The organism is Methanoculleus sp. UBA430 (assembly GCF_002506585.1).
Taxonomy (GTDB): Archaea; Halobacteriota; Methanomicrobia; order Methanomicrobiales; family Methanoculleaceae; genus Methanoculleus.
This window is the reverse complement of sequence record NZ_DAXW01000009.1, coordinates 1-43,757: the sequence shown is the minus strand read 5'-3', so window position 1 is coordinate 43,757 and position 43,757 is coordinate 1. Positions and strand designations below refer to the sequence as shown.

Annotated in this window: 39 protein-coding genes; 22 read left to right on the top strand and 17 right to left on the bottom strand. The window is 61.0% G+C overall.

Annotated features, from left to right (window positions below):
- The first annotated feature begins 210 nt into the window (after positions 1–210).
- The gene (locus BRA49_RS06410; RefSeq protein ID WP_292384503.1) at positions 211–570 is read left to right on the top strand and encodes a hypothetical protein; all 360 of its coding nucleotides are present in this window, start codon (positions 211–213) and stop codon (positions 568–570) included.
- Between the two features lie 98 nt (positions 571–668).
- Positions 669–2,225: an adenine deaminase gene (gene ade / locus BRA49_RS06405; RefSeq protein WP_292384502.1), complete on the top strand. Its 1,557-nt coding sequence runs from the start codon at positions 669–671 to the stop codon at positions 2,223–2,225.
- 259 nt (positions 2,226–2,484) lie between these two features.
- On the opposite strand, the gene BRA49_RS06400 is transcribed toward ade, so the two are convergent.
- From BRA49_RS06400 to BRA49_RS06390, 3 genes are all read right to left on the bottom strand, one after another.
- Positions 2,485–3,555, bottom strand: coding sequence for a TerC family protein (locus BRA49_RS06400; protein WP_292384500.1), 1,071 nt, complete (start codon positions 3,553–3,555; stop codon positions 2,485–2,487).
- 234 nt (positions 3,556–3,789) lie between these two features.
- Positions 3,790–4,539: a heparan-alpha-glucosaminide N-acetyltransferase gene (locus tag BRA49_RS06395; protein WP_292384498.1), complete on the bottom strand. Its 750-nt coding sequence runs from the start codon at positions 4,537–4,539 to the stop codon at positions 3,790–3,792.
- An 8-nt stretch (positions 4,540–4,547) separates the two neighbouring features.
- On the bottom strand, positions 4,548–4,706 hold the full coding sequence (locus BRA49_RS06390) for a hypothetical protein (RefSeq protein ID WP_292384496.1): 159 nt from the start codon (positions 4,704–4,706) through the stop codon (positions 4,548–4,550).
- 153 nt (positions 4,707–4,859) lie between these two features.
- Between BRA49_RS06390 and BRA49_RS06385 the strand changes: the two genes are divergently transcribed.
- Positions 4,860–5,714, top strand: a complete 855-nt coding sequence (locus tag BRA49_RS06385; RefSeq protein ID WP_292384494.1) for a methanogenesis marker 8 protein — start codon at positions 4,860–4,862, stop codon at positions 5,712–5,714.
- 4 nt (positions 5,715–5,718) lie between these two features.
- Here the strand turns inward: BRA49_RS06385 and BRA49_RS06380 are convergent, their stop codons facing one another.
- The 3 genes from BRA49_RS06380 to BRA49_RS06370 are packed head-to-tail and all read right to left on the bottom strand — an operon-like array spanning position 5,719 to position 7,882.
- Positions 5,719–6,414, bottom strand: a complete 696-nt coding sequence (locus BRA49_RS06380) for an HAD family hydrolase (RefSeq protein WP_292384493.1) — start codon at positions 6,412–6,414, stop codon at positions 5,719–5,721.
- On the bottom strand, positions 6,378–7,385 hold the full coding sequence (locus tag BRA49_RS06375; protein ID WP_292384492.1) for a hypothetical protein: 1,008 nt from the start codon (positions 7,383–7,385) through the stop codon (positions 6,378–6,380). Before BRA49_RS06375 ends, BRA49_RS06380 begins: the two co-directional genes overlap by 37 nt.
- Positions 7,382–7,882: a hypothetical protein gene (locus tag BRA49_RS06370; protein ID WP_292384490.1), complete on the bottom strand. Its 501-nt coding sequence runs from the start codon at positions 7,880–7,882 to the stop codon at positions 7,382–7,384. The genes BRA49_RS06375 and BRA49_RS06370 overlap by 4 nt, the downstream gene beginning before the upstream one ends.
- Before the next feature lie 319 nt (positions 7,883–8,201).
- On the opposite strand from BRA49_RS06370, the gene BRA49_RS06365 reads away from it, so the two are divergent.
- Positions 8,202–8,804: a helix-turn-helix domain-containing protein gene (locus BRA49_RS06365; RefSeq protein WP_292384489.1), complete on the top strand. Its 603-nt coding sequence runs from the start codon at positions 8,202–8,204 to the stop codon at positions 8,802–8,804.
- 433 nt (positions 8,805–9,237) lie between these two features.
- On the top strand, positions 9,238–13,197 hold the full coding sequence (locus tag BRA49_RS06360; protein ID WP_292384487.1) for a HEAT repeat domain-containing protein: 3,960 nt from the start codon (positions 9,238–9,240) through the stop codon (positions 13,195–13,197).
- Positions 13,198–13,218: 21 nt separating this feature from the next.
- On the opposite strand, the gene BRA49_RS06355 is transcribed toward BRA49_RS06360, so the two are convergent.
- The 4 genes from BRA49_RS06355 to BRA49_RS06340 form a co-directional block, all read right to left on the bottom strand.
- Positions 13,219–15,687 carry a PAS domain S-box protein gene (locus BRA49_RS06355; protein ID WP_292384485.1) on the bottom strand — a complete coding sequence of 823 codons (2,469 nt, stop codon included), beginning with the start codon at positions 15,685–15,687 and terminating at the stop codon, positions 13,219–13,221.
- 149 nt (positions 15,688–15,836) lie between these two features.
- Entirely contained in the window at positions 15,837–16,010 is a 174-nt protein-coding gene (locus tag BRA49_RS06350; protein WP_292384483.1) for a hypothetical protein, read from the bottom strand.
- 94 nt (positions 16,011–16,104) lie between these two features.
- Entirely contained in the window at positions 16,105–16,254 is a 150-nt protein-coding gene (locus BRA49_RS06345) for a hypothetical protein (protein ID WP_292384481.1), read from the bottom strand.
- Positions 16,212–16,916 (bottom strand): SDR family NAD(P)-dependent oxidoreductase, encoded by a 705-nt coding sequence (locus BRA49_RS06340; protein ID WP_292384479.1) that lies wholly within the window; start codon positions 16,914–16,916, stop codon positions 16,212–16,214. The genes BRA49_RS06345 and BRA49_RS06340 overlap by 43 nt, the downstream gene beginning before the upstream one ends.
- A gap of 187 nt (positions 16,917–17,103) precedes the next feature.
- Here BRA49_RS06340 and BRA49_RS06335 point away from each other — a divergent pair, with 187 nt between their 5' ends.
- Positions 17,104–18,945 (top strand): AMP-binding protein, encoded by a 1,842-nt coding sequence (locus BRA49_RS06335; RefSeq protein WP_292384477.1) that lies wholly within the window; start codon positions 17,104–17,106, stop codon positions 18,943–18,945.
- A gap of 289 nt (positions 18,946–19,234) precedes the next feature.
- Here the strand turns inward: BRA49_RS06335 and hisH are convergent, their stop codons facing one another.
- Together hisH and BRA49_RS06325 are read right to left on the bottom strand one after the other, a co-directional pair.
- A complete protein-coding gene (gene hisH, locus BRA49_RS06330; protein ID WP_292384475.1) occupies positions 19,235–19,843 on the bottom strand; it encodes an imidazole glycerol phosphate synthase subunit HisH in 609 nt (202 codons plus the stop codon).
- Positions 19,818–21,227 carry a phosphoadenosine phosphosulfate reductase family protein gene (locus BRA49_RS06325; RefSeq protein ID WP_292384473.1) on the bottom strand — a complete coding sequence of 470 codons (1,410 nt, stop codon included), beginning with the start codon at positions 21,225–21,227 and terminating at the stop codon, positions 19,818–19,820. The genes hisH and BRA49_RS06325 overlap by 26 nt, the downstream gene beginning before the upstream one ends.
- A gap of 569 nt (positions 21,228–21,796) precedes the next feature.
- Between BRA49_RS06325 and BRA49_RS06320 the strand changes: the two genes are divergently transcribed.
- A complete protein-coding gene (locus BRA49_RS06320; protein ID WP_292384472.1) occupies positions 21,797–22,117 on the top strand; it encodes a hypothetical protein in 321 nt (106 codons plus the stop codon).
- 392 nt (positions 22,118–22,509) lie between these two features.
- Here the strand turns inward: BRA49_RS06320 and BRA49_RS06315 are convergent, their stop codons facing one another.
- On the bottom strand, positions 22,510–24,030 hold the full coding sequence (locus BRA49_RS06315; RefSeq protein ID WP_292384471.1) for a TrkH family potassium uptake protein: 1,521 nt from the start codon (positions 24,028–24,030) through the stop codon (positions 22,510–22,512).
- A gap of 514 nt (positions 24,031–24,544) precedes the next feature.
- Between BRA49_RS06315 and BRA49_RS06310 the strand changes: the two genes are divergently transcribed.
- Together BRA49_RS06310 and BRA49_RS06305 are read left to right on the top strand one after the other, a co-directional pair.
- On the top strand, positions 24,545–26,794 hold the full coding sequence (locus BRA49_RS06310) for a PAS domain S-box protein (protein WP_292384469.1): 2,250 nt from the start codon (positions 24,545–24,547) through the stop codon (positions 26,792–26,794).
- Between the two features lie 349 nt (positions 26,795–27,143).
- Entirely contained in the window at positions 27,144–27,605 is a 462-nt protein-coding gene (locus BRA49_RS06305; RefSeq protein ID WP_292384467.1) for an OsmC family protein, read from the top strand.
- Here BRA49_RS06305 and BRA49_RS06300 read toward each other — a convergent pair.
- Complete coding sequence (locus tag BRA49_RS06300; RefSeq protein ID WP_292384465.1) at positions 27,518–28,315, bottom strand: hypothetical protein; 798 nt, start codon at positions 28,313–28,315, stop codon at positions 27,518–27,520. The genes BRA49_RS06305 and BRA49_RS06300 overlap by 88 nt on opposite strands.
- A gap of 127 nt (positions 28,316–28,442) precedes the next feature.
- On the opposite strand from BRA49_RS06300, the gene BRA49_RS06295 reads away from it, so the two are divergent.
- From BRA49_RS06295 to BRA49_RS06260, 8 genes are all read left to right on the top strand, one after another.
- Positions 28,443–29,429, top strand: coding sequence for an ATP-binding protein (locus BRA49_RS06295; protein ID WP_292384463.1), 987 nt, complete (start codon positions 28,443–28,445; stop codon positions 29,427–29,429).
- A gap of 387 nt (positions 29,430–29,816) precedes the next feature.
- A complete protein-coding gene (locus tag BRA49_RS06290) occupies positions 29,817–30,029 on the top strand; it encodes a hypothetical protein (RefSeq protein ID WP_292384460.1) in 213 nt (70 codons plus the stop codon).
- A gap of 31 nt (positions 30,030–30,060) precedes the next feature.
- Positions 30,061–30,378 carry a hypothetical protein gene (locus BRA49_RS06285; protein ID WP_062262846.1) on the top strand — a complete coding sequence of 106 codons (318 nt, stop codon included), beginning with the start codon at positions 30,061–30,063 and terminating at the stop codon, positions 30,376–30,378.
- A 384-nt stretch (positions 30,379–30,762) separates the two neighbouring features.
- Positions 30,763–32,817, top strand: coding sequence for a site-specific DNA-methyltransferase (locus tag BRA49_RS06280; protein WP_292384457.1), 2,055 nt, complete (start codon positions 30,763–30,765; stop codon positions 32,815–32,817).
- Between the two features lie 96 nt (positions 32,818–32,913).
- On the top strand, positions 32,914–33,516 hold the full coding sequence (locus BRA49_RS06275) for a hypothetical protein (protein ID WP_292384456.1): 603 nt from the start codon (positions 32,914–32,916) through the stop codon (positions 33,514–33,516).
- Between the two features lie 3 nt (positions 33,517–33,519).
- Complete coding sequence (locus BRA49_RS06270) at positions 33,520–36,336, top strand: BPTD_3080 family restriction endonuclease (protein ID WP_292384454.1); 2,817 nt, start codon at positions 33,520–33,522, stop codon at positions 36,334–36,336.
- A 32-nt stretch (positions 36,337–36,368) separates the two neighbouring features.
- Entirely contained in the window at positions 36,369–36,623 is a 255-nt protein-coding gene (locus BRA49_RS06265) for a hypothetical protein (protein WP_292384452.1), read from the top strand.
- 33 nt (positions 36,624–36,656) lie between these two features.
- Positions 36,657–36,872 carry a hypothetical protein gene (locus BRA49_RS06260; RefSeq protein ID WP_292384450.1) on the top strand — a complete coding sequence of 72 codons (216 nt, stop codon included), beginning with the start codon at positions 36,657–36,659 and terminating at the stop codon, positions 36,870–36,872.
- Positions 36,873–37,008: 136 nt separating this feature from the next.
- Here BRA49_RS06260 and BRA49_RS06255 read toward each other — a convergent pair whose 3' ends face one another.
- From BRA49_RS06255 to BRA49_RS06245, 3 genes are all read right to left on the bottom strand, one after another.
- A complete protein-coding gene (locus tag BRA49_RS06255) occupies positions 37,009–37,761 on the bottom strand; it encodes a hypothetical protein (protein WP_292384449.1) in 753 nt (250 codons plus the stop codon).
- Positions 37,748–38,716, bottom strand: coding sequence for a DNA-methyltransferase (locus tag BRA49_RS06250; protein ID WP_292384447.1), 969 nt, complete (start codon positions 38,714–38,716; stop codon positions 37,748–37,750). The genes BRA49_RS06255 and BRA49_RS06250 overlap by 14 nt, the downstream gene beginning before the upstream one ends.
- A gap of 149 nt (positions 38,717–38,865) precedes the next feature.
- Positions 38,866–39,060 (bottom strand): hypothetical protein, encoded by a 195-nt coding sequence (locus BRA49_RS06245; protein WP_292384445.1) that lies wholly within the window; start codon positions 39,058–39,060, stop codon positions 38,866–38,868.
- 180 nt (positions 39,061–39,240) lie between these two features.
- Between BRA49_RS06245 and BRA49_RS06240 the strand changes: the two genes are divergently transcribed.
- From BRA49_RS06240 to BRA49_RS06220, 5 genes are all read left to right on the top strand, one after another.
- Positions 39,241–39,543, top strand: coding sequence for a nucleotidyltransferase family protein (locus BRA49_RS06240; protein WP_292384444.1), 303 nt, complete (start codon positions 39,241–39,243; stop codon positions 39,541–39,543).
- A complete protein-coding gene (locus BRA49_RS06235) occupies positions 39,527–39,871 on the top strand; it encodes a DUF86 domain-containing protein (RefSeq protein ID WP_292384443.1) in 345 nt (114 codons plus the stop codon). The genes BRA49_RS06240 and BRA49_RS06235 overlap by 17 nt, the downstream gene beginning before the upstream one ends.
- A complete protein-coding gene (locus tag BRA49_RS06230; RefSeq protein WP_292384442.1) occupies positions 39,855–40,121 on the top strand; it encodes a hypothetical protein in 267 nt (88 codons plus the stop codon). The genes BRA49_RS06235 and BRA49_RS06230 overlap by 17 nt, the downstream gene beginning before the upstream one ends.
- A gap of 32 nt (positions 40,122–40,153) precedes the next feature.
- On the top strand, positions 40,154–41,752 hold the full coding sequence (locus tag BRA49_RS06225; RefSeq protein ID WP_292384440.1) for an LA2681 family HEPN domain-containing protein: 1,599 nt from the start codon (positions 40,154–40,156) through the stop codon (positions 41,750–41,752).
- 181 nt (positions 41,753–41,933) lie between these two features.
- Entirely contained in the window at positions 41,934–43,364 is a 1,431-nt protein-coding gene (locus tag BRA49_RS06220) for a competence protein CoiA (protein ID WP_292384438.1), read from the top strand.
- The last annotated feature ends 393 nt before the right edge of the window (positions 43,365–43,757 follow it).

The following is a 43,757-nucleotide window of genomic DNA, read 5'->3' as shown; positions in this document are numbered from 1 at the left end:
CCCCGCCCTGAAGGGCGGGGTAGTTGACTTGCAACCGTGTGGTCTTCAGACCCCGATTGCAAGCCCACTCCGCTAGGGAGGTAGTTGACAATATATTAATAATAGCAGCCAAAATTGTGAATAAGAGAGGTGAACGGGAGAATACCGGAAGGTTCAATGGCCCGCACTACGCCGTCCCGGCGTAGCGCGCTTCTTCGGTCCTCCCAGCGAATGTCCAGCAAATACGTGGGTTTTCTGATACTGGCTCTTACCGTCCTCATCGGGGCTTCGGGGTGCGTCTCCACATCGTTTGGCGAGGTGACCTACGGCGACGGCGCCCTGCAGGTACACGTGGAGAACACTGCCGGGCCCGTTGAGGATGCCGTGCTCCAGGTGACGGTCGTGGAGGTGGGGGCACTTGAACAGCACGAAGTCTTCTCCGGGGCGCGATACATAAACCTCGACCAGGGGGAGAACGATTACGCAATCTCGGTCGACCTCGAGCCCGGGTCGTACAGGGTCTTCCTGACCATATTCGTCGGGCAGGAGCGGAGGACGTCCGTCATCCGCGACCTTGAGGTGGCAGCCTGACGCTCTCCGGGCTTGCGGCGGCGCGGGGGCTCGAACCGGCTGATGCCGTCTTCTCCGGCGGCGAGGTCTTCAACCCGTTCGCGTGCGCCTGGGAGCGCGTGGACTTTGCGGTCAAGGACGGTCGCGTCGTTGGCTTTGGAGACTACCGGGGGAGGAAGGATTACGACCTTACGGGGACCTACGTAGTGCCCGGGCTGATCGACGCCCACGTCCACATCGAGAGTTCGCTCCTCGCGCCGTCGGAGTATGCCCGGCTCGTCCTTGCCCACGGCACAACGACGGTGATCGCCGATCCCCACGAGATAGCGAACGTCTGCGGAGCGTCGGGGATCGAATACATGCTTGCCGAGGGAGCGCGGACATCGCTCGATATCCTGGTCATGCTCCCCTCCTGCGTCCCGGCAACCCCCCTCGATGTGGGCGGCGCCGTGCTTGCCGCAACCGACCTCGCCGGGTTCCGGGGGCGGGAGGGCGTCATCGGGCTTGCCGAGGTGATGAACGTCCCCGGTGTCCTCGCCGGCGACGAGGACCTCCGGGCGAAGATGAACCTCTTCGAGGTCGTGGACGGTCATGCGCCGTTCCTCTCCGGGAAGGACCTGAACGCTTACATCTATGCGGGGACGGGAAGCGACCACGAGTGTACGACCCTCGCGGAGGCACGGGAGAAACTCCTCCGGGGAATGTACATCCTGGTCCGGGAAGGCTCGACGGAGAAGAACCTGAAAGATCTCCTACCGCTCGTCGACGCCTGCACGGCGCCGCGGTGCTGCTTTGCCACCGACGACCGGCATGCCGATATGCTCGCCGGTGAGGGGCATATCGATGATTGCATCCGGAAAGCGGTCGCCTCCGGCCTCAAGGTCGAAATGGCGCTCCGTATGGCCACCCTCTCGGCTGCCGGGCGGTTCGGTCTCCACGACCGGGGCGCCCTCGCTCCCGGGAGGCTCGCCGACTTCTGCGTCGTCGACGACCCGGAGCGCTTCCACGTCCTGCAGACGTTCAAGCGCGGCGTCGAGGTGATCGACGCCGGCTACCGGCTGCCGGTCTGCCCTGCGGCCACCCTGAACGCCCGCGTGCCGGAACCCCGGGATATACGGATCGCCGGGAAAGGAGAGGCGCGGGTGATCGGGATCGTGCCCGGGCAGATCACGACTCGCGACCTTCGCTGCCCGGTGGACGCCGCCGGTATCCCGGACACCGGCCGGGACATCCTCAAAGCGGTCGTCACCGACCGTTACCGGGCCGGGGGATCCGGCATCGGACTCGTCCATGGATTCGGCCTGCAGGAGGGGGCGATCGCAGGCTCGGTCTCCCACGACTCCCACAACATCGTCGCCGTCGGGGTCGACGACCCCGATATCGTCCGGGCCATCGGCGAGGTGGTTCGGCTCGGCGGGGGGCTCGCGGTGGTATCCAGCCGTGAGGTGACCGCGCTCCCCCTCGAGTGTGCCGGGCTGATGTCGGCGCTCCCCTACGGGGAGGTCGTGCAGCGCCTTGGTACCCTTGAGGAGCATGCCCGGCGGCTGGGGTCTATCGAGAACCCCTTCATGTATCTCTCGTTCCTCGCCCTGACCGTCATCCCCGAGATCCGGGTCACGGAGCGCGGGGTCTTTGACGTTCTGGCATTTGCCGACGTGCCGCTGCTTGAGGAGTAGGACGCCGACGGCGCTCTTTCTCCCGTTCGTCTTTTAGAGGTCGATTGCTCTTCGCGTCCGGCCTCCTGCGCCGGGCGGCGTTTATCTTGCGAGACGAAGGGAGCGGAGCGGAAAGGCTCCGGTCTTCAAGCCCGGCGGTTCGTTTAGAATACGAAGGGAGCGTGGTACCGGTGAGATGCGGGCAGAAAAAAAGGGGAGGGACGGTGATGCAGCAGAGAGAACAGCTCTGTCCTTCCCGATTGTGAACCGACACGGCGGGTCACTTATTGTCGTTCCCGGTCTCCCTGAGTTCCTCCAATGCGGGACAGGCCGTCTCTGCCCGGGTGGCCGGCGAATCATCTGCATCGAGGCTCCGGAGGGCAGGGCAGGCCGCGGCCTGCACCTCCTCCATCACCGGACAGGTCCCGGTGCGGCGGGTCCTGATCAACGACGCGACGATGGCCACTGCCAGGATCAGGATGATGACGGCGAGCGAGTTCGTCACCGGGACATGGTAGAGGTCGGCGAAGAGCATCTTGACACCGACAAAGCTGAGGATACCGGCCAGACCGTACTTCAGGTAACAGAAAGCGTTCATGACGTGCGCCAGCGCGAAGTACATCGACCTCAGGCCGAGAATGGCGAAGGCATTGGAACTGAAGACGATGAACGAGTTGGTGGTGATGCCGAGGATGGCGGGGATGGAGTCCACGGCGAACATGATGTCGGTGGTCTCCACCACCAGCAGGGTCACGAACATGGGAGTGGCCCAGGTCACCAGGTTGCCGGTTGCATCCCGCTTCTTGACGAAAAATTTGTCGCCTTCGTAACCCTTTGTGACCGGCATGATCTTGCGGAACGCGCGGACCAGGATGTTCTTGTCCGGTTCGACCGCTGCCTCCTCCTTCTTGGTCACCATCCTGATGGCGGTGAAGATCAGGAAGGCACCGAAGAGGTAGAGCATCCAGGAGAACGTCTCCACCAGCGCCACACCTGCCGTGATGAATGCAAACCGGAAGACCAGGGCCCCTAAGATGCCGTAGAAGAGCACCTTGTGCTGGTCCTCTGCCGGCACGCAGAATGAGGCGAAGACGATGACGAAGACGAAGAGGTTGTCGACGGAGAGCATCAGCTCCATGATGTAGCCGGTGGTGAACTCCAGTCCGGCCTGAGGCCCCATCCAGATGTATATCCCGATATTGAAGATCACCGCGGCGGCGATGAAGACGGCGACCTGCAGGAGCGCCTCCCTCGGTTTTATGATATGGGCCTTGCGGTTGAAGACGCCGAGGTCCAATGCCAGGAGCGCCACTATGCTAATAATGAATATGATCCATGCTGCGTCTGTCATAGGCTCACCCAATCCGGGTATTCCGGGCTCACGTTGTTCATGAGCGTTCCGGGCATCGTCTCGATCGTGCCGGGATGCCCGGTAGGCGGGGCGGGAGAAGAACGTGCAATAGCCTGTGTTGAACTTCCGAGCGCCCTATCTTCCCTCCATATTATTTCCCGCTCTACCGTCAAATGCTTTCTGTCGCTGACTCACTCCTCGCAGAGTTGCGCTTCCCGGCGGTCCTCGCACCCCTCATGGGAGCCCCGTCACCGCGTCGGGCGCGAGGACCGCGATCAGGAGCAGGATGAGGGGCTGGTGCAGGAAGTAGATGGCGAGCGAGTGACGGCCGAGGATCGAGAGAGGACGGGCTGCCGCCGGCTCCGCCGTCCGGAGCGTGAACCCTCGCACGCCGTCCGGGTAGAAGAGCGACCCGCAGGCCATCCCGGCGAGGACGAGGCCGAACCAGGGGAGGAGCGGCACGTAGTCGAGGCTCGCAAACGACGCCGGGTGGATGCCGAGCCAGAGGAGGCCCCAGGGGCCCGTGACGGCGTTCGTGGCGTAGCCGGCGAGGAGGCAGGCGATACTCGCGATGATGAGGTTTGTCGTGCCGAACCGTGCAAAGAGCGGCGCGAGCAGGACGGCGATGCCGATGAAGTGCAGAATACCGAAGACGATGTAGACGGACGGCAGGAAGAGCCAGGTGACGGTGGTGATGACGAGGCCGAGGGCGAATATCGAGAGGCCGCGCCGGGCGTATTTGAGCGCGAGGTCGCGCCCGGTGAGCCGCCGCTCCGCCCGGGCGTAACTGATCGTGAAGGAGACCCCGACGAGGAAGATGAACGTCGATGCGGTCAGGTAGGCGAGCATCCGGAGGAACCCGCCGGAGACGTCGAGCGGTAGGACCCCGAAGAAGTTGAGGTCGAAGGCGGAGTGAAAGACGATCATCGTCACGACGGCGACGCCCCGGGCGAGATCGATCTCCCAGTAACGCTCTCCCGGCATGGTTGCCGTCAGAAAGTCCTTCTCCGGACAGGGGCGCCGCAGGCGGGACAGATCTTCATCCCGGCGATCTCCTCGCTCTGCTCTTCGGTGGGTTCGTTGTAGATCCGGGTAAATCCGCACTGCCGGCTGCACTCGATCACGACGAACGGACTACAGATCCGACCCATCTTCCTCCCTCATCCCATCTATCTGCTGTGTCTGTATCACCAGATCTCCCACACTCACAAGGAAGGACTACCGGATAAGCGTTACCCGGGGCCGGAAGGGACAGAATTATTCCTCATACCCATCATACCCGGTAGTATGCAGGACGTGCAACCATGAGCGGCCGTGACGAGCATATCATAGAAGCCGCCGGCAGGTGCCGGGTCGTGATCCGGAACGGCCGGGTGGTCGAGGTCGGGACGCCGCAGATCCGGGACTGCCCGCTGGCACGGCGATTTGCCTGCCCGGTCGAGGAGATGACGCCCGAGGCGATACAGAGAAACATCGAGGCGCGTATCCGGTCCTTCGGGATGTGCACGCCGGAGCGCGAGGTCCTTGCCGGACCGGACTTCGTCCCCTTCGGGGCGTCGGAACTCCTGAGCAGCGCTGTCCGGCGAGGGGACCTCGACGCCGTAGTGATCGCCTCCGACGGGGCCGGGACGCTGGTTGCAGCAAACCCCGCCCTCATCCAGGGGATCGGCGGCCGGATGTCGGGCCTCGTGAAGACATGCCCGATCCCGGCGGTGATCGCACGGATCGAGGAGAACGGAGGTGTGGTCCTCGACCCAGGGACTGCCGTCATCGACCAGATCGCCGGCGTCGCCCTGGCGCGAACGCTCGGCCACCGGCGGATCGCCGTCACCACCGCCATTGCCGCCGAGGCGGCGGCTATCCGCGAACGGTTCCCGGAGACCGTGATCGTCGCCGTCCACACGACCGGTGTCTCGCAGGAGGACGCGGTCCTGATGGCCGGCGCGGCAGACCTGGTCACCGCATGCGCTTCACAGCATATCCGTGAGGCGGCGAAGACCGCGCTCCTGCAGGCGGGGACGTCGATCCCGGTCTTCGCGATGACCCGGGCGGGAAAAGCGATCGTCCTCGGCAAGGTTGCAGAGACCGACCAGCCGTTCATCATCCACGGCGCGCGCCTTCCGGTGCCGGGGTCGCAGTCTCCCGAACCGCTCTGCTGACGCTCTACCGGCCGAAAATCCCCACGTGGCCCGGGAGTTCGGAGAACGCAGCGAGAACGATATCCGCCTCGATCGCCGCCGGCCGGTCTGCACGCCAGTCGCCGTAGGCGGCAAACGCGGTTGTCATGCCCAGCTGTCTCCCCGGGGCGATGTCGCGGACCAGGCTATCCCCGACCATCATCGCCTCCGCCGGAGCCGTATCGAGCTGCCGGAGGGCGCAGAGGAGGGAGTCGGGCTCCGGCTTCCGCCTTCCCGAGACCTCCGGGGTCACCACGATCTCAAAGTAATCGATGAGTCCGGTCTTATCGAGCCGCCGGCGTGCCTGGAACGCCTCCGCGTCGGTGACGACCGCGAGCCCGATCCCGGCGTCCGCGAGGCACCCGAGCGTCTCTTCGACACCCGGATACGCCTCGACCGTATCGAGTTTGACGTCGTCGTAGGTGCGGCAGCAGACCTCGAGCACCCCGGGCTCGTACACCCCGAGGTCTTCAAGGTAGTCGCGTATGTTTCTCGGGTCCTCGAACCCGTAGACCCCCCGGAGGAACGTTAAGAAGAGTGCCTCGGGATCTCCGGTCCCGAGGTAATCGACCACGCACCGGCATGCCTCCCGCTTCGCTCCGACGAGGTCGAAGAGGGTGTTGTCCATGTCGCAGAGGACCGCCTCTACCGTGTTATGCCGAGTGCCGCGAGTCTCCTGCATACTTCTACATCCTTTGTGAATTCACGGTAGGCCCCATCGTCCTCGAACCGCGCCTTCAGTTCGTCCAGGTCGTTGCCCTTTCCGCCGTATTCCCCGAAGAGGGTGACGCCGTTGCACCGCACGAACCCGAAGACGGCCGCGAGGTTGAAGAGCAGCCGCCGGAACTCCGGCGCCGTGCAGGTCGTTGCCTCCAGTAGGTATGGGCGGTCAAAGTAGAAGTACTCAAGCCCTTCGGCCATGCAGAGGTCCGCCATATAGATGTCGGCGGTGAGGAGAACCGGGAAGGCGTAGCGCTCCTCCTCAAACTTCCGGAGCGCTGAGACGATGTTTCGGTCGTTCTCCTCCGAAAGATGCGTATGCTTCTCCGGTGACGTTATCTCCATCGCCCGGTCGCGGATGGTGCGGTACTCTTTCAGCGCGAGGTATGCCGCTTTCCGGGACCGTTTCATCCGCTTGTTCTCGAGTTCTCTGATGAACTCACGGCAGCGGGGCGCGTGCGCCGCCATCTCCTCGATCATCTTCGCCGGGTACTTGCGGTTGATGGCGTAGGTGATCTCGTCCCGGACGGTCTCGACGATCAGGTAGGAAGCGGGGTTGATGCCCGGGTTGTTCGATACAAACCCGTGGTAGAAGAGGTTCGTATCCAGGCCGAAGAAGACGGTCTTCTTCAACTGCCCGTAGGATATCAGCATCGATTCAAAGGCGGCCTGGTTCACGTAACGCGCGATCCCGCTTGCAAACATGCACTCCTGGAGGTCGCCGTACGAGGGAAGTTCGCCCGCGATCGGTCCGTACGCCGAGAGCCAGTCCTGGAACGTCTCACGCGTTGCAGGCAGTTCGAGCCGAAAACCGGTCCCCTCGGGGCGTGCGACGAGGAGGTCCCCCTCGTAGAGCGGGTAGGAGACACGAACCGTATCGAGGCTGTTGAGGAAGACCTGCACCTCGTCCTCCCGGATGACCACGTCGTTCACGGCCGTGCCCCCGCATCCTCCATGATGTCGCGGATCCTCTGGATCTGATGCGGGATCATCATGTACGGCTTTGCGACGTCGTCGGTGCTCTTCATGGCGAGGTAGTAGATGTGCCGGAGGTCGAGCCCCGCAACGGAGACCGCGATGAGCGCTCCGGCGACCGTGACCTTCCTCCCCGAGGTGATATCGATCGCCACGTCGAACCCCTGCCGGATAAAATCGTTTGCAAGCGAGCGGATCGTCTGCCCGGCCCGGACGAAGTCCGCTTCAGGCAGGACTATCACTTCGATCACGGGAAGAACCCCGTAGCGTCCCGAGACTATCCGGACAGCCTCGGCTGCGGTCGATGCATCTTCTGCGTACGGCTCCTCGGTGACGATAGAGACCCGTTCGGGGCGCAACCCCTTCTCCCGCAGGACTGCATGATAAGCGTTGACGAGCGCCCACGTTGAACGTCCCAGAAGTGTAATGTATGCATCGCCACCGGCGGATGTCACGGGAGAGATCACTGCTCAAGACTCGTCCTGCTGCTATATAGCCTTTGTTGGGAACCTGCCCTCAGGATTGGGGTTCCGGGTTGGTAAATTGGGGCATATCATCCGTTTTTTCTGGATATTCTGTCTGTTAATGGTCTTTTTTGAACCCATGTTCGGTATCCTGCCGGATCGCGGTGGGAATTCGCTCCCGGGGCTCTCAAAATAAGCCTTTAGCGTGAAACAAATCGCAAAATCTCGTGAAATATTTGGTAAATCTTTTATGGTCGATATCCTATAGTGGTATAGAAAGGCGCGAAAATATCCCGGAGAGATATGGTTCATGGAGATGCGAAGAGTACGATTAAAGACACCGGACGAGACCTGGGGGCTGGCGGACCCGGATCGACAGAGAACGACCCGGCAGGATGCTATCGACGACGGGGACCTGATCGAGATCACCCGGATGGGAAGGGATATCGGAATCACACTCCCTCTCGCGGTCTCGGCACGGGCTGCAGAGAGCATGGTGCCGTTCCCGAATATTCCGCAGGAGACCGTCACGGAGAATCTCTGGGACACCCTTCACGCATTCAGGGATAAAGCCTGCACGACGACCGAGGAGGAGTTCGAGTTCCAGGTCAGCCTCTACCAGAACGGGTTCGTCCCTACCCTCACCTTCAAGGCCACGGTCTCCCCGGGAGATGACGGCGAGCCGGTCATCACCATCATGATGCCGGACGAGGACTGGGAGACGATCGGGTACGGTCATAACAGCCCGGGCGAGCGGATGCTCACCGTCGATGATGTCGCCTCGACTCTGAGTTTCACCCCCGGCCGGATCCGGGAGTTCATCCGGGAAGAGCGGATCCCGGCGGTCAAGTGCGGGGGGTCCTGGCGGATCAAGCGTTCGGAACTCGAACGGATCATGAACGAAGGTTTCTGATCCGCTCATACGGGATGGCTGCCGGCCCGGACCGACCGGACTCGTGCCTCCCCGGCCTGTGTCCCTGGAGTCAATTATATTCAGGCAGTATCTCATTGCGGGGCACAGAAAACAAACCTATTTAATTTTCAGACGTAGAGTTCTCCTCATGTGCATCGAGACCCCGCGAGCATTCCGGAATGCCTCCTCCGTTGATGCCGTAGCGGGAATCGGTCATATGACGGGACGAATGGCGTGCGTCTCCGGCGAGGGCCACAGGCGGGCCTTGCAGACTCTGGCGTTCGCGGCCTCTGGCATTGCAGTTCTTGCCCTCCTTCTGTTCTGGGTGGGGACGCCGGGACTCCAGGAATTTCAGACAGTTGAAACCTTCTGCCCTCTTGTGGGTCTTCCTGGTATACTGGGGCCGGAGAAGCAGTCCTTCTTCAGGCGCTGGATGAAGAGACGCACTGGAGAGAACGACGAGGAGGGCGGCCCTGACCCGGGAACCCTCCGCCCGGAGTTCCCGTTCGATCCGCTCCCGGGCGAGCACGCTCGAACCGACGATGAGACGGGCGTCGAGGAAGGGTTTGAAACGGTCCCCGTGGTCCTCCTCCAGCCGATCGACAAGCCCGCCTCCCCGGGTGAAGATGCAGACGACCTCTCCCCCGGCGGTTCGGACGAGGAGGTCGAAGAGGTCTCGGGTGATTTCTACTGGTTCGAGGATCCCGCCTCCCCGGATGAGACGGATCCGCTCCCTGACCTCCCCCTCGACCACAGCCCGGACGACGGTGTCTCCGGCGATCCGGATGACCTTCCCGGACCCGTCCCGGATGACCTGCCTGTTCCGCTCACCGATGAGGAACTCATGCGAATGCTCGGGCTCGACGACGATGACTCCTCGCCGGGGGCTCCTGGTTACGCTGCCTTTTCGGTGGAGGATGAGCCGGCGGTTGCACCCGTTCTCCCGGACCGGGACCGCCCGGTGGAGTCGCTCGTCGATGACCTCGGCAGTCCGGATGCCGGGGTCCGCGGACGCGCCGCGAGAGCCGTCACGGAGCGCGGAGCCGATGCCGTGGCTCCCCTGATCGAAGCGCTCGCTCGTGCAGATGACAGAAGGCGGTGGTGCGTCGCCGAAGCCCTCGCCCTGATAGGCGAAGATGCAATCCCGGCGCTGATCGCCGCACTCGGGGACGGTGTGGTGCAGACCGGGGCGGCCGCTACGCTTGTCCGCATCGGAGAGCCTGCCGTGCCCCCCCTCATCGCAGCGCTCGCCGGGGATGACGACGAGGTGCAGTTCGGCGCTCGTTACGCGCTCCGGGAGATCGGCGATGCGGCGGCCCCCCACCTCGTCGAGGCGCTTGACGCGCCTCAGGGGAGCATCCGGCGATCCGCCGCCTCTATCCTCCGGGAACTCGGATGGGAGCCGTCCGATGACGCCGCGGCGATCCGGTACCACATCGCCGAAGAGGCGTGGCTCGATGTTGCGGACTATGGCATGGCTGCAGTCGATCCCCTCATCCGCATCCTGAGATCCCCGGACCGGGAGGCATGGTGGAACGCCGCCCGGACCCTCGGGGAGGTCGGTGAGGCTGCGGTCGGCCCCCTGGTCGATCTCCTCCCCGAGGCGGACGATGAGATCCGACCGCTGGTGGGTATGGCGCTCGCCGAAATCGGTCTCCCTGCAGTTGATCCGCTCATCGGGCTGCTCTCCGACCTCTCTCTCCGCGAGACGGCGGCGGCGGCCCTGGTAAAGATCGGGGAGCCGGCAGCGGAGGGATGCGTCCGGGCCCTGGACGAGACGGACGGAGGGGTGCAGGAGACGCTCGGGAGAGTCCTCGGTGCGCTCGGGGAGGCGGCGGTCCCGCCCCTGATCCTGGCGCTGACCTCCGGCAGGTCGCGTCTTGCCGCCGGGGTCCTTGACGAGATGGGCTGGGAACCCTGGAACGACACTGAGCGGGCGTGGTACCTGATCGCCCGGGAGGAGTGGATAGAACTTGCCCTGATGGGCGAGCCGGCCGTCGAGCCGCTGATCCGGATCCTCAACGGCGACGACGACCGCCTACGCGGGGAGGCTGCGGCGACGCTCGGCGAGATCGGCCTCCCTGCGGCCGTAGGTCCGCTCGTGGATGCCCTCGCTGACGATGCCGTTGCTCCGGCGGCGGCAGATGCGCTCATCGCCATCGGGAGGCCGGCCGTAACCCCGGTTCTTACGCTGCTCGAGAGGGCAACCGGCGCAGTCCGGGAGAGCGCCGTCGAGGTTCTGGGCAGGCTCGGGGCGCATGAGGCTGTCCCGGCCCTTGTCGAACTCGTCAGGAGCGGCGGGGACCGTCTTCACCGGAAAGCCGTCGACGCCCTGATCGGCATCGGTGCCCCTGCGGCGGGTCCCCTCATTCCTCTCCTCGGCGAGGACGGCGACGGCCACACCGGAGCGGTGACCGCGCTCACCGGGATTGGCGACGCCGCCCTCCGGCCGCTTGTCGAAGCGCTCGGCGATCTGAACGCCCGGACGCGCATGGGGGCCGGCCTGGTCCTCAGGAGACTCGACCGGGTTCCCGCGGGGATAGAGGAGCAGGTCGTCTACCTGATTGCGCTGCAGCGATGGCTGGAGGTCGTGGATCTCGGAGTCGCCGCCGTCGATCCTCTGGTTGCGCGGCTCGGGGACGCGGATGCCGGTGTCCGGGCGGGAGCGGCGGAGTCGCTTGTCCTGCTCGGGAAACCTGCGGTTCTCCCCCTGGTCCGCCTGCTCGGGGAGGGGGGCCGCTCCGAGTTCGCAGGCGATACGCTGGTTCGGATCGGGGGGGCGGCCGTAGAACCCCTGATCCATGCCCTGGGCGAGGAGACGCTCCGCCCGGCGGCTGCCGGGGTGCTGGTGCGGATCGGGAGGCCTGCCGCGGATGCGCTCATCCCGGCCCTCGTGCTTCCCGATACGGGTGAGGCTGCGGCGGAGGTCCTGGCGACGATAGGCGAGTCTTCCATCGATCTCTTGATCGAGGCGCTCGGGAACGGCGACGCCCGGATCCGGCAGCGGGTCGGTGATGTGCTCATCGATCTAGGGGACCCGGCTGTCGCCCCGTTGATTGAGGCGCTGGGGCACCCGGACGACGCTGTCCGCCTGGAAGCGACCGACACGCTCACCCGAATCGGCAGCCCGGTCGTTGCCGATCTGACGGAAGCGCTCTCGGACGAGCGTTACCGCGTACGGCTGGGTGCGGCGGAGATCCTCGGAAGAGCCGGGTGGACGCCGGAGACCGAGGGCGAGACCGTCCGCTACCTGATTGCAAAGGAGCAGTGGGCCTCTGTCGGGGAGGTTGGGGCCGGGGCCGTCGAGCCGCTGATCCGGACGCTCAACGACCCGGACACCGCAATCCAGATGGGGGCGGCGCGGGCGCTCGGCATGATCGGCGCCCCTGCGGTCGCAAGGCTGATCGACGAGCTCCGCGTCGAGCAGGACGGCGGGCAGAGGAAGGCGGTCGAGGCGCTCAAGATGATCGGGGAGCCGGCGGTCGCGCCGCTCATCGATGCCCTCCAGGACCGTGACTGGCATATCCGCCTCGGGACGGCGCGGGCGCTTGTCGCTATCGGGGATGCCGCCGTCGAGCCGCTGGTCCGGGCTCTCCACGGCGGCTCCCCGGCGATCCAGATGGGAGCGGCCGCGACGCTCGGCAAGGTCGGCAACCCGGCTGCCATCACCCCGCTCACCGATACGCTCCTGCACGGGGACTGGCGTGTGGGACGGGTTGTGGTGCGGGCGCTCGGCATGATGGGCGAGGCGGGGGTCGAACCGCTCCTCTCGGTCCTTGCGGAGGGGAACGATACGGCCCGGAAGGGTGCGGTGGCGGCTCTTGTGTTGATCGGGGAGCCGGCGGCCCGACAGCTCCCCGGCGCGCTCACGAACGGGCATTTCCGCGTTCGCGCCGGGGTTGCGGACGCTCTCGACCGCCTGGGCCGGCCGCCGGGGCCGGGGGAGGAGACGGCCCTCTACCTGATCGCGAAGGAGCAGTGGAGCGATCTGGCCCGGATGGGCGAGACGGCGGTCGGGCCGCTTGTCGCGGTCCTCAACGACCGCGATGACAGCATCCGACGGCGGGCGGCAAGGGTCCTCGGCGAGGTGCGCGACCCGCGTGCGGTCCCGGCGCTCATGGACCTCCTCCACGACGATTACTACAGCATCCGGCGGGAGGCCGCGGCGGCGCTCGTCGCGATAGGGGCCCCGGCCGCGGTTCGGGTCGTCTCCGCACTCGGCGACCCCGACGGCGACGTCAGAAAACGTGCCGCGGACGTGCTGGCTGAGATCGGGGACGCAGGGGCGGTCGAGGCTCTTAGAGGCATCCTCAACGATGAGGACTGGTACGTCCGGAGGGCTGCAGGGGATGCGGTGGAGAGGATCCGGGAACGTACTGGAGGGAGCCGGTGAGCCGGCAGCCCGACGGCGTGCCTACACCAGTTCATACCGGCGGAGGAACTCCCGGATCTTCCTCGACTCGATCCAGCCCCTGTCGAGCTGCCGGATATACCCGTTGATCCGTTCGACCTCGTCCCGAATGGTTCCGGTCACCCGTTCGTCCTCGCCCAGGCAGGCCATGCCGAGGATCACCTGGAGCGGCTGGCGGATATGGTCGGCGAGGACGGCAAACTGCTCGATGTTCTGCTCGATCTGGGAGAATGCCTCTTTTCGGGCTCGTTCGAGTTCTTGCTGGCGGGTGATGTCGCGGGATATGATCGCCACCCTCTCCGCCTCCTCACTGCTGCCCGGGATCGGGAAGAGGATGCCTTCCAGGACCATTCCCGAGCGCTCATCGACGTGCCGGAGGGGGCTACCTGTACGGACCGCCCGCTCAACCGCCTCCCGCCGTACCGGCGCCAGTTCGGGTGGGAAGAGATCGTAGATGTTCGTCCTGAGGAGTTCCGCGACACTTTTTTCGAGCCGTGCCGCCATCACCTCGTTCAAGGCGAGGACCGTTCCGCTACGGTCGATGAGCAGGGCTGCATCGGGTATGGCGTCGAGGAGCGCCCGGAACTGCTCCTCCGCCCGTCGCTGCTCGGTGATGTCGTGGACGATGGAGTGCAGGAGCACCCGCCCGTGGACGACCACCCGGCCGCTGAAGACGTTCACGTCGCGGACCCGGCCGTCCGCCAGCCGGTGCCGGAACGAGAAGTGCCGCTCGCCATCTGGTTCCGCTTTCTGGATCTCCTGGAGTATCTCCTCGTAACTGAGCGTGTTGATGTCGCTGATCCGCATCGTGGTGAAGACCTCGCGGGGGTAGCCGTAGTAAGCGCTCGCTGCAGGGTTCGCATCGACGATGGCCCCTGTCTCCGGGTCGATGATCAGCATGACTGCGTGGCTGGTGGTAAAGATACTCCGGAACCGCTCTTCACTCTCGGCGAGGTCCTCTTCGGCCTGCTTCCGTGCGGTGATATCCTCCACCATACCGAGCGTATACCGGACGGTTCCGTCGGCGTCGCGAAGAGCCGTCACGGTCGCTCGGGCCCAGACGACCCCTCCGGAACGGGTGACGTAGCGTTTCTGCAGCCGGTAGAGATCGCGCTCTCCTGTAACCAGCTCCGCAAGGCATCTGCTGCTCTCCTCCACGTCGTCGGGGTGGGTCAGCCCGGCGACCGTCATCTCCTGGAACTCGTCGGCGCTGTAGCCGAGGATCTGCTGGAGTGCCGGGTTGACTTTGACGACTCTCCCTTGCGTATCGGTCAGGATGATGCCGATCCCGGCCTCCTCGAATATCGTGCGGAACCGCTCCTCGCTCTCTGCAAGGGCGGCCTCGGCCCTGACCCGATCGGTGATATCGGTGATGTAGCCCTCGATCACCCCGGCGCCGCCCTGCGAATCGGGAACTCCCCGCCCCTGCTCCCAGACCCATCGCTCCTGGCCGGAGGCGGTGATGAGGCGGTAGGTCATCTGGAAACCTTTCCCCTCGGCGAGCCCGGCGGTGACCTCTTCCCGGACCCGTTCCCGGTCGTCGGGGTGGATGAGGTCGGCGTAAGCGACCCGCCGGTTGCCGACGAGATCGTCCGGTGCGTAGCCGGTGATCCTCTTTGCTCCCTCGCTGACGAACTCCATTGCCCACTTGCGGTCTGCCCTGCACCGGTAGGCCATGCCCCGGAGGTTGCTCATCAGGGTGGCAAGCTGCCGCTCGCTCGTTAAGAGTGCTTCACTGGGCCGACGCTGACCCGTGACATCGAGCATGGCTCCCATGAGCCCCGTCACCTCTCCTTCACTGTCGCTCAACGACACCAGGATCAGGTCGATGGTGTAGGTGGTTTTGTTGATGGTGAGGGGGATCTCTTCCCGTACCGCCTCCCCTGCCTCCAGAACACGGCGTTTGAGTCTGGTTAGCCGTGCGGTCTCTTCCGGACAGAAGAGGTCCGCGTCCGTAGTTCCGGGAGTGAGGGTCGAGAGGGGGCCGGCGTCACCGGGGATGAAGACCCCCGTGTAGCGGAGGTCGCGGTCCTGGCCGAAGAAGACCGGGGGGAGGTCTCGGTAAGGCCCCGGGACCGGCTCGGCACCTCCTTTGCCGGTGTCGTGGAAGACGAGGAGCCGGAGCACGGGTTTCGCGCCCTCGATCACGCTCGATGTGATGGATACCCGCCGGATACCGGAACCGGGGACCAGGATGCCGATGGTTATCGGCGGCGGGTACGGCCCGTCCCGGAGGAGGGCGACGACCCGCTCACCTGACTCGCCCTCCGCGAGGAGGGGAGAGAGGCGGCCCCGGATGGTATCGAGAGCATCCGCTCCGATAAGTTCCTCCCGCGCTGCAGAGAGAAGGGCCTGCAGCGGTGCATTGGCCTGCACTATCTTCTGATCGGCGTCGACGATGAGGATCCCGTCGCCCTGGGCCAGGGCCGGGAGCGTGGTCGTGCGCCCGCCGGAATACGTCGTGAGCGTCATGAATAGCACGGTCGCGCGGCTTGGCCGGGCCTTCTTCCGGGAAGGCTCCGCACCTGTTCTCCTCGGGCCCTACAAAAGGTCCTTCCTGAACCATCCCGGGTGGACGGACGGCGGTGCGTCCCGATTCACACGTCGTGCATCCCTGCCCGTCACTGCAGGTTACAGGACTCCTCGTAGGACTTCCGGCAGTCCGGGCAGAGCGTCCGAGCCTTTCTCAGGTCGGGGAACGTCTCTTCGGTGATCTCGTCGCAGGCCGCTCCGCATATCTCGCACCAGTACTCTTTCGTCTCTTCTTTCTCGTCGCCTTTCATGTCACGCTTCATGCGATCTCCCCCTGTGTGCTCGCTGCCCGTCACCGGGCATGGGCTATCGCTCTCCTTCATCCGGCATATGCTTTCCCCCCGGATCACCCCTGTCTCATCCGGTGAGGTTGAGCCCCATCTCCCAGAACCTCTCCTGGACATCGGGATCGAGGGCGAGGGACGACGGGCGTGCCCACCGTGTCTCTTCGAAGTACCCGCCGTTCATCCTGCCGGCGTCCGGCGAGACGGCGAGGCGCGCCTCCACCTCCCCCCCCTTCTCCGGGGGGCGCCGCCGCTCCGCCCCCCCATATAGGCCCGGAGGAGCCTGGTATCGATCACCCCGGGGTGGAGGGAGTTTGCCGTCACCCCCGTCCCCTCGAGGGTCCGGGCGAGGCGGGTGGTGAAGGCGACGATTCCGAGTTTCGATACGGCATAGGCTTTGTAGCCGTCGTAATCCTCGAAGCCGGGCGCGTTCGCCAGGTCGGGTGCCTGCGCGCTCCGGTGGGCGATCGACGCGACGTTGACGATTCGCGCGGGCACGCTTCGCTCGAGGAGCGGGAGGAGTTCATGGGTGAGCAGGAAGGGGGCGAGGTAGTTCACGGCAAACGTCATCTCGATCCCGCCGGGTAGAACCTCCCGCTCCGGCATGAAGACCCCGGCGTTGTTGACGAGCACGTCGAGCCGGTCGACCGCCCTGCCGACCTCCCGGGCGAGGTCCCGGACCCGCTCCTGTACCGAGAGGTCGGCGACAAAAAGGCTCAACCGGTCGGAACCGGTGGCAGCCTCCAGTTCCGCGAGGACGGCACGGCCCTTCCCCAGGTTCCTGCCGTGGAGCAGGACGCGGTGACCCTGCGAGAGGAGGGCGCGTGCGGTCGCTTTTCCAATACCGTCTGTTGAGCCCGTAACGAGGATGGTCTGCTCCGCCATATGCGGTCCGGATGCACCCTCTCTCACTTGAATGTTTGGTACCGGTGCGCTCCTCCACCCCGGGCGGCAGATCTGATCGATGTTAAGCCCGTATCCGGGTCAAACGCACCGCAGATTGGTCAACTTCCTGAAAAACCGGTGCGTAACAAAAGAAAATAATGATATACCGCACCACAAAATTGTATGTATGGTGCGATACTCGGTCACGATGCAGGATGACCTGGTGAAGAAGATCGACGGGATGTGTGAATTCCGGGGAATATCCCGGTCCGAATGGCTCAATGAACTCTGCATGAACCACCTCGACGGTGCATCAGACGGCAGCGCCGTGCAGGACGCGGCTCCGGCGGGCATGCCGCCGGTAAACAGTTCCGGGCCCAATATAACCGATTACGAGGCCGCATGCGTGAATTTCACGATCAACATCCCCGAGCACTTCAACTTCGGGTACGACGTGATCGACCGGTGGGCCGAGACCGACCGGAACAAACTGGCGATGATCTGGGTGGACCAGGAGGGCAACGAGAAGAAATACTCCTTCCGCGACCTCCGGAACCTCTCCAACGGTGCCGCGAACATCCTCTTGAAGTACGGGATCAAGAAGGGCGACCGGGTCATGCTGATGCTCCCGAGGATCCCGGAATGGTGGATCTTCGTCGTCGCGCTCGTCAAGCTCGGGGCGGTCTTCTGCCCCTGCCCGACGATGCTGACCCCCAAGGACATCAAATACCGGGTGCAGGCCGGCAAGTTCCGGATGATCATCACGAACAGGGAGAACGCCGAGAAGGTCGACGAGGTCGCCGATGCCTGCCCGCTGCTCGATACCCTCTTCCTCGCGGACGGAGAGCGGGAGGGCTGGGCGAGTTACCCGCACGAACTCGAGTACCCTGCACGTGTCTCGCACCATATGGTCAGCATGCCGGTCGCAAAGAAGACGAAGTCGACCGACCCGATGATGATCTACTTCACCTCGGGCACCACCGGGGAGGCCAAGATGGTGCTGCACAACCAGAGTTACCCGCTCGGCCACATCATCACCGCCTCACTCTGGCAGGACCTCAAGCCGAACGATCTTCACCTGACCTTCTCGGACACCGGGTGGGCGAAGTGCGCCTGGGGCAAGATCTTCGGGCAGTGGATTGCGGGGGCGTGTATCTTCGTCTACGATACCCGGGGGAAGTTCGGTGCGACCGAACTGCTCCCGCTGATAGAGAAGTACGAGGTCACCACGTTCTGTGCACCGCCGACGGTCTACCGGATGTTGATCCTTGCCGACCTCGACAAGTTCGACTTCCGGGACCTCCGGCACTGCTGCAGCGCCGGTGAGCCGCTCAACCCCGAGGTGACCCGCGTCTGGCAGGACGGCGCCGGGCAGCCAATCTACGAGGGATACGGCCAGACGGAGACCGTCTGCTGCATCGCCACGCTCCCCTGCATGAAGCATAAGCCCGGCTCCATGGGAAGACCTGTGCCGGGCTGGCATATCGAACTCCACGACGACGACGGCAACCCGGTCGGCGTCGGGGAGGAAGGGAAGATCGCGGTCAAACTCGATCCCCGGCCGGTCGGGCTCTTCGTGGAGTACCTGGATAACCTCGAAGCAAACCGGGAATCGTTCCAGAACGGATTCTACTACACCGGCGACAAGGCATGTATGGACGAGGACGGCTACTTCTGGTTCATCGGGCGCAACGACGACGTCATCAAGTCCTCGGGGTACCGCATCGGACCGTTCGAGGTAGAGAGCGCCCTCATGGAGCACCCGGCCGTCCAGGAGTCGGCGGTCGTCGGGTCGCCGGACCTGATCCGGGGGATGATCGTCAAGGCGTTCATCGTGCTGAAGCCCGGCTACCAGCCGTCCGAGTCGCTGGTCAAGGATATCCAGAAGCACGTCCGGAACAGCACCGCTCCGTACAAGTATCCGCGGGCGATCGAGTTTGTTTCGGAGCTCCCCAAGACCATCTCCGGGAAGATCCAGCGGAACATCCTCCGAGACCAGGAACTGCGGAAACACGCGAACGGGAACTGAACCGCCCGTTCCTTTTTTTATGGGTTTGATGGTGCGCAACTCGCACCTGACGGTGCTCGAACTCCTGCCGTTTCGACAGTCGTTCCCCCAGAGGCGATATCTCCACGGTCCACTGTACCGTGATGTTTTCCTCGTTTTGGTCGCTCTGTTTGCCGCGCCTCGCGGCGCCTGAGCTATTCTGAAATGCTCCTAACAGTAAATGCGATAACTATCAACCCCGCCGCTACACAAGCACACCAACATAGCACCGCCCCCATCGGCGGCCGAAAAACCTGTCTGCAGGCCCCGCTCAACAGACCCGCTCGATGAAGTTCTCAAGAATACGGAGACCGACCGCACCGCTCTTCTCGGGATGGAACTGGACGCCGTAGGTGAGAGCGTTTCCGACGGCGGAGGCGAAGGGGTGGATGTAGGCGGTGCTCGCGAGGGTGTGGGCCGGTGCGGCCGCCGCGTAGTAGGAGTGGACGAAGTAGACGTACTCCTCCTCGCGGAGCCCGTCAAAGAGCGGGGTCTCCTGCTCGATCGTTATGGTGTTCCACCCCATGTGGGGGACCTTCTCCCCGGCGGCCGGGATAAAACGCTTCACGTCTCCCGGCACGAGGCCGAGCCCCCGGTGGATGCCGTGCTCCTCGCTTGAGTCCATCAGCATCTGCATCCCGAGACAGATGCCGAGGAGCGGCGTATCGTTTGCGGTGGTAAGGACCGTGTCCTTGAGGCTGCCGAGCATCTCCATTCCTTCGCGGAACGCCCCCACGCCGGGGAGGATGATGCCGTCGGCCGCCGCAATCAGCTCCGGGTCTGCGGTGATCGCCGGTACGGCTCCTGCCCGCTCGAGCCCGCGGAGGACGCTCCGCAGGTTGCCCAGACCGTAATCAATTATAACTATCCTCTTCTTCATCCGCATCTCCCTGTTTGCGCCACAACCCGCGCTCGATCCAGTCGCAGGAGAGGCCCTGCTTCTCCTGCCACCCGGTGAGTCTCCCAAGCCACATCTCCCAGAGATCGGGGCAGGACTCCTTGATGATCTCGAACGTCGCAAGGTCGCTCGAGGGGCACATGAAACACCCGATACGGTCGAGCCCCCGCGCATAGAGGCGGTTGTAGGGGGCCTTCTCGCGGAAGATGTAGAGCCAGACATGCATCGCCGTCCACTGCTGGATGGGAGCCGCCGAGAGCTGCTGCGGGACGTGGGAGTTCCGCCAGACCCGCCGGCTCTGCATCCGCTTCACCGACTCGTACTTCCGTTGCCCGATGAACGAGAGGCACTCTCCCCAGTTTTCGCCGATCAGACGGCCGACGGGGTGGAGTTTGCAGACCTTGCAACACCAGCGGTTGTCGACCGCCGGCGGGCCGTTCTTCTCGAACTCATGCCAGAAGGTCTCTTCATCGCAGACCCGGAAGACTTCAAGCCCGTAGCGTTCCGCCACCGCATCCACGTTCTCGCAGGTCTCCGGGAACTCGAGCCCCGTATCGGCAAAGAGGAGCGGCACCGGGCCGAGCGCTTTTAAGACGATGAGCAGGGTCGCAAGGCTGTCTTTTCCGCCGGAGTAGGAGACCGTGGGCCGCTCGGGGTTCCGTTCCGCCACGTCCCGGACGAACTTGATGCTCGCGGCCTCGTAGTCTGCGAGGAGAGTTTCGTTTGCCCGGATCGCATCCTCCCAGGTCGCCTTGCCGGGGACCGGGACCGAGGGTGTGTTCTTCCGTGTCCGGACGACAAGCCCCCGCTCCATCGTCGCGGCGGTAGCGGCGTCGACCTTTGCCCTGCCGACGCCGATGCACTCGCCGGCCCCCGTCAGGATGAAGACCTCGTCGCCCTCGTGGACGGCGGGGTCGATCGAGACGAGGCCCGGTGCGAGGAGGCTTGCTCCCCCGTCACGGATGGACGGGACCGCCCCGTCGTCGGCGACGACGTAGCGCTTCGTCGGCCGCAGGTACGCCGCGGCGCCCGGGCGCGGGAGGGGCTCCCAGCGCTGCTCGTCGGGGATGTAGCGGACCGCGCCCACGACCGCGCCGCCGAGGACGATCTCGTCCATGCGGTCCTCGGCAGGAACTTTGTTCAGGAGTGCGATATGGCCTTCCGGTATCAGCGGCGCTCCGAAGTGATCGCTGAATATGCTGTTGATCCGCTCGATGTCGTCGGGGAACGCGGGCCGTGCGTCTCCCGGCGGCGTGACGGCTACCGGGTGGGTCGGGGCGCCGCAGGCGCAGACCCCGGAGAGCACGGGAGCGTGGCAGGCGTCGCACCAGCGAAGCAGGATCTTCCCGAGGTAAAGGCGAGGCATTCTCATATTCGTTGGGGAGAAACGGATAAAAGTCTTGGTGTATTCTGAACTGTTTCAGCAACAAACTTCCGGAAACAGCAGTTTTACCTTGATGGCAGCCGCCCCGATCTCCAGGCGGCGGCGCATCGCCGTATCGGCGGTCAAATCCCCGGTGCGTATCCTGATCCCCCGGGGGTCCGACCCTCCGGGTGCATCGGGGTTGGGTGCATACCATTAAATACATCCTCTGTCTCATAGTATTGTCATGTTCAATCATGTAGAATCGTGCCCGCGACTCCGGCATCGGCCTGCCCACGATCCTACTCTGATGAATGGAGAGATACCGCATGTACCGGGTGATTCCGTGACCCCCCGTCTGCCGGCTGTACAGACCGCAGGTATAGCAGCAGGCCTCCCTGTTATGACGATTGACTATAGAGCCCCGCCCGGACTCGTGATCACCGGCTGGGGGGTCCCCTGCGCCGCATTGCTCGATAAGCGGACTCACGCAGCGTGCATCCTTCAGAAGACTACTTTCGGCAAGAGCCTCTCAGCCCCGTCTTTCCGACGGGCGGCATGGGGTGAGACGAATGCATGAGAACGGGGGTGTCAAATTGGCATCAATGCGTGTTGCGGGAAGACCGTTGCGAAAGACCGAGGTCCTGGGGCTGCTCATCTTCGTCCTCATGGCGGCCGTCATGCTTGCGGTCGGTGCCGGGCTCTTCTACGACTGGCTCGCCGAGCCGGGATCGGCGCCCGTGGGGACGCCGGTCGAGCTCGGCCCGATATCGGAGATCCTCTCGGCCGCCGGGGCCGTCCCGGCCGTGGCCATCGTGGTAGGCGTCGAGGTGGTCGGAGGGCTCTCCCTGATTGCGCTCTACATGCTCTCCAGTGTCAGGCGCGGGGCATAAAAGGCCCCATTCCTGCTCCCATTCTCACTCAATTTTTGCGATCCCGTGCTGCAACGGCGCTCCGGCGCGACCCCCGATCTCCCCCACGGTCCGCGGTGGTTAAAATCGCCGAATTTTGCCGTAATTTGAGGGGAAACTGGCTGTTCGAGCGTAAAATATATATCTTGAATCGCTAACATCAGTAATATCCCACCTCGGGAAGGAGGTGTGTCATTTATGGCAAAGGAGAACAAGTCCCAGGACAAGAAGCAGGATAAGAAGGCGGAGAAGCAGGACAAGGCTAAGAAGAACTAGGCCTTCAGGAGCATCAGGCCTCTCACCTTCACGTTTTCTTTTTTTCGGCCGGATCTCCGGTCTGATATGTGTCTCCCCTCTCCTGCCGATGAATGTCTTCACCGGAACACGGCGTGTTCCAGCCTCCGCGACGCCCCGGCCGCCAGGGCGATGACGGGCACGATCTCGAGCCTCCCTGCCCACATAACGATGATGAAAAGCCACTTCGCCGCGGGGCTCATGCCGGGGTTCACGAACCCGGTGCTGATCCCGACGTTGGAGACGGCGGAGACGACCTCGAAGACGACGTCGGCGGAGTCGAACCCCCCCTGCGGCGCAAGGTGGAGCAGGAGGAGGGTGGCGACCGCGACCACCAGGATGAAGAGCACGGCGACGAGCATGCTCTTTGAGACCTCGTACTCCGGGAGGTGCTCGAGGATCGCCCGCCCGTCGTGTCGGAGCGGGGTGATTGCCCGCCGGCCGGCCTGAAGCCTCAGGAACCACCATCTGAGCAGTTCGAGGCCGAGGATGACCCTGCCGAGTTTGATGCCGCCGGCGGTGCTTCCCGCCGACCCGCCGATCAGCATCAGCACGGTGAGGGCCATCACCGTGGTGGCGTACCAACTCCGGGGGTCGGCGTTCTGGAACCCGGTGCAGGTGATGCCGCTTACCGTCATGAAGATGCCCTGCCGGAGGGCCTCGGCGGGGGCGAGAGAGGAGATGGTCGCGAGGTCGAACGTGACGACGGCGCACCCGGCAAGGATGAGCGCAAAGAGGAGGATCGCCTGCCGGTCGGTGAGAAACCCGAATCTCCTTTTGTAGTAGAGGAGGAAATAGAGTTTGAACGGCAGAGCCCCGGCAATCATGACCGGGACGATGAGCATCTCGAGGAGCGGGCTATTGTAGTAGAGGATACCGGCCGTATGCACCGCAAACCCGCCGGTCGATATCGCCGTCATGACGATGTTCACGGCGTCCCAGAGGGGTATGCCCGAGAGGAGGACGAGCCCGACACCGAGGGCCGTGAGCACCAGGTATATCCGCCACATCTCAAAGCCTGTGGCAACGACGCTCGGCATGAACGTCTCTGACCGTCCTTCCGCGCGGTAGAGCCGGAACCGGGTCAGGCCTGATCTCCCCGCGAGGGCGATGCTGAACGCGACGATCCCGAGCCCGCCCATCCACTGGGTCAGGGACCGCCAGAAGAGGAGCATCTTCGGCGTGGTATCGACCGACGGGAGAAGGGAGAACCCCGTGCCGGTCCATCCCGACATCGCCTCAAAGACGCTGTCGGTGTAGGGAAGCCCGAGACCGAACGTGTAGGGGAGGGCACCGATCAGGGCGGCGGCGAACCAGATCAGGGCGACCGCAGAGAGTGCGGCGGAGAGACGGGCCTCTCCCTCCACCTTCGGGATGCCGGCGAGCCAGATCCCGATGATGCCGAACCCCGCCGGCGCCGAGGCCATCGGGAGGAGGAGCCCGGTCTCGCCGTACCAGAGACCGACCAGGAACGGTGCGCAGGATACCAGCGCGATGAAGAGGAATATGAGCCCGAGTTCGGGGGCGATGGCCACAAACTGGCTGTTTGCCGTCGGCAGCACCCTTTTGCCCGGGAGGAGACGATCTCTCTGAGGGTCCAAGTTATGCACCCGATGCGGTCCGACGGGATCAGCGGCCGCACGATGGACGTATCTCCCTTCCTTATGTAGTTGCTGGTGCTCTCTTCGGCTGTGCCCGGACCGACGGTGTTCCCGGGCCTGCTTCGGCAGCCTTCTCCGGCACGGAGCCTCACCGGGGCAGCCGGGGTCCCTTCCGGGCCGGCCAACCGGGCTGTCCCGGCCGTCACCTCCGGGGGTGAAGGTCCCGGCCCCGCCATTTTTATCGAATGAGAATTATATTCATACCGATCTACCCGCCGGAGTCGATGATGTTTCAGCCTCTCACGCCCATGCCTGCAGAACCGCCGGTGGTACACCGGCCGCCCGATGAACCTGACGGACTACTCCCTGGAACCGATCGGCGTGCCGGGGTACTCCTGCCTGAGGTCACGCCTGCGCCCTCAGGTCGGCGCTCTTCCGGCTTCGGGGGTATACCTGCCCTGTGGGAGGGGAGCGATGCGTGAACTTCGAGCGGCACCCGGGAGGGAGAGGATAGGTGGAGGACCTTTATAACGTGTCGCCGGCCTCTCTTCTTGAGATGCTGCAGGGGACTGATGTTGCTCTCGACCGCCGGTTGCGCGAGAGGCTCGCAGACGGCATCGAGGCCCTGATCGCCGAGAACCGGGACCTTGCCGTGCGGGCAAAACGGGCCGAAATAGAGCGCGATGCGCTCCTTGCCGCTATCGGCAGGTGGGGATTTGTGTACGACACCGACGGCAGGGTGATCGCGGGGAACCCGGACGATCCGGTCGCCCGGGCGCTCCCGGGATTGGAGGGCACGATCCGCTCCCCCGACGGCAGACCTGTCCCTCACGGGAATCTTCCCGTATATCGGGCGCTCAGGGGTGAGGTGCTCGAGTCCTCTCGGTACACGCTCCGTGAGAGCACGGGCGAGGATCGCCACATCAGGGTGTCTGGTTCGCCCGTCATCACGGACGGCGGTGTCTCCGGCGCCGTCGTCGTCTGGCAGGACGTCACCGCGGAGGAGCAGGCCAGACGGCAGATGGAGGAGACGAACGTCCTGCTCGAGGGGCTCTTTGAGAGTCTCGGCGATATCGTTGGTATCCAGCTCCCGGACCACACGATCCTGCGCTACAACCGTGCCGGCTACGAGATGCTCGGGATGACGCCGGAGGAGGTCGCGGGACGGAAGTGTTACGAACTCATCGGGCGGACCGGGCCCTGTGCGGTCTGTGCGACGGCCCATGCGGTCGCGAGTAAAAAGCGAGAGGTCGTCGAGAAGTTCGTGCCCGAACTCGGGCGGTACCTGGAGTGCCGCTCAAGCCCGATCCTCGGTCCCAATGGAGAGGTGGCGTTCGTCGTCGAGCAGCTCTATGACATCACCGACCGAAGACGCGCCGAGGATGCACGCCGGGAGAGCGAGGCGACCGCCCGCGCTCTCCTCAATGCCCCACCGGACATGATCGCTCTCGTGGATATGGACGGCCGCTTCATCGACGCCAACGATATGCTGCTCCGGCGGGTTTCACGGAGCCGGGAAGACCTCATCGGCATGAACGTTCTCGAGGTGTTCCCCGAGGATGCGGTCCGGATATACCGGTCACGCCTGCAGGCGGTCTCCGGCTCGGGTAAGTCCATGCGGTTCGAAGAGATGTGGCAGGGGAGGTGGTACAGCACTGTCCTCTACCCGGTCAGGGATGCCTCGGGTGCCGTCACCCGGGTCGCGGTCGTCGCCCGGGATATCACGGAGAGGAAGCAGGGGGAGGATGCCCTGCGGAAGCGGACGCACGACTTAAACGAGCGGGTAAAAGAGCTCTCGACCCTGTATGCGGTCTCCCGCATCGTTGAGCAGCCGGGAACCTCGCTCGACGAGATCCTCTCCGAAGTAGCCCGGGCGCTCCCTTCCGGCTGGCAGTTCCCGGAGGATCTCGTCGCCAGGATCACGCTGCGCGGCCGCAAGTTTGAGACGGAGGGGTTCCGCGAGACCCCCTGGCGGCAGACGTCGCCGATCGTCGCCTACGCCGAGACGGTCGGCACGGTGGAGGTCTGTTACCTCCACGAGAAACCGGAGATGGACGACGGCCCGTTCCTCGCCGACGAACGGTCGCTGATAGATACCATTGCAGGACGCCTGGGAAGGGCGATCGAGCGCGTCCAGGCGGCAGAGGACCTTCAGAAGAGCGAATCACAGTTTCAGGAGATTATGCAGCAGAGTTTCGACCTGATCTACACCTGTTATCACGAAGGGGGGATCTCCTACATATCCCCGGCTGTCATGCGGATCCTCGGCTACACCCCCGACGAACTCATCGGCTGCAAGTGCCGCGATTACGTTGTTCCGTCGTCGCTCCCCGAGTGGGAGAAGGGGCGAACGAAGATAGCCGCAGGCGAGCCGGTCGAGGGGCTCGGGATCGAGTTTCGCCGAAAAGACGGGTCGGCAGCATTTTTAGAGTTGAACGAGTCCCCGATCGTCCGCGATCGATCGGTGGTCGGGGTCCACGTGGTCGGCCGGGACATCACGGAGCGGAAACAGAACGAGCACCTCCGGCAGCAGGCGTTCGAGCAGATCGAGCGGAACATCGAGCAGTTCGCAATCCTTGGCGACCACATCCGCCAGCCGCTCCAGGTGATCCTCGGCATGACCGAGGTGCTCGAGGAAGGGGTGGCCGTGGAGCGGATCCGGGAGCAGGTCGAGCGGATCAACAACTACGTCCGGGAACTCGACCGGGGCTGGATCGAGTCGAGGCAGGTCCGGGAGTTCCTCCGGAAGCACGAGCTGGCGTGAGGGTGGTGGATACTGTCCCCCTGGCGGCACTGAGTATGGTCCGGGAGGTATAAATCTCGTGGGTAGATGTTCCGATCAACATGCAGCAATGGTTTGCAGGCCCTTTTGGGATGACCCCTGCATCGGAAATACCCTGACCGACATTACTGAGATCTGAATGGGGAAACGGCTTTTACCCTGGGGTTGCACCTCCGGTGCTTAAGTTCTACTCCTATGGAACATCGCCTGGCGGATCGCGTATCGGCCGAGAAGATGCCCGGGCGCGATCCACGTCCGGAAAGCCCGTTCTGGCTGCGATGGCAGCTGTGCGGCTTTCCGTATTATATGGCCGGAATGCAATGGTTGTATGATGAACGCAGAGATCCCCTGGGACAGGTCCCGGATGGAGTTCAACCCGGTCGATATGACGATATCGTACGACGGCGGAATGCGGTTCTCCGCCGCCCTCCCGTCCGGCGAGAGCATTCGAATCGATGCGCACCGTCACCTGGGCGGAGGCGGGAAGACGCCCAACCCCATCGACTACCTCATCGCGTCGCTCGGTGGATGCGTCGGCATCAAGATCCTTCTTGCTCTCTCGGATCACGATATCGTCCCCGACGAGATGGCCATTGCGATCCATGCGACACGGCGACAGACCATGCCGGCGCTCTTCGATCGCGTCCACCTGACGATCACCCTCCGCGCCGCCGTGGACGACGAGGTGATCTCGGGAATCATCGATCAGACGATAACCCGCTTCTGCCCCATCGCCGCGATGTTTGCAGAGGTCGGGGAAGTGACCGCCGAACACCGGATTGTCGGGAAATAATCCGGAGATACCGTGGTGGACATGCTACAGGCAGATCCTGAAGGAGCGGCAATGAAGGCGGAAGAATCGACAAATCCTTCTTGCCTTATTTGTGGGGGGACCGCCTTGATACCGTCAGGACGCGTGAAGACATCCCCTAAAGAGCTCACAGGTTGTCTCCTTTCAGAGACTACTTTCTGTCGTTCGCTGACATCTTGATAAAGGCTTCCGATACGGTCGAACTCCGCAAGGAGCAGATTATTGAGAATTCCGGCTGTTGAACCGGTTCCAGCATGATCTACAAAATTTTTCACGTAAAATCTGTCATTATACATAAGAGACGCGAGCCCATACAATGCCACAAAAATCAAATATACCAGAAGGATCTTCACAAGTTCGTTTAGGGAGAATATTCTATTCAGGCATGTGCCCAGTGTTGCATAATTCAATGTAACGAATGTTGCGCTCCCCGGATCCAGGGAACAATATGCAAGTTCAGCAACAACAACAAGCCCCGCAGTTGCGAACAGCCACACAACGGGTTTATTTATCCATTGCCAGATACCTGACCAGGTTTGTCCTATGAATCTGTCTATCTGGTAATTTTTATACCAGAAGGTATGGTTGATCCAATTTAGTGCAAAATGAGGATGAGAAAGAAGAGCAGAAATATCGGTAAATATTCTCCAGATTGTGGTTTTAACCCCCATTGTGCTCGAGGCGGCATCCAAGGTTGACGTAAACTCTCCCCCCAGAGTGGGCGGAGGAAGGTCGAACCTCTATATATACTTGTCTCGATTCTATGGATATGCACGAAGAAATTCCCGCTGTATATCCGAAGACCTTGATCCGGAGCAGATGGCGTGGTTCCTCCGCACGGCCAGGACAACCCGCCGGTTCCCCCTCGCCCCCGATGCCTCTCCCACTGAATTGCTGGAGCACCTGAACCTGCTTGATAACGGGCACCTGACGAACGCCGCGGTCCTCCTCTTCGGGAAGCAGCCGCAACGGTTCCTGATCTCTTCCGAGATCAAGTGCGCCAATTTCCACGGCACCGGGGTCGCCAAACCGATCCCGTCCTACCGGGTCTACAAGGGCACGGTCTTCGACCTCGTGGACGCGGCGGTGGACTTCGTCCTGAGCAAGATCGCCCTCTCGGTCGGCACCCGCGAGGCCGGCCCGCAGGCGCCGGTGCGCTACGAGATTCCCAAAGAGGTGGTGGCAGAGGCGATCGTGAACGCGGTCGCCCACCGCGACTACACGAGCAACGGCAGCGTCCAGGTGATGCTCTTCGCCGACCGCCTGGAGGTCTGGAACCCGGGCACGCTCCCGCCGTCCCTGACGCTCGAGAAACTCCGGCAGGCCCACGGCTCGGTGCCGGGCAACCCGCTCCTTGCCGAACCTATGTATCTCACCGGCTACATCGAGCGGATGGGTACGGGGACGCGGGACATGATCAGGCGCTGCACCGAGGCCGGGCTGCCGGAGCCGGAGTTTGCCGTCAGTGATGGGTTCCAGACGATCATCCGCCGGACTCTGGCCCCCAGTCTGGCTCCGCAGCCAGAGTCACAGCCAGAGTCACAGCCAGAGTCACAGCCAGAGTCGCTGGAGACGAGAGTCCTCCGGCTTCTCGAGGACGAGCCGAAGTCCAAAGCGGAACTCTCGCGGGGGCTCGGACAGAAAGAGATCTCAGGTCCGCTCAACAAGGTCGTCCGCAAACTCCTGGCAGATCGGATGATCGAGTACACCATCCCTGAAAAACCGCAAAGCCGGCACCAGAAGTACCGCCTCACCGGGCAAGGCCGGGCTGCGCTCGCGAAAGATCCCGGAGGAGACGCGTTGTGAGCACCTTCGGCGAGCGTGGGATTTTCACGCAGATGCTGGTCGTCACCTTCTTCCGGAGGATGCGTTAACCACGGCAGGCCCAAAGAGGTGACAAAAGAGCATCCGCACGGCATCACCGTGGCTCTTCACGGCCTGGTCGAGAAAGGGCTTCTGATGAGCGAGGGGTCGGGCCGGAGCACGTTCTACTACCGTCCCGGCCGTCACCCGATGGAAGGTGAAATGTTCGGAGCTCCTGGGATCTGTTCGAAGCCGAGCTCCGAACATTTGCCGGGGAGCTCCGAACATTTGCCAGAAAGCTTCGAACATTTGATCGCAAGCTCCGAACATTTGGTTACATTGCGCGAGATTGCAAGACCGGTTGGATCTGTGCGGAAAGCGTCGAGGAAGGTGGTTGAGGCAACAATTCTCCGCCTCTGCGAGGGGAGATACCTGACCCTTGATGACCTGGCCGACCTGTTGAACCGGAGCAAGGACTCGCTTCGGAACCACTACATCAATCCCATGCTGGAGGATGGCAGGATCGAAGCGAAGTACAAGAACGTCCCCACCCATCCCCTCCAGGGATACCGGACGGTGGCCCGGACAGAGAGCGAGGAGTGACGGTGGTCTGCCGCCGGCACCACGATCATCTATGGCACACTGGACGATAACTCTCGCACGAGAGGGAGCCGCGATCGTCGTCCGGGGCGAGGGCGACGATCCCCACGCTCCCGACAGGATCGACTACGAGGTCCGCGGCGATCCCGGCGGGGTATACCGGGCGTTGCTGGACCGGGTCGCGCCCGGCCCGTGGTCGTTTCTGCTCGACCGGATGAAGGATGAGCGCGACCTTTACTGGATCGCCGACTGCGCCTATACGGAGGCGCTGCTGCACCCCGGCTGGTCGGTAAAGACCGATCTTCCCCCGCTGCCGGAGCCGGAGGAACTTCCGGAGGATGCGGTCCCGTGAGAGAGAAGGAGGCAGCATGGCAGGATTCCGGCGGGGGGCCTCTCACCCGCTGCTCCTCACCGTGAACACTCCCGTGAACGGCCACGGGGGCTCTTCATCCTCGCTCCCGCCGTTGGATCGGGGAGAGGGGGTCCTGAAAGGAGACTGCTCTTTCGACGAACCGTACATCCTCCTTTGGGCTGGCGGGGTTCTCTCGGACGGCCGGCGCGCGCCTTCTTGGTTCCATTGCCTGCAATGATCCCGCACCTGACCGGATCACCGCCGGAACAGATGGGATAAATCTTGAATATCTGACGTTTTTTCTGGTAAAAACCACCTATAAAATATCGCATTCACAATCGGCAACATTTAATGGGTCTGATGCAGTAACGCAAAATGTGAACTATGGCGAAGAAATCATCCCCGCAGACGAAACCAATCGAGCAATACGACCATAAGGGGACCTGTCGGCTGAATAACCCGCCGGCGGGACTGGTCAGCGCGGCAACCGAACCCAATTACGGCACAAAGACCTACTCCTACGACCCTCACCTCGACCCGCAGCTCCAGTGGGCGGGGAAGGCCGAGCACACCTCCTTCGAGGTCCCGACGGTATCCCTCCACGTCCATGAGCGGATCGACCCGCGGACGATCATCAGGGCGGCGAAGGGCAGCAACGGCGACCACCGGCAGGCCTCACTCTTTGAGTTCTCGATCGAAAACCCGCCGCTGCGGGAGGCGGTGGAGTTCTACCGCCACAGGCATAACTGGAGCAACCGCCTCGTCGCCGGCGACTCCCTGCTCGTCATGAACTCCCTGCTGGAGAAGGAGGGGATGGCCGGGAAAGTGCAAATGATCTACATCGACCCGCCCTACGGGATCACGTATGGATCAAACTTCCAGCCCTTCGTGAACAAGCGGGACGTGAAGGACGGCAAGGACGAGGACCTCACGAGCGAGCCTGAGATGATCAGGGCCTTCCGAGATACTTGGGAGTTAGGGCTACACTCATACCTGACGTACCTGCGAGACAGGTTGCTGCTCGCCCGGGAACTCCTGACCGAGAGCGGGAGCGTGTTTGTGCAGATCTCGGACGAGAACGTACATCATGTGCGGGAGATCATGGATGAGGTGTTTGGGAAGGGGAACTTCATCAGCATTATCGCATACACAACAACAGGTGGTTTCCCTAGTAAAACGCTGAGCCGTGCAGGTGATTACCTAATCTGGTACTGTAAGGATGCTTCAAGCATTAAGTTCCATTCGTTGTTCACCGAAAAGGAGAGCCCTCTTGGAGATGGTGGGAGTAAATACGATCAAATCGAACTTTCTAGTGGGATAAGACGTGCGCTTCGGAAGGAAGAAAAATTTGGCGATATTTCGATTGAAAAGCAAAGTAGGATCTATCGTTTAGACAATATCCAAAGTCAAGGTGCAGCAAGTGAGGATACCCCATTTGAGTTCGAAGGATCTGTTTATCGCCCAAAGCAGGGAAGCCACTGGAAAGCGACCTTCCCTGAAGGTATGGAGAGGCTGAGAAAAAGCAGGAGAATCCAGGCTTCGAAGAGTACGTTAAACTATATCAGGTTCTTTGATGACTTCGTACTCACACCGATAAACAATCTTTGGTATGACATTGGGGGTTCCGTTCAAAGTCGTTCAGATCCAAAGCGGTACGTCGTTCAAACAGGAACTTCTATCCTCCAACGGTGTATTCTGATGACCACCGACCCCGGCGACCTCGTCCTCGACCCCACCTGCGGCTCCGGGACCACCGCCTATGTTGCCGAGAAGTGGGGCCGGCGGTGGATCACCTGCGACACCTCCCGCGTCGCCGTCACCCTCGCCAAGCAGCGGCTCATGACCGCCGTCTTCGACTACTACAACCTCGCCCATCCCGAGGAGGGCGTCGGGAGCGGGTTTGTCTATAAGACCGTCCCGCACATCACGCTCAAATCTATCGCGAACAACCCCGAGATCGACGCCATCTACGAGAAGCACCGGCCGAAGGTCGAGGCCGCACTCGCCGCTCTCAATGCCACCGCAAAAACCTCCTACGAGGAATGGGAGGTCCCCTTCGACCCCGATCCCGCTTGGCTGGAAGCGGCACAGAAAGCCCATACAAAGTTCCTCGCCGCCCGGAGGAAACGGCAGGCCGAAATTGACGAGAGCATCCAGCGAAACGCCCCCCAGGAGACCCTCTACGACGATCCCGTGAGCGACAAAACGAAAGTCCGCGTCACCGGCCCCTTCACCGTCGAGGCTGTCCCCGCTCCCACCGTCGAACCGCTCACCGGCGACACCCCCGCAGCCCTCCCGGCCGACGACTCCGCCGCTCGCACCGGCGAATCTCTCCGGCAGGACGAATGGCGGACCCAGCTCCTCGCCACCGGCATCCGCGGCAGGAGCGGTCAGCGGATCGCCTTCGCCCGGCTCGAACCCCTCGGCGGCACCCGGTGACTCCACGCCCACGGCGAGACCGCGGACGATACTCAAAAGCAGGTCGCCGTCTCCTTCGGCCCCGAACACGCCGCCCTCGATGCCCGGCAGGTCGAGATGGCGCTCAAAGAGGCACAGCGTCTTGTCCCCCGCCCCGAGATCCTCGTCTTCGCCGCCTTCCAGTTCGATCCCGAAGCCGCAAAAGACATCGATGAGACCAACTGGCCCGGCGTCACCCTCCTCAAAGTCCAGATGAACACCGACCTCCAGACCGACGACCTTAAGAAGAAACGCTCCAGCGATGAGAGTTTCTGGCTCATCGGCCAGCCCGACGTCACCTTAAACCTGATCACCGAGGGGCCTGAAGCCGGCACGATCCTCCTCTCCGTCAACGGCTTCGACTACTACGACACCCGCAAAGGCACCGTCGACGGCGGCGGTCCCGAGAAGATTGCCATGTGGATGCTTGATCCCGACTACGACGGCCGCAGCCTCTTCCCCCGGCAGGTCTTCTTCCCCATGGCCGGCAAAGACGACGGCTGGGCAAAACTCCAGAAGAGCCTCAAGGCCGAACTTGATGAAGAGAAGATCGAGGCCTACCGTGGCACCGTCTCCCTTCCCTTCAAACCCGGCAAAAAGCGGCGTATCGCCGTCAAGATCATCGACGACCGGGGCATCGAGTCCATCGTCGAGCGGGAGCTGGACGGCCTGGAGGCATGACCCATGCCGCAGAAGACCATCGACCGCCTCATCGTCACCTCGCCCTACACCGAACCCGCCTGCCATTGGCACTACGACCGGACCGCCCGCACTTTCGACCTCGTTAAGGGCCGGCGAAAGGCAGGTTACATCGTCGCCACGCAGGGCTCCAGCGCCTTCGATGACCCCGGCGTCTTCTACGAGATCCTCCTCGTCAACCAGATCCGGCCGCGAGTCAAGGCCTGGCGGGAGGCCGGCTACCCCGGCGTCACCGGCATCACCCGCCGCCTCCTCGAGTACTGGCAGGACCAGGAACGGGGAGGCATGCCCTTCTTCTTCTGCCAGCTCGAAGCCATCGAGACGCTCATCTGGCTCACCGAGGCGCCAGCCGCGGAAAAGACCGGGATCGATATCGAGGGCGACGGCGGCGGCTTCTCCAGGTACTGCTGCAAGATGGCCACCGGCACCGGCAAGACCGTCGTCATGGCCATGCTCATCGCCTGGCAGGTCCTCAACAAGACAGCCTACCCCGCTGACCCCCGTTACTCCAGAAACGTCCTCGTCATCGCCCCCGGCCTCACTGTCAAAAGCCGCCTCTCCGTCCTCGTCCCCTCCTCCGAGGGCAACTACTACGACGCCTTCGCCATCGTCCCGCCCGGCCTTGCAGAGAACCTCAGGCAGGGGAAAGTCCTTGTCCAGAACTGGCACGCGCTCGCCTGGGAGAGTGCAGAGCAGATCCAGAAGAGGAAGAGCGTCGACAAACGCGGTCCAAAGAGCGACGAGGCCTATGTCCGTGAAGTCCTCGGCGACATGGCCCGGCATAACAACCTCATCGTCATTAACGACGAGGCTCACCATGCCTGGCGGGTCCCGGCCGAGTCGAAGGTCAAAGGGGTCGCAAAAGATGAGATCGATCAAGCCACCGTCTGGATCCAGGGCCTCGACCGCATCCACCAGGCAAGGAACATCCTCTCCTGTTTCGACTTCACCGCCACGCCCTTTGCCCCGAGCGGAAAAAGGAGCGACGAAGAAGCCCTCTTCACCTGGATCGTCAGCGACTTCTCCTTGAACGACGCCATCGAGTCGGGCCTCGTCAAAACCCCCCGCGTCGTCATCCGCGACGACGCCAACCCGCGGCCCGAGGACTACCGGTCACGATTCTACCACATCTACACAGATCCTGAGGTCTACGACGACCTCACCCGCAAAGGCGCCGAAGAATCCGAACCCCTCCCCGATCTCCTCAACACCGCCTACTACTTCCTCGGCCTCGACTGGCTGGAGAAGAAGAAAGAATGGGAAGCGGCCGGCTACCGGACCCCGCCGGTCATGATCACCGTCGCGAACACCACCGAGACCGCCGCGAGGATCGCCTATGCTTTCACCCACAGAAAGATCCGCATCGACGACCTCTGCGACAGCAGCAGAATCCTCCACATCGACTCAAAGGTGCTCAAAGAGGCCGAAGCCCTCGACGAACCCCTGACTATCACAACAGGCGAGGATGAAGAGGAGAACCGGCCCCGCACCAAGAAAGAGATGGCACTCTACCTCCGGCAGCAGGTCGACACCGTCGGGAAATATGGTGAGCCGGGCGAGAAGATCCAGAATGTCATCTCCGTCGGTATGCTCTCCGAGGGCTGGGACGCCCGGACGGTCACGCATATCATGGGCCTCCGGGCCTTCTCCAGCCAGCTCCTCTGCGAACAGGTCATCGGCCGGGGGCTCCGGCGCACCAGTTACGATGTCGATGAGGAGACAGGCCTCTTCTCGCCCGAGTACGTCAACATCTTCGGCATCCCCTTCACCTTCCTCCCCCACGAAGGGGGAGACGACGCCCCGCCGAGGCCGGAGAAACCCAAGACCCGGATCGAGTCGCTCCCCTCCCGCCGGAAGCACGAGATCACCTGGCCGAACGTGCTCCGGGTCGAGCACACCTACCGGCCACGGCTCGCCCTCGATATAGAGACCGCAAAACCCCTCGTCCTCGACGCCGCCCAGACGCCGCGGATCGCCGAACTCGCTCCGGTCATCGATGGTAAACCCGCCGTCGACCGGGTCACCACTATCGACCTTGAGGAACTCGGCCGGATCAGGCTCCAGCGGATCATCTTCGAGACAACCCGGGACCTCCTCGACCAGATGCGCCCGGAGTGGCGGGGTACCGCCGCCGACCTCGTCGGGCAGTTGGTCGGCATCATCGATCGGTTCCTCCGCTCCGATAAGGTCAAATTCGCCCCCCTCATCTTCAGTACCGACGACACGCGCCGGCGGGTTCTGCTCATCCTCAACATGAACAAGGTCGTCCAGCACATCTACGAGCAGATCCGCGAGATGAACACCGAAGCCATCGTGCCGGTCCTCGATCCGGCACGCCCCATCCGCTCGACCGCCGACATGCCGGTCTGGTATACCACCAAACCCTGTGGCGAGACCGCAAAATCGCAGATCAACTTCTGCGTCTACGACAGCACCTGGGAGGCCACCGAGGCCTTCGCCCTCGACCGGAACCCTGCGGTGCAGGCATGGGCCAAGAACGACCATCTCGGGTTTGAGATCTTCTATCTCTACCAGGGTTACGTGCGAAGGTATCGCCCGGACTACCTGATCCGGCTTGAGAACGGCGAATACCTGGTACTGGAGACGAAGGGCCAGGACAGCCAGCAGAATAAGGCAAAGCGGGCCGCCCTTGCAGAATGGGTTCGTGCCGTCAACGGGCACGGCGGGTTCGGCACCTGGCACTGTGATGTTTCATTCAACACGGCTGATGTCGAGGGAATCATTGCGAAATACACCCCCGATAAGCAGCCTACCGGGCATGTGGAAAGTTTGACCGTATGACCGGGTGTTACAACCATAGTAGGAGGACGGGAATGGATCTTACTTTTCCAGTATTCATGCCGGACTCATCCCTCATTCAACTGCCTTTCCGCCATGGTCGCATGGTCGCCCTCGTCGAAAAGATGCTCGACCTGCACAAGCGCCTCGCGGCGGCGAAGGTCTCGCACGAGAAGGAGGTGCTCGCCGGGATGATCGACGCGACCGACCGGCAGATCGACAGGCTGGTGTATGAGTTGTACGGGCTGACGGAGGAGGAGATCGCGGTTGTGGAAAAAATCGGTCAGTAACGAGGCTGACTATAGTCAGGATTGATGTGCTATATGATAGATTACAAAGAATACCTCAATTCCCTCCTTGCCACCCAAACGTTAGGGTCTTTTACTGGTGATAATGCACTGGAGATTATCGGTAGTTTAGTAGATTTGTATCCGGATCTCCAAAGGAATAAGGGGATAGACACAGCGTTGAGACTCGCGGACGAGTTCCTCGATAGAAATCTCACACAGGAGATGAGGGCACTCATGCCGTCTTCCTGATCGGAAAATAATCTTCGATAAACGCTAAGGGATCCATGGCCCTGTTTCTCCTTTATACAAATTTAGGTTGGATCCAGGGTCAATTCAATTTTTCAGAAGATACGTTACGCTACTAGAAGAGCTCGAAGAAAATAGGTTATGTATTCCCGGGGAACTGCTCCTCGAACTCTTCTGGATCCATATTGAAATTTTTAACGAACAGTAGGTGTTCATCTGGGATTTCACTACCCTTGAGGAGGTATTTTGACTTCCGGCGTGCTCCATTAGCATTTCTCATGGTGCGCTGGAAATCGTCATCGGTCCAGCCGTCCATGATGCCTTTGTTCAGATCATCGAGGGTGAAGAAGTAGGCGTAAACTCCTACTATCAAATACCTCGACTTCCGCTCGCGCGGCGGTCTCCCATCGCGTTCGCGTTCTAGAGAATACTCGCTCGATCCGCCTTTCAGCTCTTCGTGCCATCGTCTGAAGTCGCCGTTTTCATCCTTAACGACCGCAGCATCTACAACAAGGAGGCCGATACCGCCGTGCTCCTTCACCAGGTCGTTATACCCCTTCACATCCCCCAGAGGGATATCGTCCGATCTCTCATTTGCATGGAACCGGGTGTCCCAGACATAATCACCCCGTACGAGGTGTCTCTTTTTATCAAGGTCGTATGGCTGCACCTCGCCGTTGAGTTTCTCTCTACATTCCCTCTGGACGAGAAACTTTACGTGAAACCCTGGCCATTCTACCTCTTGCCAACCGGGGAAACCTGCTTCCTTCATCTCCAGGATGGCTTCTCTTCCATCTACTCCGGGGCACTCTCCTCGTGTGATTCCACCCGTTCCATAGTCCTCGAACAATGCCTCTACGATCAGTTCCGCCTCTTCCCTAGGATTCCGCATCTATTTCCACACCCGCCTTTTTCAAGTATTTAATCGCTAGCGGGTACTTCTCTTTTGCCTTATCAATATTTTTTCGTTTTATCTCCTGCAAGGTTGTGTAATTCTTCCCTGGGGTTGTAGAATCGAGCCGCTCATCAATAACCGGCTGCATTAACTCGTTTTTCTCAAATCCGAAGAAATGCCGCCAGACAGATTTTGCAGCAACCGCGGTAGTTCCCATCCCCATGAACGGATCGAATACCAGATCGCCCGGTTTGGAACTGAACTCGATGCATTGCTTAACTACTTCAAGGGGTAACGTAGTGCCGTTCTTGACTTCCCCGACCTTATACTTCCGGTTAATGTCCCAGACATCCAGCGGATAATGTTCTATTTTGTTGAAGTAGTATTTGTTTGGGTCTTTGGCAAGCAGTAAAACGTGATAGTGGCTTGTTACGTATTTTCTCTTTGTAAAGACCCCGAACTGATACTTCCAGATAATATGGTTGATCGTGGTGAGACCGCTGAGCCGTGCCCCCCGTAGGACATCCTCGAGATGATTCCATCCACTGAAAACATAGGCTGTTGCATGCGGTTTCATGACCTTCTGCAGCGACGCCATCCATTGTTCCGTGAACTCCCCATAATCGGCATCGATTTCATGATACGAGTCTACCACTAAATCGCGGTTTCTGTTGTAAATTGGCTCTTTGCCTGAGAAGTCAATACCGAACGGAGGATCCGCGACGACCAGATCCACGCTCTCCGGGGGCATCCGCTCCATTCCCTTGATGCAGTCCTCGAAACAGATGGTGTCCTGCCGGACGGGAGAATGAGGCGGTCCTTCGTAGAGTCTTTGTGCCTCCTCCGGGCTCCAGTACTCGTCAGGTGTGAACTTTAGACACGCTAATCCGGGGATATACTTCCTCTTGCGTTTCCCTTTCGGGTTACCCTCTTTAACATCTGACTGAACCATGATACGGGTTATGGCGGATGAGAGCTTAAAATTAACGGTCCAATTTGGGAAATCTCGCTGTAAAATAAGGTGTATTCCCCTGCTTCATCCCGAGTGGGAGGGGGCAGGGTTTAACCCCCGCGCGCCTAGGCTCTTATGCTTATAGGAGGCTAGTCCCCCCCATACGAGTAATCCTGCGAATACTGGTCGTACCGCATCTTCCAGGTGATCGAGATGTCCATGATAAACAGCCCGAGCAGTAGGATCGCTATGCAGATGGCATAGAACAGGTTCCGGAAGAAGGCGACCTGCCCGGTCGAGCCCCGGCCGGACCGGGAATTTGTCAACGCATGCACAACGTTCATGGTAGAGCATTATCGCTCTGCTCGATCGCAAAGGATGGGCATCGTCCTGGGTCTCCCGTGCCGATAGTGCGAAGCGTTACGTCGCAGTTGCCTGCCAGCCGGAGTGGCCGACGCTCCGGCCGGCAACCCCTGGGGGAAAAGCGTTATCCTGATCGGCGGGTAACAGGAGTATGATACGACATGCTTACGGCTGACGGCATCCTCAGAGCGCTGGCGGAACACCGCGAACGGATCAGGAGCCTCGGCGTTCGGCGGATCGGGGTCTTCGGGTCGTTTGCCCGGGGCGAAGAGCGCGAAGAGAGCGATATCGATATCCTCATCGAGTTCAGGGAAGGGGGGCGCTCTTTTGACACGTACATGGACCTCAAGTTCTTCCTCGAAGATCTCTTCGGGAGAAGAGTCGACCTCGTCGACCGCGATGCCATAAAACCGGCTCTTGCACCACACATCCTTCCGAGCGTCAGGTATGTCCCGGGAATATAACCTCTATCTCCGTGATATCCTTGAGGCTATCAGGAGGATTGAACGGTATACCCGGGAAATGGACTACGAGGAGTTCCTGGCAAACGACCTGGTGCAGGACGGAGTGATCAGGAACCTCATGGTCATCGGCGAGGCCGTGAAACTCATCCCCGAACCGCTCAAATGCAAACATGCCGATATTTCCTGGAGAAAGGCTGCAGGGATGCGGGATATCCTCATCCACGCATATTTCGGGATCCACAATGAGATCGTGTGGGACGTCGTCAAGAACAAGATCCCGGAACTGCAGGTTGCAGTCAGGCAGATGCTTGATGACGAGGCGGGCTGATCACCCTCTGCCGTGGTTCGCCCGAAAATGGGCTTGCCCCGCCGACGTCGCCCACCACGACCAGATCGTCGCCCTCGTCGAGAAGATGCTCGACCTGAACAAACGCCTCGTGGCGGCGAAGGTCTCGCACGAGAAGGAGGTGCTCGCTGGGATGATCGACGCGACCGACCGGCAGATCGATAGGCTGGTGTATGAGTTGTATGGGCTGACGGAGGAGGAGATCGCGGTTGTGGAAAAAATCGGTCAATAACGAGGCTGACGATAACCAGAATTGATGTGCTCATGATGGATTACAAAGAATACTTCAATTCCCTCCTTGCCACCCAAATGTTAGAGTCTTTCACTGATGCTGAGGCGCTGGAGATTCTCGGTGATCTAGTAGATTTGTCTTTGGATTTACAGAGAAATGATGGGATAGAAACAGCATTGAGACTCGCGGACGAGTTCCTCGATAGAAATCTCACACAGGAGATGCGGGCACTCACGCATTATTTCCTTGCTAATGCCTGGGCTAATCGACAAAAGTTACAAAGAGTAGATTTTACTAAAGCGTGGGAATGGGAACAGGAAGAACTTGAGAAAGAGATTATTCACATTCGTTTAGCAGCCAAGTATGGTTGCCACCATACGGCCGGAGATCCAGAGATCCTACCTGCTCAAAGGCAGTGTCAAGTGTGGACAAATTATGGAAACCTCATGAATCTGGTGGGTAGAGTTGCTGAAGGGATCGAATACCGAGACAAGGCACTATGTATCGATCCATCGTTCTCCATGGCTCTAGGAACAAAGGGAAAGGGGCTTCTTGTTTATTCAGATTATCTCAGCGATGATGGGCATAGGGGAGTCTTCATCAAGCAGGCATATTCGCTGCTTAAGAAAGCGCTGGAAGGCGACCTTCATATCGACGCGAAAAAAGCCTTTGAAAAAGATGTGAAAAGAATTGAAGCGGCATTTCAACGCGAGTTTCTCACATCCTACTTTGATATGAGTTCGTTCTCCTTAGGGGATTCCGAATCAGAGATAGAATATCGGCAATGGTGTTTAAACAACAGGCTGTTTCTCAACCCGCTTAATGACCTGGGACCCTATTCAATCGGAGCGCGTGACATCATTTCTATGCCGTCAATTGTAGTCGGCATCAATGAAGGCCCATATTACATCGGTCTCTTCAATCAAATGAAGCAAGAGTTCGTTTCTGCTCGATATCTTTTCTTTGATGGGATAAATAGCAGTGAATTACACTTTTCTGATAAAGATGTTCTTCTTTATAACACTCTGGACTATCCCTCCTATGGTTTAGCTGTTGAGAAGGTAAAAATAGCATACCGAATGGTGTATTCACTGTTCGACAAACTCGCTTTCTTCTTGCGAAAATACCTTGACTTAGACATCTCTGAAAGGGACATCTCTTTCAGAAAAATCTGGTATGTTAAGAAGGGCCGTCGAGACATACTTAGGGAAGACTTCTACCATAAGGAGAACCTGCCTCTTCGAGGTCTGTTTTGGTTGAGTAAAGATTTCTATGAGGACTATGAGGAGAAAGACGCATTTAGGGATTCGATTGAGCCTGAGGCAAAGGATCTGCGTGAGATAAGAAATCACTTGGAACATAAATATCTGAAACTTCACCTCCCTGAGTGGAGCAAATCTGATGAAGACGAATTTTTTTCAATAGGTCTTATTGATTCACTGGCCCATTCTCTATATCGCAGTGACTTTGAAGTTAAAACATTAAAACTTCTTAAACTTGCTCGTTCTGCACTAATCTACTTGACTCTTGCTGTTCAATGTGAAGAACTAAAGAGGCGCACAGAGAAATGCCCGGACAGCGTGGTTGTAAGTTTGCCATCATATGTATTTGACGACAGTTGGAAGTGCTAAAATGCACTGCCATAGGTGCTCATGTTGGCAGGATAGAGTAACGAATCAATCGGCTGGTGTATGAATTGCATGGGCTCACGGAGGATGAGGTCGCGGTTGTGGAGGGGGCGGCCTGATGCAGGAGCCGATACCCTGGAGATCCAGCGCAGGGATATCTTGAAACTTCATCAGGAACAAGGAGGTGGTCAACATTCCGCTTTCAGCAATCATCAACGGTGAAAGGGTTATCGCCCCCGATCTATCTGATAGCGAATGGAGCGAACTCAAGGCTCAGCATAGAAAAGGCCTCACTATAACAATGCCCTGCTGCGGGATGAGCGGGCATCTCAGAACGTCGAAGTGCGGCCTCAAACACTTCTACCATGCTCACAGATCTGACGAGTGTGGGGGAGAGCCGGAATCGCTCAACCACTTAAGACTCAAGAACCAGATTTACCAGATCTGCAAAGCAGAAGGATGGGATGCTCAACCCGAATACCAGTCGCCGGCTGGCGACTGGCGGGCAGATGTCTACGCAACGAGGGGAGAACGGAGCGTGGTGTTTGAGATCCAGCTCAGTAAGATCAGCCAGGAGGAACTTCAGGAACGGGAGGAGAAGTACGCCCGGGATGGAATCGAGTCCTACTGGCTCTTGAGAAACTACCTAGATCCTCAGCCCTATTATGAAGCGTGGGGGGACTATGAGATCCCTTTGAACTTTCAGAACATCGATAGAAGCGACCTTCGTTTAACCCACGAAAGGCTTTACTACGTTCGAAAGGGTATCCGTACTATTGGCATCAACTCCGACAACAAGACGCTATGTACAACAAAAAACCCCTCGACAGGATTGAGGGAATGGGTCTGGTATGTGCTGAACGGGGATTACTCGCATTATCTCGCTGATGTTAAGGCGCAACACCAGAGATGTGCCAGATTAAGAGACTCTGTGTTACCCGTCCTGCACGAGCTCACCGAGTTGAAGGACAAATACTACTGTTATCGACGCGACCTGAAGAGACTCTATGCGGTGTTTAAAAGCAATACCTGGGACAATCCTACAACTCTGAGAGAAGAGATCAACTTAATGTACGCATTATTCAAAAGATTCAAGGATGCTCTCTGGAAGGTCTACTCCCCAAAAAACGGGTTTGTGTGGAAGACCAATTCCTATTCTGAAGGTAAATATAGGGAACTCGACCTCGTCTCAGAGAATCAGATATCCTCAATCCGTGAACAGGTGAGAGACCTTAAAGAGCTCGAAGCAAGGTTTTCGTCAATATTCAACGACCTGGATCACTATCTCGAACATAATGGCAGAAAGAACCAGATTGTGGTGCGCACAATCGAGAGAGGGACACTCCATAAACCGGACGATATCGAGCAAGTGACCCATAAGCCGGACAATAAAAAACAAGAACAAGTGATCCACAAACCAAACGATAGAAAGCGAGAGCAAGAGGAGAAGGTGTACTTCGAATTTGTGAAAGTGCTGCCCACGCCCGACCTCGTATCGCAACGTGGATGGAAATACACCAATCCATACGGATGTACGTGGTCTATCAATAAGGACGATGCAATAGAGTTTGAGCAAAAAGGCTACGGAAAAATTGTAAAACAAGACTCGTCTTAAGGATTTTTCAACACATCGCCCGCCACCGCGAGTTCTCGCCGGGGTGGTGCAGTTCACGGTCTACCTGAGAGAAAACCCGCGGGTCTGGACCCTCGACCGGCAGACCACACTCCCTCCGGTCAGCGAGGGTCGCGCCTCCGGCGCTGCACTCCGTGCCCCCTCGCCGCCCTCCAGTCGTGGCGTCTGCCTGATCTTCTCTTCCTGTCTGGGGCCGTAGACGACCATGACCGGCTCGGAACTCGCCGGTCATCGTCTGCTAGGAAGTGCTCGTCACGCCGTGCTCCGCACCGCGCTCCTCGCACGGAGGGGTGGCCCTGCGCCACCCCTCAAATGACCCCCACCACCCGGCGCTTCGCGCCTCCTCCCGCCCCCTGTCAACGTCGGTCTACTTTT

Coding starts and splice junctions, on each gene's coding strand:
- BRA49_RS06410 (WP_292384503.1), top strand. CDS start 211: ATGTCCAGCAAATACGTGGGTTTTCTGATACTGGCTCTTACCGTCCTC.
- BRA49_RS06400 (WP_292384500.1), bottom strand. CDS start 3,555: ATGACAGACGCAGCATGGATCATATTCATTATTAGCATAGTGGCGCTC.
- BRA49_RS06395 (WP_292384498.1), bottom strand. CDS start 4,539: ATGCCGGGAGAGCGTTACTGGGAGATCGATCTCGCCCGGGGCGTCGCC.
- BRA49_RS06390 (WP_292384496.1), bottom strand. CDS start 4,706: ATGGGTCGGATCTGTAGTCCGTTCGTCGTGATCGAGTGCAGCCGGCAG.
- BRA49_RS06385 (WP_292384494.1), top strand. CDS start 4,860: ATGAGCGGCCGTGACGAGCATATCATAGAAGCCGCCGGCAGGTGCCGG.
- BRA49_RS06380 (WP_292384493.1), bottom strand. CDS start 6,414: ATGCAGGAGACTCGCGGCACTCGGCATAACACGGTAGAGGCGGTCCTC.
- BRA49_RS06365 (WP_292384489.1), top strand. CDS start 8,202: ATGGAGATGCGAAGAGTACGATTAAAGACACCGGACGAGACCTGGGGG.
- BRA49_RS06360 (WP_292384487.1), top strand. CDS start 9,238: ATGAAGAGACGCACTGGAGAGAACGACGAGGAGGGCGGCCCTGACCCG.
- BRA49_RS06355 (WP_292384485.1), bottom strand. CDS start 15,687: ATGACGCTCACGACGTATTCCGGCGGGCGCACGACCACGCTCCCGGCC.
- BRA49_RS06350 (WP_292384483.1), bottom strand. CDS start 16,010: ATGAAGCGTGACATGAAAGGCGACGAGAAAGAAGAGACGAAAGAGTAC.
- BRA49_RS06340 (WP_292384479.1), bottom strand. CDS start 16,916: ATGGCGGAGCAGACCATCCTCGTTACGGGCTCAACAGACGGTATTGGA.
- BRA49_RS06335 (WP_292384477.1), top strand. CDS start 17,104: ATGGTGCGATACTCGGTCACGATGCAGGATGACCTGGTGAAGAAGATC.
- hisH (WP_292384475.1), bottom strand. CDS start 19,843: ATGAAGAAGAGGATAGTTATAATTGATTACGGTCTGGGCAACCTGCGG.
- BRA49_RS06325 (WP_292384473.1), bottom strand. CDS start 21,227: ATGCCTCGCCTTTACCTCGGGAAGATCCTGCTTCGCTGGTGCGACGCC.
- BRA49_RS06320 (WP_292384472.1), top strand. CDS start 21,797: ATGCATGAGAACGGGGGTGTCAAATTGGCATCAATGCGTGTTGCGGGA.
- BRA49_RS06305 (WP_292384467.1), top strand. CDS start 27,144: ATGAACGCAGAGATCCCCTGGGACAGGTCCCGGATGGAGTTCAACCCG.
- BRA49_RS06295 (WP_292384463.1), top strand. CDS start 28,443: ATGGCGTGGTTCCTCCGCACGGCCAGGACAACCCGCCGGTTCCCCCTC.
- BRA49_RS06285 (WP_062262846.1), top strand. CDS start 30,061: ATGGCACACTGGACGATAACTCTCGCACGAGAGGGAGCCGCGATCGTC.
- BRA49_RS06280 (WP_292384457.1), top strand. CDS start 30,763: ATGGCGAAGAAATCATCCCCGCAGACGAAACCAATCGAGCAATACGAC.
- BRA49_RS06275 (WP_292384456.1), top strand. CDS start 32,914: ATGGCGCTCAAAGAGGCACAGCGTCTTGTCCCCCGCCCCGAGATCCTC.
- BRA49_RS06270 (WP_292384454.1), top strand. CDS start 33,520: ATGCCGCAGAAGACCATCGACCGCCTCATCGTCACCTCGCCCTACACC.
- BRA49_RS06265 (WP_292384452.1), top strand. CDS start 36,369: ATGGATCTTACTTTTCCAGTATTCATGCCGGACTCATCCCTCATTCAA.
- BRA49_RS06260 (WP_292384450.1), top strand. CDS start 36,657: ATGATAGATTACAAAGAATACCTCAATTCCCTCCTTGCCACCCAAACG.
- BRA49_RS06255 (WP_292384449.1), bottom strand. CDS start 37,761: ATGCGGAATCCTAGGGAAGAGGCGGAACTGATCGTAGAGGCATTGTTC.
- BRA49_RS06250 (WP_292384447.1), bottom strand. CDS start 38,716: ATGGTTCAGTCAGATGTTAAAGAGGGTAACCCGAAAGGGAAACGCAAG.
- BRA49_RS06245 (WP_292384445.1), bottom strand. CDS start 39,060: ATGAACGTTGTGCATGCGTTGACAAATTCCCGGTCCGGCCGGGGCTCG.
- BRA49_RS06240 (WP_292384444.1), top strand. CDS start 39,241: ATGCTTACGGCTGACGGCATCCTCAGAGCGCTGGCGGAACACCGCGAA.
- BRA49_RS06235 (WP_292384443.1), top strand. CDS start 39,527: ATGTCCCGGGAATATAACCTCTATCTCCGTGATATCCTTGAGGCTATC.
- BRA49_RS06230 (WP_292384442.1), top strand. CDS start 39,855: ATGACGAGGCGGGCTGATCACCCTCTGCCGTGGTTCGCCCGAAAATGG.
- BRA49_RS06225 (WP_292384440.1), top strand. CDS start 40,154: ATGATGGATTACAAAGAATACTTCAATTCCCTCCTTGCCACCCAAATG.